This is a genomic window from Pseudogemmatithrix spongiicola (assembly GCF_030623445.1).
Taxonomy (GTDB): Bacteria; Gemmatimonadota; Gemmatimonadetes; order Gemmatimonadales; family Gemmatimonadaceae; genus Pseudogemmatithrix; species Pseudogemmatithrix spongiicola.
Genome location: NZ_CP130613.1, coordinates 2,238,457 through 2,295,458, shown reverse-complemented (window position 1 = coordinate 2,295,458; position 57,002 = coordinate 2,238,457). Strand labels below are relative to the sequence as shown.

Sequence of the window (57,002 nt, the reverse complement as noted above, 5' to 3'; positions counted from 1 at the left end):
TCGGCGCCGACACCTCCGCGCTGCGCTTCACGCGCACGCGCGACTTGTCCTGTGCCTCGCCGATCAGCTCCGCGACGATCTTGCCGCTCGATATCACACCCGGCAGCCCCGCGCCCGGATGCGTGCCCGCTCCCGCGAAGTACAGGTTTGGGATGTCCTCGCTCTTGTTGTGCGGCCGGAAGTACGCGCTCTGGAAGAGCGTCGGCTGCACCGAGAAGGCAGAGCCCAAGTGGCTCGAGAGCGTGTCGCGGAAATGCACGGGATCGATCCGGTGCTCCGAGACGATGTGCTTCGAGAGGTCCGGCATGTAGCGCTCTTCCAGGTACTGGATGATCGCGTCGCGGTACGCCTGGCCCTGCTTGGCCCAGTCGGTGGGCCCGCCGAGGTGCGGCACGGGCGAGAGCACGTACCAGGAGTCGCAGCCCTCAGGCGCCAGCGACGGATCGGTGGCCGTCGGGCGATGCAGGTACAGCGAGAAGTCCGGCGAGAGCTGCTTCGTCTTGAAGATGTCGTCGAGCAGCCCGCGATAGCGCGGGCCCATGATGATCTCATGGTGCGCGATGTCCTCGTACTTCCGGTTCGTGCCGAAGTAGATGACGAACAGCGACATGGAGTAATCGAGGCCGTCGACCTTTGCGTCCGTCCACTTCTTCCGGTACTTCGGCGCGATGAGCTTCTTGTACGTGAAGGCCACGTCGCCGTTGCTGACCACCGTGTCGGCCGCGAGGACCTCGCCGCCCTGCAGGCGCACGCCCGTCGCCTTGCCCGTGCGGTCGTCCACCATGATCTCATTGACCGGCGTCGAGTAGCGGATCGTGCCGCCGATATCCTCGAAGAGCTTCACGAAGGCCTGCACGAGCGCGCCCGTGCCGCCCATCGCGAACCACACCCCCCACTTCTGCTCGAGGTGGTGGATCAACGCGTAGATGCTCGTAGTCTGAAACGGATTCCCACCCACCAGCAGCGGGTGGAAGGAGAACACCTGCCGGAGGCGGTCGTCCTTGAGGTGCTTGTAGGCGAGGCCTGCCACCGAGCGGTCGGCGCGCAGCTTGATCAGGTCCGGCAGCACCTTCGCCATCGAGCCGATGGTCCCGAAGGGCTTGTCGATCAGCGCCATGCCGGAATCGAACACGGCCTCGCTGGCCTTCAGGAAGTTCAGGTAGCCCGCTTCGTCGCCCGCGCGGAACTCGCGGATCTGCTTGAGCAGGTTCTGGCGGTCGGAGTTGTACGTGAACACCGACCCGTCCTCGAATCGGATCCGATAGAACGGATCGATCGGCACGATCTTCACGTAGTCCGACGTCTTCTTCCCGGCGAGGTCGAAGAGGTCGTCGATCAGCCACGGCGCGGTGATGATCGTCGGGCCCCCGTCGAACGTGAACCCGTCCTGCCGGTACACGTACGCGCGCCCGCCCGCCTGGTCGCGCTGCTCGACGATGGTGACTTCATGGCCCTGGGCCTGCAGGCGAATCGCTGCAGCCAGGCCTCCAAACCCGCTTCCGATGACGACGATACGCATACCACCCCTAACGCCAGAGAACCGCCGCCGGTTCGCGACCCGGGGGAGTGCGAAAGGAGGGACTCGAACCCTCACGCCTTGCGGCACGGGATCCTAAGTCCCGCGCGTCTACCAATTCCGCCACTTCCGCGTACCGGGGAGAAGATACCATGCGGGGGCGGGATTGGCACTACAACAGCAGTTGGAAGTTGGGAGTAGGAAGTTGAAAGAGGGGCACACCGACAAGTCGGCGTGCCCCTCTCACTACTCCCAACTCCCAACTCGTAACTGCAGTTGCAGTTAGTTCACCCTAACGTTCACCACCACCGTGCCCCCGCCTTGTCCCTCCACCCCCCGATACACGAGCAGGGAGAGAATGTCGCCGGGTTTGACACGGTCCAATGCGCGCTGCAGGTCGTCCAAGTTCTGGATCTTCGTCTTCGGCTGCGGGAACAGCACCTCGACGATCACGTCGTTCGGGAACAGGCGCTGGTACGAGGGGCTACCGACTTCTGAGCTGGCCACACGCAATCCGCGATACTGCTCCGGCAAGCGGCGGGCCTGCACGAACTCAGCCGGTACGGCCTCGACACTGATGCCGAGCCGTGAGGTGGTCGGCGCTGGCGCCGTATTACCCGCACGCGCTACACTGCGCGACTCGGTGGGTGCCGCCGCGAGCCGCACGCGGAAGGTGTGGCGCGTGCCGTAGCGCATCGCTTCCAGCTCCACGGTGTCGCCCGGCTTCTTCGCGCGCACGGCGCGCTGCAGGGCACTCACGCGATCCACGTTGCGACCATCGACCTTCGTGATGATGTCGCCAGGCTCGAGGCCGGCACGCCGTGACGGCGAATCCTCGCCGGAGTAGCCGCTGACCTTCACACCTGCGATCTGTCGCAGGCCGGCTACCTGCGCGTCCTCTGGGGTCACTTCGTCAATGCCGACACCGAGCAAGCCGCGTCGGACTTCGCCGTGCGCGATCAGGTCTTCCATCACCAGCTTCGCGAGAGTGATCGGGATTGCGAAGCCATAGCCCGCGTAGAAGCCCGTCTGCGAGGCGATGGCGGTGTTTACGCCGATGACTTCGCCCTTCGAGTTCACCAGCGGACCGCCCGAGTTACCCGGGTTGATGGCCGCGTCCGTCTGGATGAAGTCAGAGATTGAATACTGGTCCTGGTTCAGGCCTCTTAGGCCGCGCCCCTTCGCGCTGACGATGCCCGCCGTGACGGTGAAATCCAAGCCCAGCGGGTTGCCGATGGCCAGCACCCACTCGCCGACGCGCAGCGACTCGTCGTCGCCGAAGGTGAGTGGCGTGAAGTTGCGGCCTTCGATCTTCAGCACGGCGACGTCCGTAGTCGGATCGCGGCCAATCAACTTGGCCTCGTACACGCGGCGATCCTGCATCGCGACGCGGATGCGATCGGCGTCTTCCACCACGTGATTGTTCGTGAGGATGTAGCCGTCGCGGCTCACGATGAAGCCCGAGCCCGAGGACTCCTGCGGCCGCTGCTGCTGCGGGTCCATGCGGAAGAACTCTTCGAAGCCCGGCGGCAGCTGCTGTTGGCCGCCGCGGCGGCGCGGGTTGGCGCTCGGCATGCGCTCCGACTGGATGCTCACCACGGCCGGCGTGATGTACTCGCTGATGCTCACGAAGGCATTCGAGGCATCGGCGATCGAGCGCACTTCTTCCGTGCGCGGCCGCGGCGCCGGCGTGCTACCGCCCTGCGCGAAGATGCGGTCCGTCCAATCCATGGAGGACGCGAAGAACACGCCGCCGACGAAGGCCACCGTGGCGGCTGCAATCAGCTTGCTGCGTGACATACGGAAGGTCATAGGCTGGAAGGTACACAAAAGGGCCGCCGGCGGCGGCCCTTCGATTGGGCGTTCGCCCCACACCCTATAAGTACCGCGATGTGGGGCGATGGTTTCCGACGCGCCGGCGAAACCGTCCTACTTCTTGCTGTCGTCCACGATTTCGTAGTCGGCTTCGACCACGTCGTCCTGCTTGGCGTCGGCCGTTCCCTGACCGTCGGTGGGCGCCGAGGCATCGGCCGGCTGCGCGGCACCGGCGGCATACACCGCCTGGCCCGCCGCCTGGAACGCGGCGGTGAGCTCCTCGAGCGCAGCCTTCACCTCGTTCATGTCCTCGCCGCGGTGCGCCTTGCGGGCGCGCTCCACGGCGGCGTCGAGACGCGTCTTGGCGTCGGCCGGCACCTTGTCGGCCCACTCCTTCGACTCCTTCTCCACCTGGTACGCCAGCGTGTCCAGGCGATTGCGCGTGTCGATCTCCTCGCGCTTCGCCTTGTCCTCGGCGGCGTTCTTCTCGGCGTCCTTCACCATCCGGTCGATCTCCGCGTCCGACAGGCCGCTCGAGGCCTCGATGCGAATCTTCTGCTCCTTGCCGGTCGCCTTGTCGCGCGCCGTCACGTGGAGGATGCCGTTCGCGTCGATGTCGAAGGTCACTTCGACCTGCGGCATGCCACGCGGGGCCGGCGGGATGCCCGTCAGCTGGAACTTGCCGATCGTCTTGTTGTGCAGCGCCAGCTCGCGCTCGCCCTGCAGCACGTGGATCTCGACCGTCGTCTGGTTGTCGTCGGCCGTCGAGAAGGTCTCCGACTTCTTCGTCGGGATCGTCGTGTTGCGCGGGATGAGCACCGTGGTCACGCCGCCCAGCGTCTCGATGCCCAGCGACAGCGGCGTCACGTCCAGCAGCAGCACGTCCTTCTGCTCGCCGGTCAGCACCGCGCCCTGGATGGCCGCGCCCACCGCGACGACCTCGTCCGGGTTGACGCCCTTGTTGGGCTCCTTCTTGAAGAACTCCTTGACGATCTCCTGGATCTTCGGGATGCGCGTCGAGCCGCCGACGAGGATCACCTCGTCGATGTCGGCCGGCGTCAGCCCGGCGTCCTTCAAGGCCTTCTCCATCGGCGGGATCGCACGGCGCACGAGGTCATCCACCAGCTGCTCGAACTTGGCGCGCGTGAGCTGGTAGTTGAGGTGCTTGGGGCCCGAGGCATCCGCCGTGATGAACGGCAGGTTGATGTCCGTGCTCATCGTGCCCGAGAGCTCGATCTTCGCCTTCTCGGCCGCTTCCTTGAGGCGCTGCAGCGCCATCGGGTCCTTCGAGAGGTCGATGGCCTGGTCCTTCTTGAACTCGGCCACGAGCCAGTCGATGACCTTCTGGTCGAAGTCGTCACCGCCGAGGTGCGTGTCGCCGTTGGTGGACTTCACCTCGAACTGGCGGGTGCCGTCCACTTCGTAGAGCTCGAGGATCGAGATGTCGTAGGTGCCGCCGCCCAGGTCGAACACGGCGACCTTCTCGTCCTTCTTCTTGTCCTTGTCGAGGCCGTAGGCCAGCGCGGCGGCCGTCGGCTCGTTGACGATGCGCAGCACCTCGAGGCCGGCGATCTTGCCGGCGTCCTTGGTGGCCTGGCGCTGGGCGTCGTTGAAGTACGCCGGCACCGTGATGACCGCCTTGGACACCGAGTGCCCGAGGTAGTCCTCGGCCGTCTGCTTCATCTTCTGCAGGATCATCGCCGAGATCTCGGGCGGCGTGTAGGTCTTGCCCTGCACCTCGACGCTGACGAGATCGTTCTGGCCGCGCACGACCTTGTACGGCACGCGCGCGCGCTCGGCTTCGACCTCGGCCATCTTGTGGCCCATGAAGCGCTTGATCGAGAACACCGTGTTCGCGGGATTCGTCACCGCCTGACGCTTCGCAATCTGGCCGACGAGACGCTCGCCGTCCTTGCTGAAGCCCACCACCGACGGGGTCGTCCGGCCGCCCTCGGCGTTCGGGATGACGACGGGGTCTCCCCCCTCCATCACCGCGACGACCGAGTTGGTCGTACCCAGGTCGATGCCAATCACCTTGTCTGCCATTCGTTCCTCGGGAAGGTATCTTTTCGGAGTCGGACGCCCGCCAGCTTTCGGCCGCGGACGTAGTTACGTCGATAGTTGACGGCAAGCTCTGGGCCAAAGATTCGTGCCATTTTGACACTCCGAATACCGTGACCAGCCCTCTGGTGACAGGACCGCGGGGATGATTCCTCTCAGCGACGACAATCCGACGGTCCGCATTCCCGTGATGACCATCCTGCTGCTGGCGGGGATTACCAGCGCGTGGGTCATCCTGCAGGGCGCGGGTTTCGACGTCGAGATCCTCGCGATGAGCGTCTGCAACCTCGGCATGGTGCCGGCTGAGCTCACGGGGGCTGCGCCGCTCGGGACGAGCGTGCCGCTGACCCGCACGCTGCTCTGCGTCGTCGATGCGGAGCCCCTGAACTGGATCTCGCCGCTGAGCTCCATGTTCCTGCACGGCAGCTGGGCGCACCTGTTGGGCAACGGGCTGTTCCTCTGGGTGTTCGGGAACAACGTCGAGGACGTGATGGGGCGGGGGCGGTTCCTGCTGTTCTACCTGCTCTGCGGCCTCGCGGCGGCGGCGGTGCATGTCTGGATGCAGCCCGGCTCACCGGTGCCGACCGTCGGCGCATCAGGCGCCATTTCCGGGGCGATGGGCGCGTACTTGGTGCTGTTCCCGCGGGTGCGCGTCCGCATGCTGTTCATCTTCGTGATCTTCTTCCGGATCATCCCGCTGCCGGCGTGGGTGGTGCTCCTGTGGTGGTTCGGGTTGCAGGTGCTGCTCGGTCTGCCGGACCTCGCGGCGCTTCCCGAAACCGGTGGCGGCGTGGCCGTGTGGGCCCATGTGGGTGGCTTCGTGGCGGGTGCGCTGCTGGTGCGCGCGTTTGAGCGCGACGAACTGACCGCACGCAGGCGTGCTATGTTGTTGCAGCGCGGGCTTTTGGACATCCGTCACTGAGGGTCGCGTAACAGTTCTGTTACGGAGGCCCCTAAATAGTTTGCCGTGCCCCCGGGGGGGCGGGTAACTTTGACGGGCTCTAACGACCGACGCATCCGGTCGCCCCAGAACTCTCCACCGACCGCCTAGGGCGGACCCCCACGTGAGATTCCTGCCGAAGGACGAAGGCTTTTTCGGCCTCTTCGATCAGCTCTCGGCGCGCCTGAACTCCTCGGCCGCCTTCCTGCGCGAACTCTTCCAGCATCCCGAGCGGCTCGACGAGCTCGTGGCCAAGGTCAAGGCGGAAGAGCACGCGGCCGACGCCCTCACCTACGAGATCATGCAGCGCATCGATCGCTCGTTCGTGACGCCGCTCGACCGCGAGGACATCCACCTCCTGGCCAACCGCCTCGACAACGTCGTGGACCTCATGGACGGCACCGCCCGTCGCGCCACGATGTTCCACATCAACGAGCGCCGCGCCCCGGCCATCGAGATGATGGACGTGCTGGTCGAGACCTGCGCCGTGCTCGCGCAGGGCGTGAAGGAGATCCGCAACCCGCAGGCCGTGCACAAGGCGGCCCGCCAGGTGAAGGTCCTCGAGGAGAAGGCCGACGCGCTGTACGGCAAGGCCGTGTCCGATCTCTTCGCCGGCAAGCCGGATCCGCTCGAGGTGATCAAGTGGAAGGAGATCTACGACAACCTCGAGCACGCCGTGGATGAGTGCGAGGACGTCGCGAACGTGCTGGAGAGCATCTCCCTCAAGAACTCCTGAGCGTCGCCGTGGTCTGGTATATCCTCGTCATCGTCCTGGTGGCGTTCATCTTCGACTACATCAACGGCTTCCACGACTCGGCGAATTCCATCGCCACCATCGTGGGGACGCGGGTGCTCAGCCCGTTCACGGCCGTCGTGTGGGCCGCGACGTTCAACTTCCTCGCGCTGTTCCTCTTCGACACCAAGGTCGCGAAGACGATCGGCAAGGGCATGATCGACCTCGCCGTGGTGAATCCGGACGTGATCCTCGCCGGCCTGCTCGGCGCGATCACCTGGAACCTCATCACCTGGTGGTACGGCATCCCCTCGAGCTCGTCGCACGCGCTCATCGGTGGCTACGCGGGCGCGGCGATCACCAAGGCGGGCTTCCCGGCGATCATCGCGTCGGGGTGGACCAAGACCATCATCTTCATCGTGGTCTCGCCGCTGGTCGGCATGGCGGCGGGCTGGGCGCTGATGGTCGGCACGATGTGGCTCTTCCGCAACCAGCGGCCGGCCAAGATGGAGCCGCTGTTCCGCGGCATGCAGATCACCAGTTCGGCCCTGTTCTCGCTGTCGCACGGCGCCAACGACGCCCAGAAGACCATGGGCATCATCGTGTCGCTGCTCGTCGCGGGGCAGATGTACTTCGTCGACGAGACCGGCTTCCTCCGGCACTTCTACATCTCGTCGGGCGACGAGATCCCGTTCTGGATCAAGCTCGGCGCGCACTTCGCCATCGCGATGGGCACGCTGATGGGCGGTTGGCGCATCGTGCACACGCTGGGCTCGCGCGTCACGAAGCTGCGGCCCATCGGCGGGTTCTGCGCCGAGACGGGTGGCGCGTCGGCAATCTTCCTTGCGACGTTCCTCGGCATCCCGGTGTCGACGACGCACACGATCTCGGGCGCCATCGTCGGCGTGGGCGCGACGCAGCGCCTCTCGGCGGTGCGCTGGGGCGTGGCCAGCCGCATGATCTGGGCCTGGATCATCACGATCCCCGCCTCGGCGGCGGTCGCGGCGATTTCGTACCTGCTCGTCGCCGCGTTCCGCGGCTGAGCCGATGATCCCGCTGGCCTCGAAGAACCCGGCGTTCCTGAACCGCGAGCTGTCGTGGCTCGAGTTCAACGCGCGGGTGCTGCACGAGGCCGAGGACGAGCGCACGCCGCTGCTGGAGCGCGTGAAGTTCCTGTCCATCTACGGCTCGAACCTCGACGAGTTCTTCATGGTGCGCGTGGCGGGCCTCCGGCGGCAGCTGTCGGCCGGCGTGCTCCAGACGCCGTCCGACGGGCTGACGCCGGCGGAACAGCTTGACCTGATCGACCTGCGGGTCCGCGAGCTCGACGCGCGGGCCCGTTCGCTCTTGCACGGGACGCTGCTGCCCGCGCTCGCGGACGTCGGCGTGCGGGTGCTCGATCCCCGGACGCTCGAGGACGACGAACGCGCCGCGATCGGCACGTACTACGAGGACACCGTCTTCCCGGTGCTGACGCCGCTGGCGGTGGATCCCGGCCATCCGTTCCCGTACATCTCCAACCTGTCGCTGTCGCTGGCGGTGGAGTTGCGAGATCCGGAGAAGGGCGACATCCGCTTCGCCCGCGTGAAGGTGCCGAAGTCGCTGCCGCGCTGGGTGCCGACCGGCCGGCCCAACAGTTTCGTGGCGCTGGAGCGGTTGATCGCGGCGCGGCTCGACACGCTGTTCCCCGGGATGGAGATCCTCGGCGCCTGGACCTTCCGCATCACGCGCTACTCGGACCTCGAGATCTCGCACACCGAGGAGCCGGAAGACCTGCTGGCGACGATCGAGGAGCAGCTCTTCCAGCGTCGCTTCGGTGAAGTGGTGCGCCTCGAAGTGGAGGAGGGGACGCCGGCGCACCTGCAGGAGCTGCTGCTCGACGAGATCCGCGGCAGCGAGGCGCCGGAGATGGCGCCGCTCACTTCGCGCGAGCTGCACATCCCGGGGCCGATGCTCGACCTTTCGGACCTGATGCCGCTGTCGTCGCTGGACTTCCCCGAACACCGCGAGCCGCCGCTGATCCCGGCCGTGCCGCCGGAGCTGCGCGACACGACGCGCTCGATCTTCGACGTGGTGCGTGAGCAGGAGATCCTCGTCCATCACCCGTTCGACTCGTTCGGGGCCTCGGTCGAGACCTTCATCGAGAGCGCGGCGCGCGACGAGCACGTGCTGGCCATCAAGATGACGCTGTACCGCACCTCCGGCGACGGCGCCATCGTGCAGGCGCTCACCGAGGCGGCGCAGCGCGGCAAGCAGGTCGCCGTGCTGGTCGAGCTGCAGGCGCGCTTCGACGAGATCAACAACATCGCCTGGGCGCGCACGCTGGAATCGTTCGGCGTGCACGTGGTCTACGGCCTGCCGGGTCTCAAGACGCACACCAAGACGGCGCTGGTCGTGCGCAAGGAGGCGGATGGCATCCGCCGCTACGTGCACATCGGGACCGGCAACTACAACACGCGCACGGCCCGCATCTACACCGACCTCGGGCTGATCACCTGCGACGAAGCCATCGGGGCCGACATCAGCGAGCTCTTCAACTCGCTCACCGGATACTCGCGCCAGCGCGAGTATCGGCGCCTGATCGTCGCGCCGGTGAACATGCGCGGCCGCATCATGGACCTCATCACCCGCGAGACGGCGCACGGGCGGGCCGGGCGCGGGGGGCGCATCATCGCCAAGATGAACGCCCTCGTCGACTCGCAGATCATCGAGGCCCTATACGAGGCCTCGCAAGCGGGCGTCGAGATCGACCTCATCATCCGGGGCATCTGCTGCCTGCGGCCCGGCGTGGTCGGGCTCTCCGAGCGCATCCGCGTCATCAGCATCATCGGGCGCTTCCTCGAACACTCGCGCATCTGGATGTTCGGCAATGACGGCGCGCCGGAGTACTACTTCGGATCGGCCGACTGGATGCCCCGCAACCTCGATCGCCGAGTCGAGGTCGTGACGCCCGTGGAGCATGCGCTGTTCAAGAAGCGCCTGCAGTCGGTGCTCGAGGTCTGCCTCGCCGACAACCGGCAGGCCTGGGACCTGCAGCCCGACGGCACCTACGTGCAGCGGCACCCGGAGCCCGGTCGCGGCGAACGCGCCACGCACCGGATGCTCCTCCGCGACAGCTGGGGCGGCAGTCGCGAGAGCGGGGCCTTCGTGTTCGAGACCTCGGCATTGCGGCGCGAGGGCGGCGCGCCGGGACGGCCCCCCAGTTCGACGGCGGAGTTTCGGGCGTTCGCGGGCTGAGCGCGTCACGAGGCTTTACGCAACGAACAGGTCACGACAGGTTTCGCGACATGAACCTGTCCATCGTCCGGTCCGCTGCCGTCGCCCTGTGTGTCCTCCCGGCGATCGCGGCGGCCCAGACCACCGCCCCGCGCGATTCCGCCGCCCGCCGCCCGCTCGACTTCACCTCCAAGGGCCTCGTCTTCTCCGGCAGCGACGGCTTCAGCTACCTCGCGTTGCGGTTCCGCATCCAGCAGTGGGCGGTGTTCTCCCGGGACGACGGGGCCGAGGGGCTGAGCAGCGCGACGATGGCGATCCGCCGCGCGCGCTTCCGCTTCGAGAGCGTGGTCTGGGATCCGCGCTTCAAGGTCAACGTGCAGCTGTCGTTCTCGCGCGGCGACATGGACTTCGAGAACTCAGGCTTCCCGAACGTGTTGCGTGACGCGACGGTGAGCTTTCAGGCCACCCCGCAGCTCGTGATCATGGGCGGGCAGACGAAGCTGCCAGGCAACCGGCAGCGCGTGATCTCCTCCGGCGAGCAGCAGTTTCCGGACCGCTCCATCGTCAACGGCGCCTTCACCATCGACCGTGACATGGGGCTGTGGACGACATACACGCGCGGACGCAGCACCCGGCCCGTCATCCTCAGCGCCGCCGTCACGAGCGGCGAGGGACGGTCCGTCCAAACGGGGAATCCTGGTCTCTCCTACACGGGGCGTGTCGAGGTGCATCCGCTGGGCGCATTCACGGGCGGCGGCGACAACTTCGAGGGCGACCTCCTGCGCGAACCGGCGCCGCGCCTGGCGCTGGGCGTGACGCTCAACCACAACGACCAGGCCGAGCGTGCCGGTGGACAACTCGGGCGCTTTCTCTACGCGCCGCGGGACATGGACGTCCTGCTCGCCGACCTGCTGTTCAAATACCGCGGATTCGCGACGGCGATGGAGTTCGGACAGCGCCGGGCGGCCAATCCGATCACGACGTCCGGAGCCTCGACGCGGGCCGTCCTGACGGGCAGCGGGACGAACGTGCAGGCGTCGTACTACTTCCCGCGCGGGGTGGAGATCGGCGCGCGCTGGAGCACGGTGGATCCCCACGCCGATGTGCGGGCACAGTTCGAGCGCCAACGCCAGCAGTCCCTGGTGTTCACGCGGTACTTCCATGGGCACCGCGTGAAGTGGCAGGCGGAAGCCATCCGCGACGACTACCGCAATGGCGTGACCGGTGCGACGCGCGGCGGCTGGACGGCCCGCACGTCCTTCGAGTTCGGGATCTAGTCAGGCGCTGTCGGCGTCGTCCGGCACGTACACCGTGCCGTCCGGCCCGACGATCTCCACCGGCAGGCCCGCGACATCCGCCAGGAGGCCGCTCTTGCGGCTCGCGCCCCAGAGCTCGAGCCGCAGCGGCGCGTTGGCGCGCCGCGGGACCGGCGTCACGCGGATCGCGCGCTCGAGCCAGCGCACCTTCACGCGCTCCACGGCGCGCACGTGACCGCGGTCCAGGCCGTCGGCCACGCGCAGGATGGCGCTGAGGCGTCGGATGCGCTCGCGCGTCTCGCGGTCCAGCGAACAGAACTCCTCGTGCTTGCGCTTGGGCTCGCTGCCGCGGTGGTAGCGCGCCACGTGCGCGATCACGATCTGCTCGTCAGGCGGAATGCCGAGCAGGTCGGCGTGCTGGATCAAGTGGAACGAGTGCTTGTGGTGGCCCTGATAGTTGATGTGGTAGCCCACGTCGTGCAGCAGCGCCGCATCGGAGAGCGTCTGTCGGTCCGCCGGGTCGCAGCCGAGGCGCGTGCCCAACGCATCGAAGAGCTGCAGGGCCAAGGTCCGCACCTGCTGCGAATGCGGCGCCTCGTAGTGGCAGCGTTCGGCGAAGGCCATCACGGAGCGCTCGCGGGCCTCGCCCGGATCGGCGATCACGGCTTTCACGCGCGCCGTCTCGAGCAGCAGTCCCTCGCGGATGCCATAGCCGCTGGCCGCGAGCTCGCGCGGTTCGACGCGCGCCAGGACTTCCGCCGCCACCGCGAGGCCGGCCACGATGATGTCGGCGCGACCGGGGTTCAAGCCTTCGACCGCGAGCCGCTCCTCCGGCGTCATCGCCGCGAGCTGCTCGAGGATGTGTTCCACCTCGTGCCGCGGGATGCGCGTGCCGTGCACGCTGCGCACGCGGATGCCCTGCCGTGCGAGGAACATGCCGGCGAGGTTGGTGAACGTCCCGCCCGAGCCGATGACCTCGGCGCCACGCCAGTCGCGCAGCGGCAGTGCCTTGCGGATCGCCTGCCGCACGTGCTTCCGGAGCTTCTTCACGCCCTTCGGGCCGTTGCCGCCCGCGAGGAACTGCTCCGTCATGCGGATCGCGCCGAAGGGGAAGGTCATCAGCCGCTCGACCAAGCCTTCAGCCGCGAGCGCCAACTCCAGAGAGCCGCCGCCGATGTCCATCACGACCGAGCGGCCGGCGCCGAGCTCGAAGTGCGCCAGCGCCGAGCGGAAGGCGAGCCGCGCCTCTTCCTCGCCGTGCAGCAGACGGACCTTGAGTCCGGTCTCGCGGCGTACGCGGGTCAGGAATCCCTGGCCGTTGGCGGCGTCGCGCACGGCGCTGGTGGCCACCGCCTCGATCCGCTTGGCGCCGAGCTGGCGCGCCAAGGTGCCCATGCGCGTCAGCGCCTCGATGGCTTCGGCCATATGGCCATCGTCGAGGCGCCCGAGTTCGTCGAGGCCGGCACCGAGGCGCGGCGCGGCCTTCATTTCATCGACGACGCGGATGGTGCCGTCGGGAAACACATCCGCGACGATCTGCCGGATGGAGTTGGAACCGATGTCGATGGCCGCGATGCGCTGCTCGCGCTCGTCGCGCGCGCTGCGGTACGGACTCTCGCTCGGCTTCGGGTGCGTCACGGCGTGCGGGGCGAGGGGCAGCGGCCGGGCCGCAGGGCGGCGAGTCGTCGGCGCTGGGCGTCGGCGATCGCGTCGGGCAACGCTGCATAGCCTACTTCCGCCGCGACCGCGGCGCCATCGCCGAGGGCCCAGCGGGCGAAGGCCAGGAAGTGCGCGGCACGCGCCGTGTCGCCAAGCGCCGCATCGGCCACGATGCGGGTGACGCCGACCACCGGATAGGCCACGGCATCCCGCGCGCCGATGACACCGAGTGTGGTGTCGATGCTCGACGCATCGAGTCGCTCACGGGCCGCCGCGGCGATGGACGCCGGGCTCGGTAGCACGAAGGCGCCGGCGACGTTGCGGAGCGCCGCGACGTCGAGGTTCGCCTGCATCGCGTAGGTGTACTCGACGATGCCAAGCGCGCCCGGCTGCGCGCTGATCGCCGCCGTCACGCCTTCATTGCCCTCGACCTGGGCGCCGGCCGCGGTCAGCGCGGCGTCGCCCGACGCCCGCGCGCTCGAGGCGAGATACCGCGCGAACATGGCGCTGGTCCCGGTGATGCGGGCCCGGCGCACAACCGTGATCGGCAGCGGGGGCAGGGCGACGCCGGGATTCAGCGCCCGCAGCGCCGCGTCGTCCCAACGGCGGATGCGGCCGGCGAGGATGTCCGAGAGGACGTCCGCGTCGAGACGCAGCGGCGTCGTCAGGTCGCTCAGGCGATACGCCACCGCGACCGCCCCGAGCACCATGGGGATCTCGACGGGGCCGCAGCGCGCCCGCGCGCGTTCGTCCGCCGTGAGCGGGCGGTCAGAGGCGCCGAAGTCCGCGTTGCCGTCGAGGAGCATGCGGATGCCTTCGGCACTGCCCACCGAGAAGTAGTTGATGCGCACGCCCGTCTCGCGGCCGTAGTCGGCGAACCAGCGGCGATACAGCGGATACGGGAAGGTGGCACCCGCGCCGACGAGGTCGATGCCGCCCGACGGCGTCGGCGGCACGGGTCGCGAGCGGATGTACTCGATGCCGACCGCGAAGCCCACGAGCAGCCCCAGCCAGAGCAGGGCGGCGCCCTGCAGCAGTCCGACGTTGCGACGCGGCGGTCGGGGGTCCATGTCAGAGCTCGTTGGCGTAGCTGACGAACTTGTGGCGCCCGTCGCGCGCGATGATCGAGCCGAAGATCTGGAGCGTGCGCGCCGCCGAGTCCGCCGCGGCGAAGGTCACGGTGCAGGGGCCCGTGATCGTGTTCGGTCCCTCGACGGTCGCGCTGTCCGGGCAGGCCAGCGCCTCGAAGCGCAGGCGCGAGCCGCCGTAGCGGCGCAGCAGGCGAACGATGCCCTTCTCGCTGTTCTCGTTCACCTGGATCCAGAGCAGGTCCGGCCCGAGCTCATAGGGGCGGCGCGTGTAACGGGTGTGCGGATAGTAGAGCCAGCCGAACTCGCTGCGGTTGAGCACGAGGCGACGGATCGTCGCGGTGTCCTGTGCGGAGATGGCGCCGAGGAGCGCGCGCGTGAGGCGCTCCGGCGAGACTTCACCGCCGACCAGCGTGGACGGCGTGTCGGGCAGCGTGGCGCGGAAGCGGGCGAGCAGCGTATCGATCGGCAGCGCCGAGTCGACGACGTAGCCCGGTGGATACTCCTGCACGGTGGCGGCGCCAGGAGTGCCGCGGTCGCAGGCGCTGACCGCGGTGACGGCGATCGCGACCAGGAGCAGCACGCGAAAACGAAGGGACGGCATCGGGGGTCTCCAAAGCGAGAGCGGCCGGCGCCCCGGTGGGCGCCGGCCGCTCTGCTAAATGTAGGGCGTTAGTTCACGTAGTACACGGTCCAGCCGGTCCACCACTTCGTGCCGCCCGGGGCCGCTGCGCCGCGGTAGGTGGTGCCCGTCACGAAGGTGCCGGCGGCCGTCGCCATGTTGCCGGTGAAGGTCGCCAAGCCACCGGTCGCGGCGAGCGAGCCCGCCTGCGGCGTCCAGTCGAACGAGGCCGCGCTGGTCGCCGGCAGCGTCAGCGTGGTGAACTGCTGCGCCGCGGTGGCCGTGGTGTTGCGGACAAGGTTCCGGGCCGTGGAGTCCGCGAGCGAATTCGTGTGGAACAGCGCCGGCGTCTCGAGGGCGAGGATGTTGCGGGCGTCGAACGTGCCTTCCGTGACGCGCGTGAGCGTGGCGGCGTCGCGGATCGAGAGCGCGGCCTTCGGCCAGCGGGCCACGAGGCCGTTCACGTAGTAGCCGCCCGTGCCGCGGCGGAGGACCATCGCGTAGCCCCCCGAGGTCGGATCCACGTCGGTGCCGGCACCCGGGCCGACCAGCGTGAAGTTCGCGACGACCGGCGTGGTGAGCGGCGTCGAGTTCTGGCCGTTGTCGCAGCCGGCACCCGCGCATCCGTCGTTCTCGATGCCCTGCGGATCGCTGGACGCGTTGCCGGCGCCCGGACGCGGGATGACGAGGCGGCTCTGGTAGGCGATCAGGTACTGCAGGCGACCGCGGTAGCCTTCCGACATGTCGAAGTGATCGTCACCCGACTCGTACGAGACGAAGTACTTGCCGTCGACCGTGCCGCCGAACCACTCGAAGGAGTCATCGAGGCCGTTCATGACCTGGAGGTATTCCATCGTCGTGCCCGAGCCCACGGCCGCGAACGTGAACGAGTTCAGCTCGGCGTCCGTCGCCGTGGCGTAGCCGGCGAACTCGACACGCACGTAGCGCAGGGTGCCGCTGTTGTCCGTGTCCGTCGTGCCGCCGCTGTAGACCTGCTGCGGGTTCGACGGGCCGGTGCCCGTGCCCTCGAGCACCACGGTGCCCGAACGGTTGGAGGTCGCGTTGCCGATGATGATCAAGCCGCCCCAGTCACCGGCCTGGCGCGAGCCGACGGGACGTTCCGACGTGAACACGATCGGCTCGGCGGCCGTGCCGTTCGCGACGAGGCGCGCACCGCGGGTGACGAACAGCGCGGAACCGACGGTCTCGAAGTCGCCGACGATGCGCGTGCCGGCCGGGATGGTCAGCGTGGCGCCGTTGGTGACCTTGATGAAGCCCTGCAGGGTGTACACGGTGTCCTTCGACAGCGTGCGGTTCGTCGTGATGTCGGCGCTGATGACGGCGGCGCCCGGCTCCACCGGACCGATGGGGTCTTCGTCGTTGTTGCACGCGCTGAGCGCGGCGGTGGCAAGCAGCGCGGCCCCGAGGGCGCGCATCGACTTCGGTCGGATCATGGAAGCATCCACGGTGAGGGTGATACCCAACGAAAACCCCGCCGTGTCTCTGCACGGCGGGGTTTTCGTCACGGCCCCGTCACGGTGCCGTCGGGGTCTTCACTCGCGCTTACGGGCGCCAGCTCAGGCCGATCGAGAAGTTGCGGCCGACGCGATACGACTCGCGCGTCACCGGGCCCTGCATGATGCGGTAGGGCGCGTCGAGCAGGTTGCGCGCGTCCATGCGGGCCGTCACGCGCTCACCCAAGGGCAGGCGCAGCGAGAAGTCCACGATGTGGCGCGCCAACTCCTTCACGTCGGGCAGCGGGATCTCACCGGCTTCGGTGATGCGCTCGCCCACGACATTGTAGAGCAGCGAGGCGCTGGTCGTGCCCATCGGCGACGACCAGGTCAGGCCGGTGTTGAACATGTACGGCGCCTGGCCCACCATCGCGCGGTTGGCGTTGGTCACCGAGCCGCTGTTGCGGTTGATGCGGATCTCCGAGTTCATCACGGTGGCGTTGGCGCTCACCGAGAAGTTGGCCAGCGCCGCGGCGATGAAGTCGAGGTTCTTGCGCCCCTCGAGCTCGAGGCCGTAGTTGTCGGCGCCCTCGGCGTTCACGAAGGTGATGATGCGCGTGCCGCTGGAGCCGATGTACACGCGCTCGATCGGATCCGTGAAGCGCTTGGCGAACACCGCGAGGCTCACGACCTCGCCAGCACCCGGATAGAACTCCCAGCGCAGGTCGTAGTTCTGGATCAACGCGCGCTGCAGGTTCGGGTTGCCGATCACGTTGTCGAAGCCGATGACTTCGCGGTACTGGATGGGCGCGAGCTCACGGTACTCCGGACGCGACACCGTCTGCGACGCCGACATGCGCAGGTTGGTGCGCTCCGACGGACGGAACGTGACGGCCAGCGCCGGCAGCACGTCGAGGAACGTCGGGTTGGTGCTGGTGCGGGCGCCGATGGTCGGGTCCGCCTTGACGAGCACGTCAGAGTACTCGACGCGCGCACCGGTGATGAGCTGCCAGCGCGGGCCGAAGTCCTTCTCGACCATCGCGAAGCCGGCGCCGAGGTAGTCATTCGCCGTGTAGGCACCGCCGACGCCGATGGCGTTCACGCGCCACACCGCATCCGAGGCACCCGTGTAGCGGCCGTCGAACAGCAGCTCCGGACGCAGCTGACGCTCCGCCGCCGAGAGGCCCGAGGCGTTGATGCTGTAGGCGGTGCTGTTGGCGTCGCGGCGGGCGTAGCGGCCGAGGCCGCCCACCTTGAGGGCGAGCTGGCGACCCACTTCGCCGAACTGGATCCGGTAGTGGCCGCGCGCCTCGTAGGCGTTCTCGCCGAGGTCGCTGAACGTGCGCACGGCGCCCTCGTTCGACGACGACAGCCACTGCGTGGTCGGCATGCCCGTCCCGGCATCCGTGAACACGCCCTGCACGAATTCGCTGCGGTCCGGCTCGTCACGGCGCACGCCCGTGGTGGTGAGCGCCAACTCGAGCTTCTGGTTGGCCGTCACGTCGCTCTGCAGCAGGAGCTGCGAGGAGTACACGGCGCGCTCCACGTACTTCTGGCGCGTGATGACCAGCGGGATGCCGAGGTTCTCGGAGAAGCCGCGCTCCTGCCGGCCCTCGGAGTCCATCGTGCGGTTGTAGGTGTTGTTCAGCGCGATCCGCGTGCGCTGGCCGAGCAGCGTGCTGAAGTTCGCGAGGCCGCCCCAGAGCACCGTCGAGCGGCCCGTCAGGCCTTCGAAGCGGTCCACCGCCGAGGGCGTCGCGCCCGTCTGGGCCAGCGCCAGCGCGCGCACCTGGTCGAGCTTCGCTTCCTGGCCGTACGAGTAGGTGCCGCTGACCAGGTAGCCGACGTTCTTGCCGAAGACCGGATCGTTGCCGCCCACCGAGATGGAGGTCGAGCCGTTCAGGCCGCCCTCGCCACCACGCGGCGACCACGAGTTGCGGAAGTCGCCCACCATGCGGTTGAAGTCGCCCTGCGTCGGGAAGCTGCTGGCGAAGTTGCCGAAGCCCTGGATGAAACCGGGCAGCGCGCGGTTCGCGGCGCCCGCGGCGAACAGGTCACCGCCCACGCGGCCCTGCATCGGCAGGAAGCGGCCGACCACGGCGTCGCTGCCGCCCGTGCTGCTGCTCAGCGCCCAGGTGCGGCGCGCCGGGAACTCGCGCGTCTGGATGTCCACCGTCGCGCCGGAGAAGTCGCCCGGCTGGTCCGGCGTGAAGGTCTTGATCGTGGTGATGGTCTGCAGCAGACCCGTCGGGAACAGGTCGAGCGGCACCTGCTTCTTCTCGGGCTCCGGGCTCGGGATGCGCGCGCCGTTCAGCGAGGTCTGCGTGTAGCGGTCGCCGAGGCCGCGCACGAACACGTACTTGCCGTCCTGCACGCTCACGCCGGACACGCGGCCCACGGCCTGCGCCGCATCACCGTCCGGGCTCTTGGCGATCTGCTCGGCCGTCACCGAGCTGACCACGTTCACGGAGTTCTTCTGCGCGTCGAGCGCCTCGTTCACCGAGCCGCGCTCGGCCGAGGCCGTCACGACCTGGGCGGCGATCTGGAGCGAGGCTTCGGCGAGCGTCACGTCCTGCTCGACCGTCTTGCCCGCCTCGAGGAACAGGCCGGTGATGGTCTTGGGCGCGTAGCCGATGCGGCGCACGCTCAGCGTGACCGTGCCGGCGGGAACGCCGACGATGGTGAAGCGGCCGTCGACTCCGGACTGGGTGCCGATCGACGTGCCGACCACCTGGATGCCGACTGCCGCGAGGCCGGCGCCACTCGAGGCGTCCAGCACGCGGCCGACGATGCGGCCCGTGGTCGGTGCCGGGGCCGCCGGAGCGGCCTGCGCCGAGAGTCCGGCGACCGGCAGGGTGAGTGCAGCAAGGACAGCAAGCAGTACACGGCGCATTGGCGTCTCGTGAATAGTCGGAAGTTTGGGTGTCTCTGTACGAGGTACGAGGGACGCCTCAAAGCTCCCCGGAGCCGGTACCGGGCAGACGACAGCAACGCAACGGTTGTGTAACGGGCCGCCGGGCCGTGTGGAAAACGGCGGCTCAGTCTGGGAAGAAGGCCGTGATCGACGAACCCACGCCGACCTCGGATTCGGCCTTCACGCGGCCGCCGTGCGCCTCGACCAAGTGCTTCACGATGGCGAGCCCGAGGCCGGTACCGCCTTCCTCCCGGGCCCGCCCCGGGTCCACGCGGTAGAAGCGCTCGAAGATGCGCGGCAGGTGCTCCTTCGGGATCCCCACGCCGGTGTCGCGCACGCCGACGATCACGCCGCGCTCGTGCCGCCGCGAGAAGAGCGTCACGCGCCCGCTGGCGGTATGCCGCACCGCGTTGTCCACGAGGTTGCCGAGCACCTGACGCAACGCGGTGCTGTCGGCATACACGGACGCGGCGTCGGCGGGGAACTCCGCGTCGAGCGCCAATCCCTTGCGGTCCGCGGCGTCCCGTGCCGCGGCGAACACGTCGGTCGCGACCGACGCGAGGTCGATCGCCTGCGGATTCGGCACCCAGCCGCCGGACTCGATGCGCGACAGGTCGAGCAGGTCGTCCACGATGCGCTGCATGCGGCGCGTGTTGCCGAGGATGCGCTCGGCGAAGCCTCGACGCGTCTCGGCCGGGACGTCTTCCTCGACCAGGGTCTCGGCGAAGCCCCCGACGATCGTGAGCGGTGTGCGCAGCTCGTGCGACACGTTGGCCACGAAATCGCGGCGCACCGCCTCGAGCCGGCGCACGCGCGTGAGGTCGAAGAGGGCGAGTACGGCGCCGCCGCCGCTGAGCGGGCGCGCGGTGATGTTGAGTGTGCGGCCGGTGATGACGACCTCAACGCCCTCCGTGACCGTGCCGTCGAACGCGCCCTGCAGCGCCTCGCGCAGCGCGAGGTCGCGTGGCAAGTCTTCGACGGGGAAGGGCAGGGGTGCGCGCGAGCCGAGGAGGCGCCGGGCCGTCTCGTTGATGCGCACGACCATGCGTGTCGCGTCCACGGCGATCACGCCCTCGTTGAGCGACTCGGTCAGCTGGACGAGCAGCGTTTCGTCCGCCTCGAGCGCGCGCAAGCGGGCGGACAGCTGCTCCGCGAGCTCCTTGAGCGCGTCGGCGAGCTCGCCGACTTCCCCCGGGGCCTTAAGCGTCGGCCGCCGCGCGAGATCGCCGTCGGCGAGCGCGGCCGCAACGTCGCGCAGCTCTTCCACCGGCCGCGAGACCGACCGCGAGAACAGGAACGCGATCCCGAGGGCGGCGAGCAGGGCGAACAGCGCCGCCCCGAGGATGTCCGAGCGCGCGTCGCGGGTGACCGCGTCGATGCTGGCGGTCGGCAGCGAGACGCGGGCGACGCCCATCGCGGGCACGCGCACCGCGACGTAGAGCTCCTGGTCGCCCGTCGAGGGCGACGGGCGCCGCGATGAACCCAGGCCGCTCGCCACGGCCTCGGCAACCTCGGGTCGCGTGGCGTGGTTCTGGAGGCCACGCAGCGCATCGCCATCGAACTCCGAATCGCCGATGACTACGCCGTCGGGCGCCACGAGCGTGACGCGCCGACCGAGCGCGGCGCCGATGGCATTGGCCAGCGAGTCCGGGGCCTGGGCGTCGCGCTGCCACAGCACGCCGACGAGTTCCGCCTCACGCTCGAGGAAGGTCGTCGCGTCGTCGCGCAGTCGGTTGGTGAGCTGGCGGTCGACGATCGTGACCATGACGACCGCGAGGACCCCGACGACGATGAACGCGCCGAGGAGCAGCCGTTGCGTGAGCCTCACGCGTCCTTGCCGCCCTTGAGCCGGTAGCCGAAGCCGCGCACGGTCTCGATCAGGTCGCCCGCCGGGTGCAGCTTGGTGCGCAGGCGCTGGATGTGCATGTCCACGGTGCGCGTCTGGATGTCGGGCGCGGCGTCCCACACCGTCTCGAGCAGGTGCGCGCGGGACTGCACGCGGCCCCGCCGCTCGGCCAGCGTGAGCAGCAGCTTGTATTCCGTGGGCGTGAGCTCGATCTCGTGCTCGTTCACGAGCACGCGGTGGGCCGAGCGGTCCACGCGGATCGGGCCGATCTGCAGCACATCGGTGGGCGCGCCGGTGCTGGAGACGCGACGGAGAATCGCGCCTACCCGGAGCACGAGTTCCTGCGGCGAGAACGGCTTCGTGATGTAGTCGTCGGCACCGAGCTCCAGCCCGCGGATGCGATCCGGCTCTTCCTTGCGGGCCGTGAGCATGAGCACGGCGACGTTCGCGGTATTGCTGTCCTCGCGGAGCTTCGCGAGGACGTCGAAGCCGCTCATGCTCGGGAGCATGAGGTCGAGCACGACCAGCGAGGGCCGGTCACGCTTGGCCAGCTGCAGGGCATCGGTCCCGGTGGCCGCCGAGGAGACGCGATAGCCCGCCTTCGCCAAGTGGTAGACGACGAGCGCAACGATGTCCGGTTCGTCGTCGACGACGAGGATGCGCTCTCCGCCGGCGGCCGGTGCGGTCACGCGCGCGCCCCGGCGAGACGGCGGTTGATGGCCGCGAGCAGCAGGTCGATGGCGACCGCGTTCTCCCCACCCCGCGGGATGATGAGATCGGCGTAGCGCTTGCTGGGCTCGACGAACTGGAGATGCATCGGCTGCACGGTCGTCAGGTACTGATCGAGGATCTCTTCGAGCGGCCGGCCGCGCCGCGCCATGTCGCGGCGGATGCGGCGGATGAGCCGGATGTCGGCGTCGGTGTCCACGAAGACCTTGATGTCGAGGCGTGCGCGGATGCGCTCCTCGACGAGCAGGAGGATGCCGTCGATGACGATCACGTCGGCCGGTTCGATGCGCTGCGACTCCGGCGCGCGTCGGTGGCGGACAAAGTCGTAGACCGGCTTCTCGATGCCATGCCCATCGGCCAGTCGGCCGAGGTGCGCGGCGAGCAGGTCAAGGTCAAAGGCATCCGGGTGATCCCAGTTGAGCAGGCGCAGCTCGTCGTGGGTGAGGGCGTGGTGGTCGCGGTAGTACGCGTCCATGTCGAGGAACGCGACCTTCGCGCCGTCGAGGGCCTCCGCGACGCGTCGGGCCACGGTGGTCTTGCCCGATCCGGAGCCGCCGGCGACGCCGATGATCAGCGGGCGCACGCGAATCCGAGACGAGGTTGGAGCACGAGGGAAATCTGCCGGGAGCTGGTCGCGGCAAGAAGCGAGGAGGCTGTCACGGTCCTGTATCGAAGGGTGTCTGCCCGAAAGTTCCGCGTTTTCCTCCGGGCACGCCACCCTCCGACCTCCATCGTCGCGCCCGGTCTGGCTAGCTTTCAGGGATGTTTGCCACTCGCATCGACGTGCGCCGCGCGGCGGCCGGCGCCATCCTCGGCCTGGTCCTCAGCGCTTCCCTGACAGTGCCGCTGCGCGCCCAAGACCGGGTGACGCTCAAGGTGGCGGCGACCACGGACGTGCACGGGCGTCTCCGCGGCTGGGACTATGCGGCGGGCCGCGCCGACTCGAGCCGCGGGCTGGCCCGGGCCGCCAGCATCGTGGATTCCCTGCGCCGTGCCGCGCGGAACCGCGTCGTCCTCGTGGACGCCGGCGACCTGCTGCAGGGCAATGCCATGACGTTCGTGGCGGGGCGCCTCGACTCGCTGGCGCCGCATCCCGTGGTCGCGGCCATGAACCTCATGCGCTACGACGCGGCTGCCGTCGGCAACCACGAGTTCAACTACGGCCTCGGCGTGTTCGACCGCGCCGTGGCGCAGGCGCGCTTCCCGTTCCTCGCCGCCAACACGCGCCGGCTCGACGGCGGCCATCAGTACCCCGGCCGTACCATGGTGACCCGCGCCGGCGTGAAGGTCGCGATCATCGGGGCCACAACGCCGGGGTCGATGGTCTGGGATCGCGACAACCTGCGGAACCGCCTCGTCGTCGACGACATCGTGGCGGCACTGCCGGCCCAAGTGGACTCGGCGCGCGCCGACGGCGCGGACGTGGTGATTGTCGTGGCGCATGCCGGGCTCGATGAGCTGACCTCCTACGATACGATCGCGACGGGCCTGCCGGCCGAGAACCCCATGGCCCGCGTGGCGCGCGAGGTGCGGGGCATCGACGCCATCGTCATCGGCCACTCGCACCGCGAGATGACCGACTCAACCATCAACGGCGTGCTGTTGGTGCAACCGCGCAACTGGGCCACCAGCGTCGCCGTCGTCACGTTGGAGCTGGAGCGCCGCGCCGGCCGCTGGACGCTGGTGTCCAAGCGCGGGGAGACCGTCCAGGCTGCGGGATGGCCGGAGCAGCGCGCCGTCGTGCGCGCCGTCGAGCGCGGCCATCAGGCGGCCGTGCGCTATTCGACGGCCGTCATCGGCCGCACCAGCGTCGCCTGGGTCACGGATTCCTCGCGCATGGTGGACCGGCCGATGATCGACCTGATCCAGGCGGTGCAGCTGCGCGAGTCCGGTGCCGAACTGAGCTTCGCGTCGGTGTTCACCACTGAGGCGCGCTTCGAGGCGGGGAACATCACGGTCGAGCGCTTGGTCGCGCTGTACCCATACGAGAACACGCTGCGCGCGCTCAAGCTGTCGGGCGCGCAGATCCGCGCGCACCTCGAGCACACCAACCGGTACTGGGTGGTGGAGCGGGCCGCGAACGGCGCGTTCACCGTGCGCAACGACCCCAGCATTCCCGGCTACAACTACGACGTGCTGCAGGGCCTCGACTACACGGTGGACCTGTCGCGCCCGGTGGGGCGGCGCATCACCAAGCTCGAGCGCAACGGCCGCCCCGTCGCCGACACCGACAGCTTTACCGTCGCGCTGAACAGCTACCGCGCCTCGGGGGGCGGAGGCTACGATATGCTGCGCGGCGCGCCGGTCGTGTACGAAGGCAGCCGCGAGATCCGTGAGCTGATCATCGAGGACATCCGCCGCCGCGGGACGCTGGAGCCGCAGGATGTGTTCGTCCGGAACTGGGAGCTGCTCCCGCCGCGGGCCTCGCTGCGCATCCTCGCCATGAACGACATGCACGGCGCGTTCCGGCCGCGTCCGGTGGGCAGCCTCGGCAACCGCGGCGGCTTCGCGCAGATCGCGACGATGGTGCGCGCGGCGCAGGCCGAGTGCGCGCCGGTGTGCGCGACGCTGGTGCTGAGCGGCGGTGACCTGTTTACCGGCACGCCGCCCTCGGACCTGACGAAGGGCGCGCTGGTCGTGCCCGTGCTCAACGCCATCGGCTTCGCCGCGCACGCGCTGGGCAACCACGAGTTCGACTACGGGCAGGACACGCTGCGCGTGCGCATGCGGCAGCTGACCGCCCCGGTGCTCGGCGCCAACGTGACGTATGCGGATGGCCGCGACGTCGAGTGGATCCCGAACGACACCGTGCTCGAGACGCCGATCGGCAAGGTCGGCATCGTGGGCATCGCCGATCCGGCCACGCCGCGCACGACGATGCCGCGGCATGTCGCGGATCTCCGGTTCACGCCGCCCGCGCCCGTGATCCGCCGCTCGGCCGCCGCGCTGCGCGCGCGGGGGGCGCAACGGGTGATCGTCGTCGCGCACCTCGGCGGCTTCTGCAACGTGGACAATCCCGATGATTGCCGCGGCGAGATCTTCGAGCTCGCGCGCGAGCTCGAGCCCGGCACCGTCGACGCGATCGTCTCGGGCCACACGCATTCGGCCGTGGGCACCGTGGTGAACGGCATCCCGATCGTGCAGGCCCGTTCGAGCACCGGGGCGCTGGGCGTGATGGATCTCGAACTCGCGGCGGGCATGCCGCCGCGGCGACCCGAGCTGCGCGACGTGGTCAGCGACCGCATCACGCCGGATCCGGTGGTGGAGCCGCTGGTGGCGCAGGCCGTCGCGGCCGTGCGGCACATCGTGCAGGACACCATCGTCACCAGCGAGGCGCGCTTCCCGCGCCAGGGCGAGCAGTACGCGCTCGGCAACCTGATCGCCGATGCGCAGCGCGCGGCGGGGCAGGGCGACATGAGCGTCATGAACAACGGCGGCATCCGCGCCGAGCTGCGCGCGGGCGCGGTGACCTACGGCGACCTGCACGAGATCGCACCGTTCGCGAACCGCCTCGTGGCGATCACCGTGCGCGGGGATGCCCTGCGGCGCTACATCGAATCGCTGGTCGACGGCAGCCGCATCAACGTGCACGTGAGTGGTGTGACGATCGACTATGCGCCGAACGCGCCTGTCGGTGCACGGGTGCGGCGCATCATCATGGCGGACGGTCGGCCGCTGGCCGATCGCCGCACCTATCGCGTGATCATGTCCGACTTCATCGCCAGCGGTGGCGACGGGGTTGGATTGTCCGGGGGGTCTGCCCCCGAGGAGCTAGGCGTGATCGACTTGGATGCCCTCATCGCCCACCTGCGCCGCGTGCCGGATGGTCGCCTGACCATGACCGAGGCGCTGTCGGCGCCGCGCATCCGGAGCCTGCCATGAGCGAGCTGACGGTGTTCGTGAACGGCAAGACGGTGCGTGTACCGGGCGGCAGCACGGTCCTCGATGCCGTCGCCGCCGCCGATGCGGCGCTCGCCGACGAGGTGCGGGCCGGGACGCGCGGCGTGGTGGACAGCCGCGGCATCGGCGTCGCCCCCGACACGCCGCTCAGCGGCGGCTACGTGATGCGCATCGTCAGCGCCCGCGCCGCGCGCGAAGGCATCGACGCGTGACGGTCGTGACCAGCGAGCTGCTGCGGCGGCTCCCGAAGGCCGAGCTCCACTGCCACCTCGACGGCTCCCTGCGGCCGGCGACGATGCTGGAGCTGGCGCGCGACCACGGCGTCACCATGCCCGAGGACGACGCGGAGGCGCTGCGCGAGTACATGCGCGTCGACGACGCGCGCAACCTCGAGGACTACCTCGCGCGCTTCGGCCACACGCTGAGCGTGATGCAGACCGAGGAGGCGATGGAGCGCATCGCCTACGAGCTGGCCGAGGACTGCGCCAAGGAAGGCGTGCGCTACCTCGAGGCGCGGTATGCGCCGGTGCTCAACATCGCGGGCGGCCTCTCGCTCGCCCAAGCGGTGGAAGCGCCGCTGCGCGGCCTCGCCCGCGCCGAACGCGAGCATGGCATCGTCGCCCGCGTGATCGTCTGCGGCATCCGGAACATGGATCCCAGCGTGTCGCTCGAGCTCGCGCGGCTCGCCGTGGACTTCAAGGGCCGCGGCGTCGTCGGCTTCGACTTGGCCGGCGGCGAGGCGGGGAACCCCGCGGAGCTGCACAAGGCGGCGTTCGACTATGCGTTCGAGCACGGCTTGCCCTGCACCTGCCACGCCGGTGAGGGCGCGGGCGCATCGTCCGTGGCGGCCGCCATCCACCACTGCCACGCGCATCGCATCGGACACGGCACGCGCCTCATCGAGGACCCGGCGCTGATGGCCGAGGCCAAGCGGGCCGGGGTCGCCATCGAATGCTGCCTCACCAGCAACGTGCAGACGCGTGCCGTCGAGCATCTCGACGAGCATCCGCTGCGCCGCTACTTCGACGCGGGACTCAAGGTCTCGCTCAACACGGACAATCGCCTCATGAGTGGCACGGATCTCGTGACCGAGTACGGCCTCGCGGCCAAGCACCAAGGCTTCAGCTTCGAGGAGCTGTGCCAGTTGGCTCGCGCCGGCTTCGAGAACGCGTTCTTGCCGGAGACGGAACGCAGCGCCTTGCTCGCGCGCGTCGACGCCGAGCTCGCCACGCTGACGCGGAGCGCGGCATGAGCGGCGCGTCGGTGTCTGGCGAGCATTCGCACGGTACGCAGGCCGCGCAGCAGGCGGCCGAGGCCATCCGCGCGCGACTCGGCGTGCAATCGCCGGTGGCGGCGATCGTCCTCGGCTCCGGTCTTGGCGGACTCGCCGACCGCGCGCAGGGTGCGACGCGCGTGCCCTATGCGGAGATCCCGGGCTTCCACGCGCCCGGCGTCGAAGGCCACCGCGGCGAACTGATCCGCGGCATGCTCGGCGGTCGCGAGGTGCTGCTGCTGGCCGGGCGCTTTCATATGTATGAGGGCCACAGCGCGCAGGTGGCCGCGTTCCCGGTGCGCGTCGTGCATGCCCTGGGCGCCAAGGTGCTCTTCGTCTCGAACGCCGCCGGCGGCATCAACCGGGCGTTTCCGCCGGGCACGCTGATGATGATCAGCGACCATCTCAACCTGCAGTTCCGCAATCCGCTCGTCGGTGCGTTGGAGCCGGGCGACATCCGCTTCCCCGACATGAGCGCACCCTACGCGCCGCGGTTGCAGCGCTTGCTAGAGGCTGCGGCGGTGGAGGGCGGGCTCTCGCTCGCGCGCGGCGTCTACGCCGGGCTGCTCGGGCCCACCTATGAGACGCCGGCCGAGGTGCGCATGCTCGCGACGCTCGGAGCCGATGCCGTGGGCATGAGCACGGTGCCGGAGACGATCGTCGCGCGCGCGATCGGCATGGAGGTCGCGGGCGTCAGCTGCATCACGAATCCCGCGGCGGGCATCAGCGACGCACCGCTCAACCACGCCGAAGTCATGGAAGAGGGCCGCAAGGCCGGGGATGCCTTCTGCGGACTCGTCGAACGCTTCGTCGCGAAGTTGTAAGGCACTGCACTTACCACGAAGGCACGAAGACACGAAGGAACCGCGTCAAACAAGAGGGCCCGCACCGCTCCAACGAGCAGGCTGCGGGCCCTTCGTAACTGACAGAAGACTTCGTGTCTTCGTGCCTTCGTGGTGAAAAGGACCTACTGCCGCGGCGCGGCCGGAGACGGCGGCAACGCCTTGAGCCGCTTCTGGAAGTTCTGGAAGGACGGCGTGTCGCGGGTGAGTCCGATCAGCTGATCAGGCGGATACTGCGCGACGCGGCGCTTGCCAGCGGCCACGCGGTCTTCCTCGAGGGGGTGCGAGCGGAACCAGGTGTCGAGGCCTTCCGGCTTCCGCTGGCGCTCCTCGAGCAGGATCTGGAACATCTCCGGCACGCCGTTCGGGTCGATGCCGGCCCGCACCATGTAGTCGATGGCCACCGCGTCCGCCTCGTCCTCGTCGGCGCGCGAGAAGCTCGCCATCGCGGCACCGGCACCGAGTTGGATTGCGGCCGACCCGGCTTGGCTGGCGCAGAGGTTGGGCAGGAAGATGCACAGTCCGACCACGCCCACGTTCGTCCGCTGGGCCTTCTGCATCTGCTCCACCGAGTGCCGCTGCGTGACGTGGCCGATCTCGTGCCCGAGGACCCCCGCCACCTGCGCGAGGTTGGTGGCGCGCTCGATCAGCCCGCGATTCATATAGATGAAGCCACCGGGCACGGCGAAGGCGTTCACGTCGGGGCTGTCGACGATGTAGAACGACCAGTCGAGATTCCGAGTGTCGGCGATGCGGGCAATCGAGTCGCCGAGTACGTTCATATAGCGATTGAGCTCCGCGTCCTGCACGAGCGGCAGCTGGCGATTCAACTCGGCGGCGTACCCGGCCCCCATCTCGACTTCCTGCTGGGTCGAGATGGCGCACCCGGAGAGCGCGGCCACAAGGCTGAGAGCGATAAGCGTACGCATGCGATTGTTGACCCTAGCGAGGGACCTGAAGCGCCGCAAGGCGCGCGAACGGCAGGGACTCTTCGTGGCCGAAGGGCTGCGGACGGTCGAGGCGTTGCTGGACTCGCCGCTTCGCCTGCGCGGCGTCCTGACCAGCGACGTCCTTGATCGCACGCCCCGCGGCGCCGACTTGCTGTCGCGGCTCAACGCCGCCGGCGTGGAGCACCTTCGCGTGAGCGACGCGGAGTTCGAGTCCGCGGCGGACACCGAGCAACCGCAGGGCGTGTTGGCCATCGCCGAGCAGCCCGACCGCGCCTTGGCCGACCTGATGCTTGCGCCGGCCGCGCGTCTGCTCGTGCTCGATGGCATCCAGGATCCCGGCAACGTCGGGACGCTGCTGCGCAGCGCGGCCGCGCTCGGCGCCACCGCAGCCGTCGTGTTGCCCGGTACGGTGGACCCGTGGAATGCGAAGGTCGTGCGGTCGGCGGTTGGTCATCAATTCCGGCATCCTCCTGTGCTTGCTACCATCGAGGAGCTGCGCGCGTTCCTCGACGCACAGGGCATGGCGCTCTGGGGCGCCGCAGCGGATGGCGTGATGCTCGGACGGCAGGCGGTACCGCCGCGGCTCGCCATCGCGGTCGGCAATGAGGGCAACGGACTGAGCCCCGAGGTCCGAACCGCCTGCACGGCGATGGTCGCCATTCCCATGGCCGACGACGCGGAGAGCTTGAACGTCGCCGTCGCCGCGGGCATTCTCCTTCACGTGCTCCGACCCGACGCCTGACCCGTGGATCCCCTCCTCCTCGCCGTGTGGGCGGTGGTCTTCTTTCTCGGCGCCTCGCTGGGCTCCTTCCTGAACGTCTGCATCGCCCGCTGGCCGGCGGAGCAAAGCGTCGTCAGCCCTCGGTCGCGCTGCCCGCGCTGCGGCCACGCCATCGCGTGGTACGACAACATCCCGATCGTGTCGTGGCTCCTGCTGCGCGCCAAGTGCCGCGGCTGCGCGCTACCGATCAGTGCGCAGTATCCATTGGTCGAGCTGACGGTCGGCCTCATCTGGGTGCTGAGCGTCTGGCACTACGGCCCCTCGCTCACCGCGCTGCGACTCGCGCTTGCCGCGACGATCCTGCTGGGTGTGGTGATGACGGACCTGCAGCACTACGTGATTCCCGACGGCTTCACGCTGACGGGTTTCCTGCTGGGATTGGCGTTCCCCATCGTCGCGATGTTCGTCGGGGAGCAGGGGCCCTTTGCCGCTCCGTGGGACGCCGTGATCGGCGCGTTCACCGGCGCTGGCCTGATCGCGGTCGTCGCGTGGCTCGGTGAGATCGCGTTCAAGAAGGAGGCGATGGGCCAAGGTGACATCACGCTCATGGCAATGATCGGCGCGATGGTGGGGCCTGGCCGCAGCCTGCTGACGGTGTTCCTGGCGGCGGCCATCGGCGCCGTGGTGTTCCTTGCCGTGGTGCTGCCCATCGGCGCCGTGCGGGCCAAGCGCGCGGGCGCGGAGTTCGAGCCCCCGCTCGTGCCCTTCGGGGTATTCCTGGCACCGGCTGGTCTCGTGGCGCTGCTCTGGGGCGATGCCCTCGTGGCGGCGTACCTCTCGTATTCCGGACTCTGACTTGCCCATGCACTCGCGCGTCCTGTGGACCTTCCTCGCCCTCGTCGCCGCCGCCTGCGCGGAGCGCCCATCGGTCGAGTACGACGGCCCCTACCGCAACGAAGTCCGTCGGGCGATCCCGCAGCTCGAGAAGGCGACGGGTCTCACGTTCACGTCGCCGCCGAAGCTGGAGGAACGCGATCGCGACGAGGTCCGCGAGTTCCTCGAGCGCCAATTCGCTGAGCAGCTGACGCCCTTGGAGCTCGCCGGCACCGAGGCGGCGTACAAGCGCCTCGGGATGATCCCCGATACGATGGACCTGCGCGCCTTCCTGCTCGACCTGCTCACGGAGCAGGTGGCCGGCTACTACGATCCCGCTACGCGGGTGCTCTATGTGGTGAAGGATGGGTCGCCGGAAATCACGAGCGTGACCGTCAGCCACGAGCTGGTGCATGCGTTGCAGCACATGCACTTCCCGATCGACTCCACGCGGTCGCTCAAGGGTGACAACGACCGCCAGGTCGCGATGCAGGCCATGATCGAGGGGCAGGCCGTGTACGAGCAGATGTCCATCATGCTCGGCGGCTCCGACATGGGCCTCGCGTTGCCCGGCGGCTGGGACAACGTCCGCGAGCAGATCCGCTCGGCCCAAGCCTCGATGCCGAAGTTCGCGTCGGCGCCGACGCTGCTGCAGGAGACGCTGCTCTTCCCGTACATCGCGGGCGCGGAGTTCGTGCGGCAGTTCAAGCGCGCGCGCCCAGGCGCGGTCCCGTACGCGCCGGCGCCGGCCTCGACCGAGCAGATCCTGCACGCGAACAAGTACCTCGACTCCGTGCCCGACCTGCCGACGCGCGTGACGCTCGGCGCGCCGCGAGGCGCCGAGGTCGTGCACGAAGACAATCTTGGCGAGTTCGAGACGCGGCTGTTCCTCTACGAGCACATCAAGGACATCGGCGGTGCGGCCGCCGCAGCCGCCGGCTGGGATGGCGACCGCTATCAGCTCGTGCAGGTCGGTGCGGGCAACGGCATCGTCTGGCTCACCGTGTGGGATGACGCCGTTGAGGCGTCGGAGTTCCGCGACCGCATGGAGCGTATGGTTGAGCGGCGCTTCGCGACGCGGCGTGGGGCCGGCGGCGAGGGCAGTGCGCGCAGCTGGACCGTGCGTGGCCGCAGCCTGCATCTCGAGCAGACGGAGATCGGCGGCCGCGCGGTGGTGATCTGGGAAGACCTGCCCGCTGGCACGCGCCCCGGCGTGCTCAACCGGGCGGCGGTGCGGCTCGAGCAGCCCTGACCGCGGGCGCGGCGTCAGCCGCGCAGCAGCCGCCCGCCGAGGAAGGTCAGGGTACCGATCACGGCACCGAGCAGGTAGCCGAGGTTCACGATCAAGTTCAGCTCGCGCTGCGTGACGCCGCGGATGATCTCCTCGATGCGCGCCGTGCTGAAGCCCAAGACCTTGCGCTCGACGATGGCGGGGATGTCGAGCTGCTCGACGAGTTTCGGCATCTCGCGTTCCATCAGCTCCCACACGGCCGGGCCGGCGAGCGCGCCGAGGCGTGCGGGCGCGTCGTCGGCGAGGAAGCGCGAGGGCCGGCCGATGGGGCGGTCGAGCAGGGCGAGCGCGGCCGTGCCGGCGCCCTCGGCGGCGAGGTCGTGCGCCCGCGGGCTGCGGCCCGCCTCGAGCATCCATTGCACGACCACGTCCTCGCCGATGGCATCGAGCACATCGCTCCAGGTGCGCGAGCCCGCGCGGCCCAGCGCGTCGTGCACGGCCTTCTCGATGAAGGCCTTCGTGCGTTCCTCGCCGGCAAGGCGCAGGACGGCATCGCCGATGCGCGCCGCCGCCGAGCGCTGCTCGGCGCGACGGCTCTCGTCGAGCAACTCGGCGGCCAGAGTCGCAGCCTGCGCCGCGAGCTCCTGACGGCGCGCTTCCGTGAGCACCTCGCTCACCGGTCGATCCCCGAGCTCCTTGCGCAGGCGCGCGAGGGCTTCGCGGACCTTCACTTCGAAGGCCGGCGTCGCGGTCCATGTGGCGACCCTGTCGCCGACCGCGGGGCCGAGTCCGGCCAGCGCGCGTTCGACCTCGCCGATCACGCTCGGCGGGAGGATCTCACGCAGGGAGCCCCGCTCGACGTCGAGCAGATGCTTGATGAGCGCGGTGAGCTTGGCGTCGAGCGTGTCGCGGAAGCCGGCCCGATGCAGCTCGTCGAGCAGGTCCTTCGGCGTGAGCAGCTTCTCGCCGACCGTGCGTCCGATGCTCTTGGCGAGCCGCGCCTTGTTCTTGGGGATCGCGCCCTGCAGGCCGAACTTCCGCTCGTAGGGGTGGAAGAGCATCCACACCGCGACCGCATTCGTGACGCCGCCGGCGATGGTGCCGATGGCGACGTTGAGCAGGAACTCGCGCAGCAACGGGCTCATCGCCGCGCTCCCGCCGCGCGCCGCGCCTCGGCCTCGGGTCCGTAGCGCCGGATGGCCGCGCGCACCAAGGGATGCAGCGGCTGGTACTTGGGCTTCAGGATGGAGCCGCGGCAGCGCCGGGCGCCGCAGCGACAGGGAAAGCGCTTCTTGCGCGACGGCGTGTGCGGCTCGTCGAGCTCGATGGCGTAGTCGTAGGCGAGTTCCTCGCCCGGCTTGATGTCCCGCACGGCGACGATCCACATATGGTCGCCATACGCGATCGGCTCGCAATTCGGTTCACACGAGTGATTGATGAACCGCGCCGCGTTCCCGCCGACATTGGCGTCGATCACCCGGTGCTCGTCGAGCGTGAGGAGGTAGGTGTGCTCGGGCTCCTCGTGGCCGTCAGGGGCGGTCGGGTAGCGGCGCTCCCCTTCGGCTTCGCTGATCAGCTCGCCGGTGTACTCGATGATCTTGGTGCCGGCCTTGATGACGGCCGTGGCGTAGACGCCTTTGCCGTGACGCGGCGAGTTGCGGACGACCCAGGGGCGGGGCATCCGCAAAAGCTAACGGCGCTGCGTCCTTCCGCGGGATGCGGCGTCATATTGGGGAGAGCCCGATGACACACCCGACACCTCCGCCGGATTCCCCACTGGACGACGATGCGCGTTGGCTCGCCTTCGTCGAGCCGCTGCGTGCGTTTCTGCGCCGCCGCGTCCCGCCGGGTGTGGACGCCGAGGACGTGGCGCAGGAGGTCTTCCTGCGCCTCGCGCGGCATCGGGCGACGCTTGAGGACGTGGCGGACGTCGAGGCGTGGATCTTCCGTGTGGCGCGGAGCGCGCTCACCGATGCCTGGCGCGCCGAGCAACGTCGGCGTGCCCGCAGCTCCGAGACGGATCCGGATCAGTTGCCCACGGCCGAGGAGGACCCTGCCGAAGGGCGCCGTGAGATCTCGGCCTGCGTGCTCCCGTTCATCGCGGCGCTCGACGCGCCCTCGCGGCGCGCGCTCGAGCTGACGGCCCTGCAGGGCCTCACCCAGGACGAGGCGGCGCGCCGCGAGGGCATTTCCCTCTCGGGCATGAAATCCCGCGTGCAGCGGGCCCGCGAGCGTGTGCTCCGCGAGGTGCAGCACTGTTGCGGGCTGCATCGCGACGCCCGCGGCGTCGTCCGCGGCCTCGGCGCCGACGAGGGCTGCGCGCCGCCTGCGTCCTTCCATCGCATCGAGCGTCGACAGAAGTAGCGGCGGACTCTCCCGCCGCCTCACTTCCTGGAGGATGTATGCGGAAGCACTCAGTGAAGGCCGATACGACCGGATGTTGCGAAGGCGGAACCTGCTGCGGGTCCTGCGACTGCTGCTAGGGCGCTGAGGTCAGCGGGCCGGTGCTTCGTCGTCAGGACGCGGACGATCCGCCGGCCCGCGCGCCGTCTCCTCGAACAGCGGCAGGTCCTCGGCGAAGCCGTTGGGACGCGGCGGCAGCAGCATGGCCTCGAGCACCTCGTCCATCGTCGCGACGCACTTGAACGTCAGCGCGCTGCGCACTTCGGACGGGATGTCGCGCAGGTCCTTCTCGTTGGCCTTGGGCAGCACGACCGTGCGCAGGCCGGCCCGGTACGCGGCGAGCACTTTTTCCTTCACGCCGCCGATCTCCAGCACGCGGCCGCGCAGCGTCACCTCGCCCGTGACCGCCACGTCGCGGCGTACGGGGCGTCGGCTCATCACGCTCGCAATCGCCAGCGTGACGGCCACGCCGGCACTGGGTCCGTCCTTCGGCACTGAGCCCGCCGGGAAGTGCACGTGCAGGTCGGAGCTGCGCAGCTCGGGATCGCCCACGCGCAGCGCGTGCCCGCGCGAGCGCACGTAACTGCACGCGGCGTCCACGGATTCGCGCATGACGTCGCCGAGCTGGCCCGTGACGGTGAGCTTGCCGGTGCCCGGCATCATCAGGGCTTCGATGGTCATCAGCTCGCCGCCGTTCGCCGTCCACGCGAGACCGGTGACCGTGCCGACCTCCGGCTCCTGCTCCGCTTCCTCCGGCGCATAGCGGGGCGGCCCGAGCACGTCCTCGATGCGCTCCTGGTCGACGATCCACGCACCCTGCTCGCCCTCGGCCTTCCGCTTGGCGCGCTTGCGCATCAGCGCGGCGAGGTGCCGCTCGAAGGCGCGGAGGCCGGCCTCACGCGCGTAGCGGTTGGCGATCGTCGACAGCGCTTCGTCCGTGAACTGCAGGTCGTACTCCGTGATGCCGTGCTCTTCGAGCAGGCGCGGCAGCAGGTAGCGCCAGGCGATCTCGACCTTTTCCTCGACGGTGTAGCCGGCGATGCGAATCACCTCGAGACGGTCGCGCAGCACGTGCGGGATGTCGAAGAGGTTGTTCGCCGTGCAGATGAACAGCACCGACGAGAGGTCGAAGGGCAGGTTCAGGTAGTGGTCCGTGAACGTCGAGTTCTGCGAGGGATCGAGCACCTCGAGCATCGCCGCGGTCGGATCGCCGCTGGGCCCGCCGGCCGTCATCTTGTCGATCTCGTCGATCATCAGTACCGGATCTTTCACCTGCACGCGGCGCAGCGCCTGCAGGAACAAGCCGGGCAGCGAGCCGACGTAGGTCCGCCGATGTCCGCGGATCTCCGCCTCGTCGCGCACGCCGCCCACCGAGATACGGTAGAACGCGCGCCCGATGCTCGCCGCGATCGCCTCGCCGAGCGAGGTCTTGCCGGTGCCCGGCGGGCCGACGAAGCAGAGGATGGGCCCGTGCGGGTCGCGCCCGCTGTCTCCGCGCAGCTGGCGGACCGCGAGATACTCGAGGATGCGCTCCTTGGCTTCGTGCAGGCCGTAGTGCCGGCCGTCGAGCGCACCCTCGACGTTCTCGAGGGCGACGCGATCATCACCCGAGCGCGCATGCCAGGGGAGCGTGAGCACCCATTCGAGGTAGTTGCGCAGCACCTGATGCTCGCTCGAGGCGCTCGACAGGGCGCGAAGGCGCTCGATCTCGCGCTTCGCCTCTGCCTCGACGTTTGCCGGCAGCCGCGCTTCGGCCACGCGCCGCAGCAACTCGGCGATCTCGCCCTCGCCGCCGTCGCCTTCGCCAAGTTCGCTGCGGATGGCCTGCAGCTGCTGGCGGAGGAAGAACTCGCGGTGGTGGCGATCCACGCGGCGCTCGGTTTCCTGCCGCATCTCCTCGTGCACCTTGGCGCGCGCGACTTCGCGCTCCCAGCGCTCGGCGAGGAACTCGAGGCGCTCGATGGCGTCGACGCGCTGCAGCACCGCATCCTTCTCGGCCGCGCGCAGGCCGCCGCGCGCCGCGGCAAGGTCGGCGAAGCGCGACGGCGCATCGGCTTCGCGCCGCAGCAGGGCCGGCAGCTCCGCGGGGAAGGAGGGGTCGAGCTCGGCGCGGGTGTCCGAGGCGATGGCGATGCGCTGCATCAGCGCGCGCGCCGCGTCCCGCGGAGCGTCCGGCTCGGGGCGCGCCGTGGCGCGGGCCGTCGGATATCCCGCGACTTCGTCGCGCACGCAGGCGCCGAGCTCGACGCGCGCGAGTCCCTCCAGCGTGACCTGCGCGACGCCCGCCGAAATCGGGCGGCGGTCCGTGAGGCGAGCCAGCACGCCGATGCGCCCCTCGAGGGCGGCGAGCCCGCGCTCGCCGTCCTCGGCATCCAGCACGCAGATGACCGGTTCGCCTTCCGCGGGATGCGCGAGGAGCAGGGCGAGGTTCTCCGCGGACGAGACCTGCACCGCGATGCGCCCGTGCGGGAAGACGATGGTCGAGCGCAGCGCGAGCAGCGGGAGGTCAGCCGGCAGGGTAAGCCCGGCGACGGGCGGAGCAGGGACGCGTGCGCGGTCGGTCACGCGTCAAATGTAGGCCGCTTGCTCGGAATCGCGCATCCCCTCGGCGCGTCGGGAACGCTTCGTCCCTCGGGACGAACCGATTGACGCGTCCCCGACGGCAGCGGGTAGAAGGGGCATCACATTCGCGGGGATACCTCGCCTCCGCGCGTCAACCGATTCCTTCATGAGGTACGACTTATGCCGTTGTCCGCTGTCCGTCGTCGCGCCTTCGCGGTCTTCGCCGCTGCAGCGCTTGCCGCCTGCGCCGCCGAGCCTGGCCCATCTGAGCCGCTGCAGCGCATCGAGGAGCAAGGCCCGATCGTGGCCACGGTGCAGGCCGAGTCCGCGGCGCCCGGTGCCGTCGTCGCGGTGCGCTTCACGAACACCGTTGCCTCGGAGTTCTGGTTCAACCCCTGCGAACGCAGCGTGCAGCGCCTCGAAGGCGAGAGTTGGAGCACGCCGATTCAGGAGATGCGCCTCTGCAACAGCATGGCGTACATCCTGCAACCGAATGGCGAGCGCACGGAAGACGTGGACGTTCCTGCCGGTCTCGCGCAGGGGACGTATCGATTCGTCTTCACCATGCGTGCCCCGCAGACGCCCGACGTCGCGCATCGGCCGGCGAGCACGTCCTTCGTGGTGCGCTGAGCGTGCGCGTCGTCGGTGGCCGGCGGCTGGCCGTGGGAATCATCGGCGTGCTGATCGGCGTTGCGGCGTGCCGTCCCGGAACGGAGCCGGTCTCGCCGATCGGCGTGGCCACGGTGCGGGATGCGCTGGTCGCTCCGATGGGCCAGGTGCGGGTGCGCGTCACCAGATCGCAAGACGGGACTCGGTACGCGAGCGCCTGTGCCGTCCGCGTCCAGCGCCGGTATGCGGAGGGCTGGGCCGACGCTCCGGCCCAGCCGACCAACTGCAACCCCGCGTGGCTCGCCTTCGGACCGGGCCAGCCGGCGGACTTTGTGGTCGAGATGCCGTTCAATTCCAGCGACGGCGCGCATCGGTTGGTGCTGTTCGTGCTGCCCTACGACATGGGCGCCGGTCCAATCGTGACCATCGCCCCGCTCGACCTCGACGAGGTGCGCCTGGTGACGAACAGCTTCGAGGGCATAGCCTTCCGCTAGGGCGGCCTTGGAAAAACGGTCCTAAGCCGTTATGTTTCAAGGCTGTATGTTCACTGAACTCTCCGAGAAACTGGAAGCCACGTTCGCGCGTCTGCGCGGCCGTGGTGTCCTGACCGACGCCGACATCAAGGACGGCCTGCGCGAAGTGCGCCGGGTCCTGCTTGAAGCCGACGTGTCATTCCAGTTGACGGGGGAGTTCCTGGCGCGCGTCGAGAAGCGCGCCGTCGGCGTCACGCAGCTCAAGAGCGTGTCGCCCGCGCAGCAGCTGGTGAAGATCGTCTACGACGAACTCACGCTGATGCTCGGCGAGCGCAAGGAAGGCCTCAAGCTCTCGTCGGTGCCGCCGACGGTGGTGCTCATGGTCGGCTTGCAGGGCTCGGGTAAGACGACGACGTCGGCGAAGCTCGCCCGCAAGCTGAAGGCCGAGGGCAAGGCGACGCGCCTCGTAGCGGCGGACGTGTATCGCCCCGCGGCGATCGACCAGCTCGAGACGCTGGGCCGCGACCTGCAGGTGCCGGTCTATGCGGACCGCGGCACGCAGGACGTGGTGAAGATCGCCAAGGCTGGTATCGAGCAGGGCAAGAAGGAGCGCGACCGCGTGGTCATCATCGACACCGCGGGCCGCACACAGATCGACGACGAGATGATGCAGGAGCTGCGCCGCGTGAAGGAGGCGGTGCAGCCGGATGAGATCCTGCTCGTGGCCGACGGCATGACCGGTCAGGACGCCGTGCGCATCGCGCAGGGCTTCAACGACGCGATCGGCGTCACCGGAGTGATCCTCACGAAGATGGACGGCGATGCCCGCGGTGGTGCGGCGCTGTCGATCTACGGCGTCACCAAGAAGCCCATCAAGTACATCGGCGTCGGCGAGAAGCCGGACGCCCTGGAAGAGTTCCACCCCGACCGCATGGCGGGCCGCATCCTCCAGCAGGGTGACGTGCTCACGCTCGTCGAGAAGGCGCAAGGCGCCTTCGACGCCGACGAAGCCAAGCGGATGGAGAAGAAGATCAAGAAGGAGGGCATGGACCTCCAGGACTTCCTCTCCGCCATGAAGCAGATGGAGAAGCTCGGCAGCATGCAGAACATCCTGAAGATGCTGCCGGGTGTAAATTCCAAGGTGCTGGCGCAGGCCAGCAAGGTCGACCCGAAGCGCATGAAGCACCTCGAGGCCATCGTGCTCTCGATGACAGCGCAGGAGCGCAAGAAGCCGGAGCTGTTGAATGGCTCGCGTCGGGCGCGCGTCGCGAAGGGCTCGGGACGACCGGTGAGCGAAGTGAATCGTCTGCTCGAGCAGTTCCGCGAGATGCAGAAGATGATGAAGCGGATGGCCGTGAAGCGTTAGGCCGTCTGTGTTGGACCCTGGTGCGCACCGGAAACGCCGGATGCGCGATGAGCCAGTGGGCAGGACGCAACCAGTAGCACCGAGGATTTCCCCATGGCAGTTCGTATCCGTCTCCGCCGTCAGGGCCGCAAGAAGGCCCCGACCTACCGCATCGTCGTGGCCGATGGCCGCAGCCCGCGCGATGGCAAGTTCATCGAGATCCTCGGGCAGTACGCGCCGCGGGCCGGTGAGCAGGCCGTCCAGCTCGACGTCGCGCGCGCGAACTACTGGCTCGACAACGGCGCCCAGCCGTCCGACACCGTGCGTTCGCTGCTCCGCAAGGCTGGCGTGCTCAAGGCCCGCCACGAGACCCGCCTCGCGACGAAGCTCGCCGCGAAGGCTGTCCCGGTGAAGGAGTAAGTGACGGCGTGACGCTTCCCGACTGCGCTGCGGTGGGCCGCATCCGTCGGCCGCACGGCGTGCGCGGGGAGCTCTTGCTGGAAGCACTGACCGACGAGCCAGGCGCGATCTTCGCGCCTGGCCGTCGCGTTTTCCAGGGCACGCCGGACGGCGCGCTGTGGCTGGACCCGCGCACGCGGCAGCCGCGCACGCTCGAGGTGAAGGCGCTGCGCCCCGTGAAGGACGGTTTCCTGCTCACGTTGGTCGAGATCGCCGACCGCACCGAAGCCGAGAAGTGGAACGGGCGCTGCCTGCTCGTGCCGGTGGAGGAACTCTCCGAGCCGGATGACGGCGAGGTGTTCGCCCACGAGCTCGTCGGCATGCAGCTGGTCGACGCTGACAGCGCGGCGGAGATTGGTGAGGTCGTCGAGTTCTATGAGCTGCCGCAGGGGTTGCTGCTGGACTTCCGGACGCCGCAGGGGCGCGTGGCCAGCCTGCCGTTCGTGGATGAGTTCGTCGAGGATGTGGACCGCGAGGCGCGGACCATCCGGGTTCGCCTGCCAGACGGCTTGCTGGAGACGTGATGCTGACGATCAACATCATCTCGATCTTCCCGGACTTCTTCACGGGGCCGCTGGGCCTGAGCATCCCGAAGCGTGCCGCCGAAGCGGGCCTGGTGCGGTACAACTGCGTCGACCTGCGGTCCTTCGCGACGGACAAGCACAAGACCGTCGACGACGCACCGTTCGGCGGCGGCCCGGGCATGGTGATGAAACCCGCCCCCTTCTTCGACGCCGTCGAGTCCGTGGGCGCGACCGCGCCGATCGTGCTGCTCTCGCCCCGCGGGAAGGTGTTCAGTCACGCGGATGCCGTGCGATTCGCCGAGGGGACGGAGCTGACGCTGCTCTGCGGCCACTACAAGGATGTCGATCAGCGCGTCGCTGACCACCTGGCCACCGAGGAGATCTCCCTCGGCGACTTCGTGCTCAGCGGGGGGGAGCCGGCGGCTCTGGCGGTGGTGGACGCCGTGGTGCGCTTGCTGCCCGGCGCAATGAGCGACATCGAATCCGCCCGCACGGACTCGTTCTTTGACCGCGGTCTCTCTGCCCCCTCGTACACGCGGCCCGCCGAGTACCGGGGGTTCAAGGTCCCGGATGTGCTGCTGAGCGGGAATCACGCCGAGATCGACCGCTGGCGCCGGGAGGAAGGGGAGCGGTTGACCCGCGAGCGCGGCGGCTGAACGGGCGGCCCAGCCGCCCGGATGGCCGACCAAGCCCAGTTGCGCAAGCCTAAACCGGGCAGTAGCTTACAAGGCTCAACTCTGTCACCTCAGCGGGCCGCTTCGCGCCCGGAGTCGTATATGCACGCTTTCTCCGAAACCCAGAAGGAATACCTGAAGGACGTCCCCGCTTTCCGTGCCGGCGACACGCTCCGCGTGAACGTCCGCGTGAAGGAAGGCGAGAAGGAGCGTCTGCAGGCCTTCGAAGGCGTCTGCATCGGCCGCAAGGGCGCCGGCGTCTCGGCCACCTTCACGGTCCGCAAGATCTCGAACGGCGTGGGCGTGGAGCGCATCTTCCCGCTGCACTCGCCGATGCTGGCCGAGATCAAGGTCGTGCGCCGTGGCCGCGTCCGCCGCGCCAAGCTCTTCTACCTCCGCAACGTGACCGGCAAGGCCGCGCGTATCGCCGAGAAGAAGGTGCGCGTGCAGGTGCCGGCCACGGGTGAGGCGGCCCAGGCGTAAGTCGTCGACCCGTGGCTGGCGGCTGGAGCGCCTTCGAGCGTTCGCTGCGGGCCGCGGGTGCCGCGCACATCGCCGGCGTGGATGAAGTCGGACGGGGCCCCCTCGCGGGCCCCGTCGTCGTTTGCGCGGTGATCATGCCCGCCGAACGTCGCGCCATCGCCGGCGTGACGGATTCGAAGCAGCTCGGTGCCGCCGAGCGCGAGCGCCTTGCGGCGCGCATCCGGCAGGACGCGGTGGCCTTGGCGCTCGCGGCCGCCAGTGTGCGGGAGATCGCCCGCTGGAACGTCTATCAGGCCACGGCCCGGGCCATGGCGCGGGCGCTGGCGCGGCTGCCGCGGGCTCCCGACGAGGTGCTCGTCGACGGCAAGCCGATCAAGACGCTCGCGGTCGCGCACCACGCCATCGTCGGCGGCGATGCCAAGTGCTACTCGATCGCCTGTGCCAGCATCGTCGCCAAGGTGGTCCGTGACCGGCTCATGACGCGGCTCGCGGCGCGCTACCCCGACTTCGGGTGGGAGCGGAACGCCGGCTACGGGACCCCGACGCACATCGCCGCGTTGCGGACGCACGGGCTGACCGCGCACCATCGAGTGCAGTTCTGCCGCACGGCGTTGGGCGGACAGCTCGAACTCTGAGGCCCGGGCCGGTCGGCGCGGCGACGGGCCGCCGTGACGCGCTGCGGCGAGCCTTGGTAGCTTTGTGGCGTGCACGAGACCCTCGCCGCCAGCAGCACCGATCCCGTCTCCCAGCTGATTGTCGCGGCGCTGCTCGTCGCGCTCTTCGCCGTGCTCGCCCTCGAGGCCGCGCATCGCGTGCTCGTGGTGTTGGGCGCCGTCGCGCTGCTCTGGGCCATCACGTACCTCACGCCGTTCCACCTGCTGCCGGTCGAGGCGGCCATCGCGCACCTCGACCTCAATGTGCTGCTGCTGCTCGCGGCGATGATGGCGTTGGTGGGCGTGTTGAAGGAGACGGGGGTTTTCGACTGGGCCGTCGAGCGCTTGCTGGAGCGCTTCGGTCACAATCCCGCACGGGCGATGGCCGTGCTGTGGTGGTTCACGGGTATCGCGTCGGCGTTCCTCGACAACGTGACGACGGTGATCTTCGTGACGCCGGTGGCGTTGGCGGCGGCGCGCCGCGTGCGGGCACCGCTACCGTTGGTCGTGCTTCCGCTGATCATGGCGGCGAACATCGGGGGCACGGCGACGCTCATCGGCGACCCGCCGAACATCATGATCGGGTCGGGCGCGGGCCTGACCTTCATGGATTTCATCGAGGAACTCACGCTCCCGGTGATCCTGATGATGGCGCTGCTGCACGTGTGGGCCGTCGGCCGCCTGCGGCGCGCGATGGGCGCCGCGGCCGATGCGCCGGCGCAGGCCGACGCGCCGGGACAGGGCCCGCAGATCGCCGATCCGGGCCTGCTGCGCTGGCTCGGCGTCATCTGCGCCTTCGTCCTGCTGGGCTTCGTGACGCACGGCGCCACGGGCATGCCGACGGCCGTGCCGGCGCTGATCGGTGCGGCCGTCGCGCTGATCGTGCAGGACCTGCGCTACCTGCGCACCCACCAGCCGACGCACGAGGAGCGCACGCACGGCATCCTGCATGTGCTCGAGCGCGAGGTCGAGTGGCCGACCCTCACGTTCTTCGCGCTGCTGTTCATCCTCGTCGGCGCGGCGGTGGAAACAGGGCTCACGGCCACGCTCGCGGGTCTGCTCGAGCGCGGCATCGTCGCGGGCCGTGAGACCTTCGGGCTCGGCGATGCCGGCACGCTGCTGTTCTCGGCGTTGCTGGTGGCCTGGGTGGCGGCGGCGCTCTCGGCGGTGATGGACAACATTCCGTTCGTGGCGGTGAGCATCCCGATCATCGGCGCGCTGGTCGGACAGCTGCCGGGCGAGAGCGCGGTGCTGTGGTGGGCGCTGGCGCTCGGCGCCTGCCTGGGCGGCAACGCGACGCCGATTGGCGCGTCGGCCAACGTCACGACGCTGGGCCTCGCCGAGCGCGAGGGTCTGCGGGTCACGTTCCGCGCGTTCATGCGGACCGGCGTGCCAGTCGCGGTGGGGTCCCTGCTCGTGGGCAGCGTGTACCTCACGGCCTTCGTGTTCCTCGGCTCGCATCGCGCGCCGGTGGTGATGGGCGCGCTGGCCGTGGCGGGTCTGTTGCTCGTGTGGCGCACGGAGCGCGCGTGATTCCATTCCGCATCCACGAGCCCGCGGGGGCGCCGTCGCCGATCGTGGTGGACTCACCGCACAGCGGGCTCGAGATGCCGGAGGATTTCGGGACCATCGCCACGCTGGATGCGCTGCGGACGACCTGGGATGCGTTCGTGGACGAGCTCTGGGCGGACGCGCCGGCGCATGGCGCGACGTTGGTCGCCGCGTCGTTCCCGCGCGCGTACATCGACGTGAACCGCCGCGAGGATGACTTGGACCCCGCATTGCTCGCGACGCCGTGGCCGACGCCGCTCGCGCCGACGGACTATTCGCGGCGCGGCATGGGGTTGATCCGACGGCTCGCGCTGCCCGAGGTGCCGATGTACGCAGCGCCGCTGGCGGTCGAGGCGGTGGAGGCGCGGCTCGTCCGCTACTACCGCCCGTACCGCGAGGCGCTGCGCGCGCGCATCGCGGCGTGCCGTGCCACCCATGGCATCGCGATCTATCTCGACGCGCACTCGATGAAGTCGCGGGGCAACGCCATGAATGTCGATGCCGATGCGGCACGGCCGGACGTGGTGGTGAGCGACCGCCACGGCACGACGGCCGATCCACGCGTGACGGCCTTCGTGGCGGACCGGTTCCGGTCGCAGGGATACTCGGTGCAGCTCAACGACCCATACCAGGGTGGTGACTTGGTGCGCAGCTTCGGCGCGCCGGCGGATGGCGTGCATGCGGTGCAAGTGGAGGTGAACCGCGCCCGGTACATGGACGAGGCGGCGTTCACCAAGTCCCAGGAGTTCGCTGCACTGCGCGCGGCCTGCGGGGATTGCGTGCGCGCGCTGGCGACGGCTGCGCGGGAGTTCGCGTGATCGCGGCGCGCGGCTGGTTGGTGCGCGCGCTCGACACGGTCGAGCGCGTGGGCAACCGGCTGCCGCATCCGGCGTCGTTGTTCGTACTGCTGTCGCTCGCCGTCGTGGTCGCGTCGTGGGCCGTGCATGCACTCGGCTGGACCGTTCCGCATCCGACGGGCGGCGCGCCGGTGGGTGCCACCAACCTGCTCTCGCTCGACGGGCTGCACCGGTTGATCGAAGGCTTCGTGCCGAACTTCCTGAACTTCGGGCCGTTCGGACCGGTGCTGGTCTGCCTGCTGGGGCTCTCGGTCGCCGAGCACGCCGGTTTGCTCGGCGCGGTGGTGCGCGTGGTGGTGGGGGCGACGCCGGCGCGCTTCCTCACGCTCGTGATCGTGTTCACGGGCGCGATGTCGCACACGGCGGGCGACGTGGGCTACGTGTTGCTGCTGCCGCTGGCCGCGGCGCTGTTCCACACGGTGGGGCGGCATCCGATTGCGGGGTTGGCCGCCGCGTACGCCGGCGTATCGGGCGGCTTCGCGGCGAACATGCTGCTCTCCCCGACGGACGTGACGCTGGCCGGCATCACGCAGGAAGCGGCGCGCATCGTCGATCCGGCGTACACGGTGACGCCGATGGCGAGCTACTACTTCTTGGCGAGCTCGGTGCTGTTGGTGACGCTCACGGGCACCTTCGTGACGGAGCGGCTGGTGGAGCCGCGGCTCGGCGCGTATCGCGGAAGTGCGGTGCCGGAGCCGGCCGTGCCACTGACGCCGCAGGAGCGCGCCGGACTGCGCTGGGCGCTGCTGGCGCTGCTCGCACTGGCCGCGATCGTGGCGCTCGGCTTGTGGCCGCCGGTGGGCTTCCTGCTGGACGCCGAGCGGCCCGGCTTCCTCGGCTCGTACCTCGTGCGCGGCCTGGTGTTCTGGATCTTCGTCTTCGGTTTGGTGCCCGGGCTCGTGTATGGCATCGTCGCGGGGACCATTCGCCGCGACCGCGATGTCTATGCGGGCATGGCCAAGAACATGGAGGTCGTCGCCGGCTACATCGTCGCGGTGTTCTTCATCGCGCAGTTCGTGAATCTCTTCGCCTGGAGCGGGCTGGGCGTGCTCGCGGCGGTCGAGGGCGCGGCGACCCTCAAGGCGCTGGGACTCGGCGCCATCCCCCTGATGGTGGGGCTCGTGCTGCTGACGGCCGCGATCGACATGGTCATGGGCTCGGCGTCCGCGAAGTGGGCGATGCTGGGCACGGTGATGGTGCCGATGTTCATGCTGCTCGGGTACAGCCCCGAGCTCACGCAGACGGCGTACCGACTGGGCGATTCGCTCACGAACATCATCACGCCGCTGTCGTCAAACTTCCCGCTGGTGCTGCTGTTCTTCCAGCGCTACGACGCCAAGGCCGGCATCGGCACGCTTTCGGCGACGATGCTGCCGTACACGCTGCTGAACATGGTCGTGTGGACCCTGTTCCTCGTGTGCTGGGTGTGGATGGGCATCCCCACGGGTCCCGGGGCGCCGCTGTTTCTCGGTCGCTAGGGCAGGCCGTTAGTTTTCACGGCGGCAGTCCGACCCGGTAGCTCAGTCGGTAGAGCAACGGACTTTTAATCCGCAGGTCGTGGGTTCGATCCCCACCCGGGTCATCCGCAGGCGCGCTCAGTACTCGCGGAACATCCGCTGGATCTCGACGGGGTCGCGGGTGATGGTCAGCGCGAGCATCAGCAGGATGCGGGCCTTCTGCGGCGTCAGATGCTGCACGCCCACTGTCGGTGGGGCGTTGCGTTCGGCGACACGCGCCGAGTCTTCTGGCGTGACCGGCACGCGTGTGGAATCCGAGGACGGCGGGTTCTGCCGTCCCGCCGCGACGTTGTCGCCCGAGGGGAACGCCGTGACGACCACGACGCCGCGCTGCCGCAGCTGACGGAACGTGGCCTGCTCGGCGCGGGTGAAGCCGGTGGTCGTGACGACGATGCCGGCGGGCAAGGTGTCGTAGCGCGGGCCGCGGCCGCCGGGGTACGAGACCGTGAGGTCCACCGCCGGCAGCGAGTCGATCCGCAGGACGTCGAACTCGCTGCGCGGTCCGCGGCGGCGCACCGGCGCGAAGAAGAACTCCGGGTCGCCGTTGCCGACGATGCCCAGTGTGCCCATGTCGCCGCCTTCGAAGCCCCCGACGCGCTGGTAGTGCTTGCGCGACTCTCGCGCCGAGAGGATGCGGTCATCCATGACGACGAGTACGCCTTTGCCGACCGCCTGCGGCGAGACGACGGTGCGGACCGCCGACAGCAGGTTCACGGGGCCGTCGGGGCTGATGCCGGTCGCGGGCCGCTGCGCGCCGACCACGGCGACGGGCTTCTCCGAGCGCACGGTGAGATACAGGAAGAACGCCGTCTCTTCCAGCCGGTCCGTGCCGTGCGTGACGACGACGCCGGCCACATCCTCGCGGCTCAACGCGGCGTGGATGCGACGCGACAGGCCGATCCACTGCTGGGGCGTGATGAGCGTGCTCGCGACGTTGGAGAACTGCTCGGTCTCGATGCGCGCGTGCCGCGAGAGTTCAGGCACCGATCTGATGATCTGCTCGGCCGTGAGCGTGCCGGCGCGGTACTCCCCGAGGGTGCCGGGCGCGGACTGCACGCCCGCGATCGTGCCGCCGGTGGCGATCACGACGACCTTCGGCAGGTTGGCCGTGTCGGGACGCGCCTGTGTGCTGGCCGGTGCGGGGTGGGCCGCACAGCCGATCAGGACGGCGAGCAGCAGCAGGAGTCGGGGCATCGGGCTCGTGGCTGGGGGCGAGAGTGTGACAATATAGAAGGGTAGGGGATTCCCCTAGTCAAAATCCGCCTATGCTTTATTGGCCCTGCCGGCGCCCGGCCCCAGACTACACGCCATGAGCGACGACCTGATTCGCGTAATCCTCGCCGATGACCACAGCGTGGTCCGCGCCGGCCTCAAGGCAGTGATTGGGGCGGCGAAGGATATGCACGTCGTCGGTGAGGCGTCCAGCGGACCCGAGGCGGTCGCGCTGGCCGAGCGCCTGAAGCCTCACGTGGTGATCATGGATCTCTCCATCGGTGAAGTCGATGGCGGGCAGGCCACCAAGATGCTCATCGAGAAGGGCATTCCGTCCAAGGTGCTGATCCTCACGATGCATCCGGAGGAGGAGTACTTGGTGCCGATGCTCGAGGCTGGCGCGAGCGGCTTCCTGCCGAAGACGGCCCCCGACCGCGAGCTGCTCGACGCGGTGCGGACGGTCGCGCGCGGCGAGATCTACGTGCGGGCGGAGGCGGCGCGGATCCTCGCCAAGGGGTATCAGCGCAAGGATCCGATGCACGAGGACCGCACGCGCTACGAGAAGCTCACCGAGCGCGAGCGCGATGTCCTGCGACTGACGGCCCAGGGGTACTCGGCGCCGGAGATCGGCGAACGGCTGTTCATCTCGCCGAAGACGGTGGACACGTACAAGCAGCGCATCCAGGACAAGCTGGGCCTGAGTCACCGGCACGAGTACGTGCAGTTCGCCCTGCGGCTCGGCCTGCTGCACGCCTGAGCGCGGTTCCCCCCGAGCGACGGCGCGCGTCCCGAGTACCATCGGGCGCGCGCCGTCCGCATATTCCGCCTGATGGTCTCGACGCAATCCAAGCTGCGCCTGATCGTCGGCGCCGGGGTGGTGGCGCTGCTGCTCGTGGGGAGCGTGACGCTCGCCGCGACGCGCCGCGCCTTTGCCGGGGGCATGGACGATCCGGCGCTGCGTCTCGCGCAGGCGCTGGTGATCATCCTGATGATCCTCGCCGTGGTGCTCGCGTGGCTGGCCTACGCCAGCCTGCATGACGACATCACGCGCCGCGCGGCCGTCGAGGCAGCGCTGCGCGCCAGCGAAGCGAAATTCTCGGGCATCCTCGAGATCGCCGCTGACGCCATCATCTCCGTGGACGATCGGCAACGCATCGTGCACTTCAACTCCGGCGCCGAACGTATCTTCGGCTGGTCCGCGTCGGAGGCGCTGGGCCGGGAGCTGGCCTTCTTGCTCCCCGAGCGGCACCGGAAAGGCCACGGGCAGTTCGTGCACGGATTCGGCATGGCCGCCGAGCGCTCCCGGCAGATGGGTGAGCGCCGCGCCATCTCCGGGCTTCGGCGCGACGGCAGCGAGTTTCCCGCCGAGGCGTCGATCTCCAAGCTGGTGCTCGCCTCGGGCGAGCGCATCTACACCGTGCTGCTGCGCGACGTGACGGATCGGCACCGGCGCGAGGAGGCGCAGCAGCGGCTGACGCATGCCGTGGCGGTGCTGGGTGAGACGCTGGAAGTGGCGGGGACCGAGCGGACCATCGTGCAGCTGCCCGTCGGCTGGCTGGCGGACGGCGCGGTGCTGGACGTGCAGGCCGGCGGCGGGAGCCTGCGACGCGTCGTCTCGACGCCATCGGACCCCGCGCTGGCCGCCCTGCTCGCGCAGATGGCCGAGCAGCGCATCGACATGGATTCGCCGTCACGCGTGGTGGACGTGTTCCGGCGGGCGCAGGTGGAGCACGTGCCAAACGTGGACGACGAGTGGCTTGAGGCGCATACGGACTCGGCGGAGGAGTTCGCGCGCGCCAAGGCGATGCAGGTGCGCGCCGTGCTCCTGCTGCCGTTGGTGGCGCGCGAACACGTGCTGGGCGTGCTCTCGATCTTCCGCACGTCGGCAGGCCGCGCGTTCAGCGACGCCGAGATCACGAGCGCCAAGGAGCTGGCGCTGCGCGCCGCATTCGCGCTCGACAACGCGCGCCTCTACGAGACGGCGCAGCAAGCGACGATCGCGCGGGACCATGCGCTCGGCGTGGTGTCGCACGACCTGCGCAATCCCATCTCGGCCATCGGCATGTGCGCCCGCGCGCTCCTGGCGGCGACTCCGGCCGATGACACCGAGCGTCGCGCGCTGGTGACGACCATCGCCGACTCGACCGATCTCACCCAGCGGATGATCCGCGACCTGCTGGACGTGGCGAGCATCGAGCTGGGGCGGCTCAACATCGAGCGCCGTGCCTTGGCCCTTCCGCCGGTACTGGCGCAGGCCATGGAACTCTTCCGGCGCGATGCCGCCGAGCGCGGCGTCGCGCTGGCGCTGGACGAGCCGTCGCCGCTGCCGGAGGTCATCGGCGACGAGCAACGCGTCGTGCAGGTGCTCGCCAACCTCTTGGGGAACGCGCTGCGGTTCACGGACCGCGGGGGCAGCGTGCGTGTCGGGGCCCGTCGCGTCGGAGGCCACGTCGAAGTCGCGGTGCACGACAACGGCGCGGGGATCCCGCCCTCCGAGCTCCCGCGGATCTTCGAGCGCTACTGGACCGTGCGGCGCAACGCGCCCAAGGGCGGCACGGGCCTCGGCTTGGCCATCGCCCGCGGCATCGTCGAGGCCCATGGCGGCACGCTCTGGGCCGAGAGCATCGTGGGCAAGGGCAGCAGCTTCCGCTTTACCTTGCCGCTGGCCTGAGCAGCTCGCGGTAGGACGCGTCGAGGCGATCGAGCTCCATCGCCCAGGTGCGGCGCTCGGCCCAGTGCCGCGCGCCATCGCGCAGGTTATCGGCCACACCGCCGGCGGGCGTCGCGATCACCGGCAGGCCTGACGCCATCGCCTCGAGGACGACGAGGCCCAGCGTCTCGGTGGTGCTCGCGAAGAGGAAGGCATCGGCGCTGGCGTAGAGCGCCGGAAGTTCACGCGTGCGATCGAGGTTGCCGAGAAAGGTGACGTTCTTCGGGGCCTGCGCGCGCAGCGCCTCGAGGCTGGGCCCCGCGCCGGCGACGACGAACTTCACGTGCTCGGCGCCGAGCGCGGCCTCCACTTGGCGGAACGCCTCGAGCAGCACGTCGACGCCCTTTTCCGGCGCGAGGCGCCCCACGTGCAGGAAGGTGAACGCGTTGCCGAGCGAGTGCCGCTGACGCAGCGCGAGCGCGCGCTTGGACGGGTGGAAGAGCACGTCATCGACGCCGCGGCCCCAGACCTCGACGTCCGTGAGTCCGAGGGCCAGCAGGTCCTGGCGCGACGGTTCGGACGGCGTGAAGATGCGCGCCGCGTGGGCGTGGAAGCGGCGAATCCACCGCTGCACCGGCCCGCGCAGGAAGGGCACGCCGTAGGACGACGTGTACTTGGCGAAGTCGGTGTGGTACGAGGTGGTGACCACGAGCCCGCGATCGCGCGCCGCGCGCTGGCCCATGCGCCCGATCACGAACTCCGTGGCGCTGTGCACGATGTCAGGCGTGAAGCGGTCGACGACGTCGCGCACGCTGCCGCGCGCCGGCGCCGCGAGCCGGATGTCGCGATACCCCGGCAGCGGCACGGAGGGAATGCTGGTCACCTGCGCGTGGCTCACGCCGGGCCCGAAGATGTCGGCATCCCCCTCGGGATACCGCGGGGCGATGACCTCGACCTCCCAGCCGCGTTCGCGCAGGCCCTGCACGGACAGTGCCGTGACGACGCTGACGCCGTTGACCTGTGGGGGATAGGTGTCCGTGCAGAAAAGGATACGCATGCGCGCGGAAGCTCTCGGGCCCTCGTAACCGTGGTGTGACGGCGCGGTCACGAGTGGCTGCGCCGTAGGACGAACGTGGGCGCGCCGTGACGAATCCGCGACGATCTGTTGGGCCTTAGGCGTCCCCCAACCGGAGAGTCATGCCGGGCGCGCCATGGTCCGGGCCTTCGAGGCCGCCCCGGCCGTCGCCGCCGCGTAGGCTGGACGTTACCGAGCCGTTGCCGAGCCGACGGGTGTCCGCGACACACCAACCTGAGGTTTCAGCATCATGATGCGAGCTCCATTGATCACCCGCCTCGACGCCCGTGACCGCGCGCTCTTCCTGCGCTGGGTCATCAGCGACCGCACGCCGCTCCGCGCGACCCGCGCGTGGCGGGTGCTGACGCATGTCGGCGGCGCGCGGGTCACGATCCTCGCGGTGCTGCTGCCGATGCTCTTCGCCGGCGCGGCGCTCCAGTTGGTGGCCATCAAGGCGGCCTGGGCGCTGACCCTCTCGCACCTCGTGGTGCAGGTGATCAAGCGCGGCGTGCTCCGCGAGCGACCGACGGTGCGCGTGCTCGACCACTCGCACGTGGCGGTGCCCGACAAGTTCTCCTTCCCGAGCGGCCACAGCTGCGCGGTGATGAGCGTCGCGGCGGTGTACGCGGTGGCGTATCCGAGCTTCGCGTGGCCGCTGCTGCTGCTCTCGGGCCTCGTCGGCTGGTCGCGCGTGCGCCTCGGCGTCCATTATCCCGGCGACGTGCTCGCCGGGCAGGCGATCGCGCTGGCGACGGCCGCGCTGGTCCTCGGGGCGTGGTGATGCCGCGGCCGGACGCGGTGCAGGACGCGCGCCCATGTCGGCCTCGGGATACATCGTGTCCCCGAAGCCATCCAAATCGTCCTTCGGGGTAGCACACCTGGCCCCGGCGCCGCATTTTGCGTCGGTTGGGCCGTCTGGACACCCCCGCGCGTTTCGGGGGTCTCACCACCCGCTGGGAACGCGCATGACGATATCCAGGACATGGCTCGCCCTGAGCCTGCTCGCGCTCGTGGCCTGCGGCCGGGCCGGCCTGTTGCCGCGGACCGCGCCGGCGCCGGCCACCTCCGCGTCGACGGCGGGGACGCCCGTGGCGGTCGAAGTCCTGTTGCCCACCTCCCGCGCGGTCGCGAGCGCGGAGGATGCCGCTGACCCGGAGTCGACCGGACCGGCCGTCGAAGATGCTGCGGCGGAGCCGAGCAGCCCGCCGCCGGCGTGGGACATCGAAGTCGCACCCTACGAGTCGCATGAGCGGGTCGAATACTTCGTGGGCCGCTTCTCGGGCCCGCTCAAGGCCTCGTTCGAACTCGCGATGGAACGGCAGGGCCGTTACGCGCCGATGATTCGCGAACGCCTGCGCGCGGGTGGCCTGCCGGAAGACATGATCTATCTCTCGTTGATCGAGAGCTGGTATGACCCGCATGCGTATTCGATCGCGGCAGCCGTGGGGATGTGGCAGTTCATGACCACCACGGCGCGTGGCGTGGGCTTGCGGGTGGATTGGTGGGTGGACGAGCGGCGTGACCCGGTGCGCTCCACGGAGGGCGCGGTCGCGTATCTCAACGAACTGCGCGAGACCTTCGGCTCGATCTACCTGGCGTCGGCGGCCTACAACGGCGGCCCCGGTCGCGTGCAGCGCGGGCTCAACGCGCACGCCGAGGCGCTCGAGGGCGCAGCGGGTGACGACTTGTTCTTTGCCCTGCGGGACAACACCCGCGCACTGCGGCCCGAGACGCGCGACTACGTGCCGAAGCTCATCGCCGCAGCCCTCGTGGGCAAGGATCCGGCGCGCTACGGCATCGATGTGCGAGCCACGACCCCGTGGACCTTCGATTCGGTGCAGGTCGAGTCGAACGTGCCGCTGGCCGCGGTCGCCACGGTGACCGGTGTGCCGCTCGACACGATCCGCGACTACAACCCGCAGTACCTGCGTGGCATGACGCCGCCGACCGGCGCCGCCGTGTGGCTGCGCGTGCCGGTCGGCACCGCGGAGGGCTTCGACTCCGCGTTCGCCGCGCTCCCCGAGGAGCAACGCACGGCCACGAAGCGCCACGTGACGCGCGACGGCGACTTCATCACGCGGATCGCCCGCGCCAACGGACTGACGGCGAAGGAACTCAACTGGTATAACCCGCAGGCCACGCGCCTGAGCAACGGGAACCTGCATGCCGGCCAGCGCATCCTCGTGCCGCGGCGCGATGTGGTCGCGGCGGCGCGCGACGTGCCGAATCCCAGCGTCGAGCGCTATGGCGCCTCGGCGAGCTACACGGTGCGGCGCGGGGACACGCTGGGCGCGATCGCGCGGCGGCATGGCACGACGGTCGCGCAGATCAAGCGCTGGAACCGCATGCGGAGCGATGTGATCCGGCCTGGGCAGCGGCTGCGGGTGCGCTGAGCGCGGTCAGCCCTTCCGCTTCTCCTCGAGCCGCACCCGCTGGATCACCATCGCGCTGTCCACCGCCTTGGCCATGTCGTAGACGGTGAGCAGCGCGACGCTCACCGCGGTCAGCGCCTCCATCTCCACACCCGTGGGCCCGACCGTGCGGGCCGTCGCCTCGCAGCGCACGCCGGGCAGCGATTCGTCGAGCGCGAAGACCACCTGCACATCGGTGAGCGCCAGCGGATGGCAGAGCGGAATCAGCTCGGCGGTCTTCTTGGCGGCCATCACGCCGGCGATGCGCGCGGTGCCGAGCACGTCGCCCTTGGGAAGCTGCGCATCGCGCACCTTGGCGTAGGCCTCCGTGCTCATGACGATCTCGCCCGCGGCACGGGCGAGGCGTGGTACGCTGGGCTTGGCGCTGACGTCGACCATCGACGCCTCACCGGCCGCGTTGACGTGCGAGAGGTTCTTGGACATCAGCGCAGCTCCGCGATGGATTCGAGCAACTGTGCGGTCACGACCTGCGGATTGGCATTGCCGGCCGCGGCGAGCTTGGCGTCTTCGATGAGCGGCATGACCTTCGCGGCCCGGCGCGCGGCGGGTTCGTCGCCCCGCGCCGCGGCGTCACGGACGCGCTCGTGCACGACGACGCTCAGGGCATCGAGCACGTCGCTGAAGGCCCCGCGCGCCTTGGACGTGCCGGACGTGAATGCGGCGCGAAAGCGCTGTTCGGCCCCGCCGTCGGCGGCGGCGAGCAACTTGCGCGCGCGGTCCATGGCGACCTGCTGATCGTCGCCGCCGAGCAACTTGCCGGGGGCGCCGCCGGCGATGCGCAGCAGCTCCGCCGGCGGCAGGTTGGGCAGTTTCTCCGCCGCCGCCACATCCGCAAGAAAGGCGCGCATCGCCTCCGTGGGCAGCGGCGCGACGCGCAGCTGCACGACGCGCGAGCGGATGGTCTGCAGCAGCGCGTGTGGTTCGGATGACGTCAGGATGATCGTGGTATCTGCCGGCGGCTCCTCAAGCAGCTTGAGGAACATGTTGGCCGCCTCGGGATTCGCCTGCTGCGGCACCATGCGCTCGGCATCGCCGACGATGATCACCTTGCGTGAGGCCAGCGCCGGCGAGCGTGAGGCGACGTGCCTGAGGTACTTGGTGTCGCCCTTGTAGATGCCGCAGGAGCCATCGGGGCGCGCGTAGAGCCCCTTCGCCTCTGCGCGCTCGGCGACGCGCGCGTCATGCAGCGGCTTGAGGTCGTCGTACTCCCAATCCGCGGAGCCGGAGACGTTCTCGTGCGGGAAGATCCAGTGCAGGTCCGGATGCTGCAGCTCGAGGGCGTAGCGGCAGTGCTGGCACTCGTCGCAAGGCTTGGCCGTCGCGCCGCCGCAGAGCAGGCGCTGCGCCATCCAGAGGGCCAAACGCTGCTTGCCGATGCCCGCGGGGCCATGCAGCAGCAGCGAGGCCGGCAGCACGCCGCGATCCATCTGTGCGGCGAGCTGCTCGCGCATCGCCTCATGACCGTAGAGCGGGAGAATCGGCACACCCGTAAAATACTCGGCATGACGATCCTCCGCGCAGTCTTCCTGTTGGCTGTCTCGGCCCCGGCGCTCCTCGCCCAGCGCGCTCGCGCCCGCGAGCTCGGCGTGGCGCCGGGCGTCTTTGCACCTGGACGGCACAACGCCATCACCGACGTCGCGGGCGTGCGCGTCGGCCAGGTCACGCTCACGCAGGGCGACAACGTGCGGACCGGCGTGACGGCCATCCTTCCGCACGCGGGCAACCTCTACCGCGATCGCGTGCCCGCGGCGCTGCATGTGGGCAACGGCTTCGGCAAGCTGCTTGGCGTCACGCAGCTGCGGGAGCTCGGGGAACTCGAGTCGCCGATCCTGCTCACCTGCACGCTCTGCGTCTGGAAGGCCGCCGACGCGATGGTCGAGCATCTGCTCGCGGCGCCGGACATGCAGCAGGTGCGGTCGATCAACGTCGTGGTCGGCGAGACCAATGATGGCGGGCTCAACGACATCCGCGCACGGCCGGTCACTGCAGACGCGGTGCGCCGCGCGCTCACGGAGGCGACCGATGGCCCCGTGGCGGAGGGCAGCGTCGGGGCCGGCACGGGTACCGTGGCCTTCGGCTGGAAGGGTGGCATCGGCACGAGTTCCCGTGTGCTGCCCACACGATTCGGCGGCTACACCATCGGCGTGCTCGTGCAGAGTAACTTCGGCGGCATCCTGCAGGTGCTGGGCGCGCCGGTGGGCCGCGAGCTCGACCAGTACGCGTTCCGCGGTGCCTCCAACGGTGGAGCGGACGACGGCGATGGATCGATCATGATCGTCGTCGCGACCGACGCGCCGCTCAGCGACCGCAATCTCGAACGCCTCGCCTCCCGCGCGATGCTCGGCGTCTCCCGCACGGGGAGCTCGGCGAGCAACGGCAGTGGAGACTATGTGCTGGCGTTCTCGACGGCCGCCGAGGTCCGTCGCGCCTGGGACGCGCCGCGGCTCAGCACCACTGAGATCGCCAACGAACAGATGTCGGCGCTGTTCCAGGCCGTGGTCGAGGCCACGGAGGAGGCGATCCTCAACTCGCTGTTCATGGCGACGACCGTCACGGGCAACGGGCGGACGATCGAGGCGATTCCGCTGGATCGGCTGCGCGAGGTGTTGCGACGCTACGGCGTGACACCGCCCTGACTACGACTGCTTTCACCACCAAGGCACGAAGACACGAAGGAAATGGCAGTTGTCGAAGGTGTCCTGGCGATCAACGTGTTTTGAGGGTCCGGGCAGGACGAATTACTTCGTGCCTTCGTGTCTTCGTGGTGATGATGGTGGTCAAGAGCCCGGCGACGCCGCGCGACCGCTGAGCTCGTCGGCGTGGATGCGGAAGAGCAGCGCGCGCTCAGGCACCGGATCGTCCGGCGTGAGTGCTTCGGGAATGATCGTACGCACGAGGCTCACGCCCTTGTCGTACACGGCCTTCTCCTGCGCGCTGCCGTCCTTGCGCAGCAGGTAGAGCCCGCCCTTGACGACCACCGAAGCCCAATCGAAGACGTCGCGCACTTCGTCCACCTCGAAGGCGACCCAGCGATTGTGCGAGACCATCTCGATCTTCGTGCCGACGGCCGTGCGGCCATACAGCCATCCGTCGTCATACACGTAGTGGATGGGCACGAGCTCGATGCGATCGCGGTGGCTGATCGCCATCCGCCCCACATTGTGCCGATGCAGCAGCGTGATGCACTCGTCGGTGCTGAGCTCGCGGAAGACCGGCCGTGGCGTCGCCATGCTGCCTCCTAGCGCGTGAGTGCGTCGTAGGCGGCGCATACGCGTTCGAGCGCCTGCTCGGGCGTGTCGCCGTCTGCGGAGAGGTGTCCCATCTTGCGACCGGGACGCGCCTCCTTCTTCCCATACAGATGCACCCGGACGCCGGGAATCGCCAGCGCCTTCGTCACGTCCGGCGCACCGCCGTCCCAGAGATCGCCGAGCAGGTTGTGGATCGCCGCAGGCCGGACGATCTCCGTGCTGCCCAGCGGCAGGTGGCAGACCGCGCGCACGAGTTGCTCGAACTGGCTCGTCGGGTGCGCGCGCTCGGAATGGTGGTACGTGTTGTGCGGCCGCGGCGCGAGCTCGTTCACGAGCAGCTGGCCGTCGCCGAGGATGAACATCTCGACGGCGAGCAGCCCGACGATGCCCAGCGCCTCAGCGATGCGCAGCGCCAGTGACTCGGCGCGGTCGGCCATCTCGGCGCTCACGCCCGACGGCGTCACCGCCCACGTGAGCACGCCCTGCGTGTGATGGTTGCGTGACGGCGGATACGCGACGCTCGTGCCGTCGGCGCGGCGCGCGACGAGCACGGAGATCTCGGTGTGCAGGTCGAGAAAGGCTTCGACGACGCACACGGGCGCCTTGAGCTGCTCGAACGCCGCGCGGCCCTCGGCG

Annotated in this window: 50 protein-coding genes and 2 tRNA genes (2 of these 52 only partly in view); 30 read left to right on the top strand and 22 right to left on the bottom strand. The window is 69.5% G+C overall.

Annotated features, from left to right (window positions below; genetic code table 11):
• The 4 genes from Strain318_RS10505 to dnaK all read right to left on the bottom strand — a co-directional run.
• A protein-coding gene (locus Strain318_RS10505) for a phytoene desaturase (protein WP_367885655.1) crosses the window boundary here: on the bottom strand, window positions 1-1,519 show its 5' portion. It extends 80 nt beyond the left edge of the window; only the first 1,519 of its 1,599 coding nucleotides appear in the window; the start codon lies at window positions 1,517-1,519; its stop codon lies beyond the left edge, outside the window.
• 48 nt (window positions 1,520-1,567) lie between these two features.
• Window positions 1,568-1,649, bottom strand: a tRNA-Leu gene (locus Strain318_RS10500).
• Window positions 1,650-1,798: 149 nt separating this feature from the next.
• Window positions 1,799-3,328, bottom strand: a complete 1,530-nt coding sequence (locus Strain318_RS10495) for a Do family serine endopeptidase (protein WP_367885654.1) — start codon at window positions 3,326-3,328, stop codon at window positions 1,799-1,801.
• 117 nt (window positions 3,329-3,445) lie between these two features.
• Complete coding sequence (gene dnaK, locus Strain318_RS10490) at window positions 3,446-5,377, bottom strand: molecular chaperone DnaK (protein ID WP_367887952.1); 1,932 nt, start codon at window positions 5,375-5,377, stop codon at window positions 3,446-3,448.
• Window positions 5,378-5,537: 160 nt separating this feature from the next.
• Between dnaK and Strain318_RS10485 the strand changes: the two genes are divergently transcribed.
• The 5 genes from Strain318_RS10485 to Strain318_RS10465 all read left to right on the top strand — a co-directional run bounded on the left by Strain318_RS10485 (window position 5,538) and on the right by Strain318_RS10465 (window position 11,558).
• Window positions 5,538-6,314 (top strand): rhomboid family intramembrane serine protease, encoded by a 777-nt coding sequence (locus Strain318_RS10485; RefSeq protein WP_367885652.1) that lies wholly within the window; start codon window positions 5,538-5,540, stop codon window positions 6,312-6,314.
• Window positions 6,315-6,456: 142 nt separating this feature from the next.
• Window positions 6,457-7,068, top strand: a complete 612-nt coding sequence (locus Strain318_RS10480; protein WP_367885651.1) for a DUF47 domain-containing protein — start codon at window positions 6,457-6,459, stop codon at window positions 7,066-7,068.
• A gap of 8 nt (window positions 7,069-7,076) precedes the next feature.
• Window positions 7,077-8,108: an inorganic phosphate transporter gene (locus Strain318_RS10475; protein WP_367885650.1), complete on the top strand. Its 1,032-nt coding sequence runs from the start codon at window positions 7,077-7,079 to the stop codon at window positions 8,106-8,108.
• A gap of 4 nt (window positions 8,109-8,112) precedes the next feature.
• Window positions 8,113-10,302, top strand: coding sequence for a polyphosphate kinase 1 (gene ppk1 / locus Strain318_RS10470; protein ID WP_367885649.1), 2,190 nt, complete (start codon window positions 8,113-8,115; stop codon window positions 10,300-10,302).
• Window positions 10,303-10,352: 50 nt separating this feature from the next.
• Window positions 10,353-11,558 carry a porin gene (locus tag Strain318_RS10465; protein ID WP_367885648.1) on the top strand — a complete coding sequence of 402 codons (1,206 nt, stop codon included), beginning with the start codon at window positions 10,353-10,355 and terminating at the stop codon, window positions 11,556-11,558.
• Here the strand turns inward: Strain318_RS10465 and Strain318_RS10460 are convergent, their stop codons facing one another.
• The 8 genes from Strain318_RS10460 to udk all read right to left on the bottom strand — a co-directional run bounded on the left by Strain318_RS10460 (window position 11,559) and on the right by udk (window position 22,432).
• Window positions 11,559-13,175, bottom strand: a complete 1,617-nt coding sequence (locus tag Strain318_RS10460) for a Ppx/GppA phosphatase family protein (protein WP_367885647.1) — start codon at window positions 13,173-13,175, stop codon at window positions 11,559-11,561.
• A complete protein-coding gene (gene pstS, locus Strain318_RS10455) occupies window positions 13,172-14,266 on the bottom strand; it encodes a phosphate ABC transporter substrate-binding protein PstS (protein WP_367885646.1) in 1,095 nt (364 codons plus the stop codon). Before pstS ends, Strain318_RS10460 begins: the two co-directional genes overlap by 4 nt.
• 1 nt (window position 14,267) lies before the next feature.
• Window positions 14,268-14,888 (bottom strand): hypothetical protein, encoded by a 621-nt coding sequence (locus Strain318_RS10450; RefSeq protein WP_367885645.1) that lies wholly within the window; start codon window positions 14,886-14,888, stop codon window positions 14,268-14,270.
• A 68-nt stretch (window positions 14,889-14,956) separates the two neighbouring features.
• Entirely contained in the window at window positions 14,957-16,360 is a 1,404-nt protein-coding gene (locus tag Strain318_RS10445; RefSeq protein ID WP_367885644.1) for a T9SS C-terminal target domain-containing protein, read from the bottom strand.
• A gap of 109 nt (window positions 16,361-16,469) precedes the next feature.
• Window positions 16,470-19,253 (bottom strand): TonB-dependent receptor, encoded by a 2,784-nt coding sequence (locus Strain318_RS10440; protein WP_367885643.1) that lies wholly within the window; start codon window positions 19,251-19,253, stop codon window positions 16,470-16,472.
• 145 nt (window positions 19,254-19,398) lie between these two features.
• The gene (locus tag Strain318_RS10435; protein WP_367885642.1) at window positions 19,399-21,102 is read right to left on the bottom strand and encodes a sensor histidine kinase; all 1,704 of its coding nucleotides are present in this window, start codon (window positions 21,100-21,102) and stop codon (window positions 19,399-19,401) included.
• Window positions 21,099-21,809, bottom strand: a complete 711-nt coding sequence (locus Strain318_RS10430) for a response regulator (RefSeq protein ID WP_367885641.1) — start codon at window positions 21,807-21,809, stop codon at window positions 21,099-21,101. The genes Strain318_RS10435 and Strain318_RS10430 overlap by 4 nt, the downstream gene beginning before the upstream one ends.
• On the bottom strand, window positions 21,806-22,432 hold the full coding sequence (gene udk, locus Strain318_RS10425) for a uridine kinase (RefSeq protein ID WP_367885640.1): 627 nt from the start codon (window positions 22,430-22,432) through the stop codon (window positions 21,806-21,808). The genes Strain318_RS10430 and udk overlap by 4 nt, the downstream gene beginning before the upstream one ends.
• Window positions 22,433-22,611: 179 nt before the next feature.
• On the opposite strand from udk, the gene Strain318_RS10420 reads away from it, so the two are divergent.
• From Strain318_RS10420 to Strain318_RS10405, 4 genes are read left to right on the top strand one after another with little or no spacing between them, the layout of a single operon-like run.
• Complete coding sequence (locus Strain318_RS10420) at window positions 22,612-25,731, top strand: 5'-nucleotidase C-terminal domain-containing protein (protein ID WP_367885639.1); 3,120 nt, start codon at window positions 22,612-22,614, stop codon at window positions 25,729-25,731.
• Complete coding sequence (locus tag Strain318_RS10415) at window positions 25,728-25,961, top strand: thiamine biosynthesis protein ThiS (protein ID WP_367885638.1); 234 nt, start codon at window positions 25,728-25,730, stop codon at window positions 25,959-25,961. Before Strain318_RS10420 ends, Strain318_RS10415 begins: the two co-directional genes overlap by 4 nt.
• On the top strand, window positions 25,958-27,001 hold the full coding sequence (gene add, locus Strain318_RS10410; RefSeq protein WP_367885637.1) for an adenosine deaminase: 1,044 nt from the start codon (window positions 25,958-25,960) through the stop codon (window positions 26,999-27,001). The genes Strain318_RS10415 and add overlap by 4 nt, the downstream gene beginning before the upstream one ends.
• Window positions 26,998-27,846: a purine-nucleoside phosphorylase gene (locus tag Strain318_RS10405; protein ID WP_367885636.1), complete on the top strand. Its 849-nt coding sequence runs from the start codon at window positions 26,998-27,000 to the stop codon at window positions 27,844-27,846. The genes add and Strain318_RS10405 overlap by 4 nt, the downstream gene beginning before the upstream one ends.
• Before the next feature lie 143 nt (window positions 27,847-27,989).
• Here the strand turns inward: Strain318_RS10405 and Strain318_RS10400 are convergent, their stop codons facing one another.
• A complete protein-coding gene (locus Strain318_RS10400) occupies window positions 27,990-28,793 on the bottom strand; it encodes a M48 family metallopeptidase (protein WP_367885635.1) in 804 nt (267 codons plus the stop codon).
• On the opposite strand from Strain318_RS10400, the gene Strain318_RS10395 reads away from it, so the two are divergent.
• Genes Strain318_RS10395 through Strain318_RS10385 form a run of 3 tightly spaced genes read left to right on the top strand, consistent with a single transcriptional unit; the run spans window position 28,792 to window position 31,660 of the window.
• A complete protein-coding gene (locus tag Strain318_RS10395; RefSeq protein WP_367885634.1) occupies window positions 28,792-29,556 on the top strand; it encodes a TrmH family RNA methyltransferase in 765 nt (254 codons plus the stop codon). The two genes, Strain318_RS10400 and Strain318_RS10395, sit on opposite strands and share 2 nt — an antisense overlap.
• Window positions 29,557-29,559: 3 nt before the next feature.
• Window positions 29,560-30,390 (top strand): prepilin peptidase, encoded by an 831-nt coding sequence (locus tag Strain318_RS10390; RefSeq protein WP_367885633.1) that lies wholly within the window; start codon window positions 29,560-29,562, stop codon window positions 30,388-30,390.
• A 7-nt stretch (window positions 30,391-30,397) separates the two neighbouring features.
• The gene (locus tag Strain318_RS10385) at window positions 30,398-31,660 is read left to right on the top strand and encodes a hypothetical protein (protein WP_367885632.1); all 1,263 of its coding nucleotides are present in this window, start codon (window positions 30,398-30,400) and stop codon (window positions 31,658-31,660) included.
• Window positions 31,661-31,674: 14 nt separating this feature from the next.
• Here the strand turns inward: Strain318_RS10385 and Strain318_RS10380 are convergent, their stop codons facing one another.
• Both Strain318_RS10380 and Strain318_RS10375 read right to left on the bottom strand, forming a co-directional pair.
• Window positions 31,675-32,784 (bottom strand): DUF445 domain-containing protein, encoded by a 1,110-nt coding sequence (locus Strain318_RS10380; RefSeq protein WP_367885631.1) that lies wholly within the window; start codon window positions 32,782-32,784, stop codon window positions 31,675-31,677.
• Window positions 32,781-33,320, bottom strand: coding sequence for an SET domain-containing protein (locus Strain318_RS10375; RefSeq protein ID WP_367885630.1), 540 nt, complete (start codon window positions 33,318-33,320; stop codon window positions 32,781-32,783). The genes Strain318_RS10380 and Strain318_RS10375 overlap by 4 nt, the downstream gene beginning before the upstream one ends.
• Window positions 33,321-33,382: 62 nt before the next feature.
• On the opposite strand from Strain318_RS10375, the gene Strain318_RS10370 reads away from it, so the two are divergent.
• The gene (locus Strain318_RS10370) at window positions 33,383-34,003 is read left to right on the top strand and encodes a sigma-70 family RNA polymerase sigma factor (protein WP_367885629.1); all 621 of its coding nucleotides are present in this window, start codon (window positions 33,383-33,385) and stop codon (window positions 34,001-34,003) included.
• A 129-nt stretch (window positions 34,004-34,132) separates the two neighbouring features.
• Here the strand turns inward: Strain318_RS10370 and lon are convergent, their stop codons facing one another.
• Window positions 34,133-36,607, bottom strand: a complete 2,475-nt coding sequence (lon, locus tag Strain318_RS10365; RefSeq protein ID WP_367885628.1) for an endopeptidase La — start codon at window positions 36,605-36,607, stop codon at window positions 34,133-34,135.
• A gap of 177 nt (window positions 36,608-36,784) precedes the next feature.
• Here lon and Strain318_RS10360 point away from each other — a divergent pair, with 177 nt between their 5' ends.
• From Strain318_RS10360 to Strain318_RS10305, 12 genes are all read left to right on the top strand, one after another.
• Window positions 36,785-37,234, top strand: a complete 450-nt coding sequence (locus tag Strain318_RS10360) for a hypothetical protein (RefSeq protein WP_367885627.1) — start codon at window positions 36,785-36,787, stop codon at window positions 37,232-37,234.
• Window positions 37,235-37,236: 2 nt separating this feature from the next.
• Complete coding sequence (locus tag Strain318_RS10355) at window positions 37,237-37,707, top strand: hypothetical protein (RefSeq protein WP_367885626.1); 471 nt, start codon at window positions 37,237-37,239, stop codon at window positions 37,705-37,707.
• 46 nt (window positions 37,708-37,753) lie between these two features.
• Entirely contained in the window at window positions 37,754-39,052 is a 1,299-nt protein-coding gene (gene ffh / locus Strain318_RS10350; RefSeq protein WP_367885625.1) for a signal recognition particle protein, read from the top strand.
• Window positions 39,053-39,145: 93 nt separating this feature from the next.
• A complete protein-coding gene (gene rpsP / locus Strain318_RS10345; protein ID WP_367885624.1) occupies window positions 39,146-39,451 on the top strand; it encodes a 30S ribosomal protein S16 in 306 nt (101 codons plus the stop codon).
• Window positions 39,452-39,459: 8 nt separating this feature from the next.
• A complete protein-coding gene (rimM, locus tag Strain318_RS10340) occupies window positions 39,460-40,014 on the top strand; it encodes a ribosome maturation factor RimM (protein WP_367885623.1) in 555 nt (184 codons plus the stop codon).
• Window positions 40,014-40,670: a tRNA (guanosine(37)-N1)-methyltransferase TrmD gene (gene trmD, locus Strain318_RS10335; RefSeq protein ID WP_367885622.1), complete on the top strand. Its 657-nt coding sequence runs from the start codon at window positions 40,014-40,016 to the stop codon at window positions 40,668-40,670. Before rimM ends, trmD begins: the two co-directional genes overlap by 1 nt.
• 120 nt (window positions 40,671-40,790) lie before the next feature.
• Window positions 40,791-41,171, top strand: a complete 381-nt coding sequence (rplS, locus tag Strain318_RS10330; RefSeq protein ID WP_367885621.1) for a 50S ribosomal protein L19 — start codon at window positions 40,791-40,793, stop codon at window positions 41,169-41,171.
• Between the two features lie 11 nt (window positions 41,172-41,182).
• On the top strand, window positions 41,183-41,806 hold the full coding sequence (locus Strain318_RS10325) for a ribonuclease HII (RefSeq protein ID WP_367885620.1): 624 nt from the start codon (window positions 41,183-41,185) through the stop codon (window positions 41,804-41,806).
• A 69-nt stretch (window positions 41,807-41,875) separates the two neighbouring features.
• Window positions 41,876-43,357, top strand: a complete 1,482-nt coding sequence (locus Strain318_RS10320) for an ArsB/NhaD family transporter (protein ID WP_367885619.1) — start codon at window positions 41,876-41,878, stop codon at window positions 43,355-43,357.
• Entirely contained in the window at window positions 43,354-44,193 is an 840-nt protein-coding gene (locus Strain318_RS10315; RefSeq protein ID WP_367885618.1) for an N-formylglutamate amidohydrolase, read from the top strand. The genes Strain318_RS10320 and Strain318_RS10315 overlap by 4 nt, the downstream gene beginning before the upstream one ends.
• On the top strand, window positions 44,190-45,710 hold the full coding sequence (locus tag Strain318_RS10310; RefSeq protein WP_367885617.1) for an AbgT family transporter: 1,521 nt from the start codon (window positions 44,190-44,192) through the stop codon (window positions 45,708-45,710). Before Strain318_RS10315 ends, Strain318_RS10310 begins: the two co-directional genes overlap by 4 nt.
• A gap of 31 nt (window positions 45,711-45,741) precedes the next feature.
• Window positions 45,742-45,814 (top strand) — tRNA-Lys (locus Strain318_RS10305).
• A 13-nt stretch (window positions 45,815-45,827) separates the two neighbouring features.
• Here the strand turns inward: Strain318_RS10305 and Strain318_RS10300 are convergent.
• Complete coding sequence (locus tag Strain318_RS10300) at window positions 45,828-46,943, bottom strand: asparaginase (RefSeq protein WP_367885616.1); 1,116 nt, start codon at window positions 46,941-46,943, stop codon at window positions 45,828-45,830.
• A 115-nt stretch (window positions 46,944-47,058) separates the two neighbouring features.
• Between Strain318_RS10300 and Strain318_RS10295 the strand changes: the two genes are divergently transcribed.
• Both Strain318_RS10295 and Strain318_RS10290 read left to right on the top strand, forming a co-directional pair.
• Complete coding sequence (locus Strain318_RS10295) at window positions 47,059-47,718, top strand: response regulator transcription factor (RefSeq protein WP_367885615.1); 660 nt, start codon at window positions 47,059-47,061, stop codon at window positions 47,716-47,718.
• A 72-nt stretch (window positions 47,719-47,790) separates the two neighbouring features.
• Complete coding sequence (locus Strain318_RS10290; RefSeq protein WP_367885614.1) at window positions 47,791-49,632, top strand: sensor histidine kinase; 1,842 nt, start codon at window positions 47,791-47,793, stop codon at window positions 49,630-49,632.
• Here the strand turns inward: Strain318_RS10290 and Strain318_RS10285 are convergent.
• Entirely contained in the window at window positions 49,613-50,668 is a 1,056-nt protein-coding gene (locus Strain318_RS10285) for a glycosyltransferase family 4 protein (RefSeq protein WP_367885613.1), read from the bottom strand. The two genes, Strain318_RS10290 and Strain318_RS10285, sit on opposite strands and share 20 nt — an antisense overlap.
• Window positions 50,669-50,936: 268 nt before the next feature.
• On the opposite strand from Strain318_RS10285, the gene Strain318_RS10280 reads away from it, so the two are divergent.
• Window positions 50,937-51,467 (top strand): phosphatase PAP2 family protein, encoded by a 531-nt coding sequence (locus Strain318_RS10280; protein ID WP_367885612.1) that lies wholly within the window; start codon window positions 50,937-50,939, stop codon window positions 51,465-51,467.
• Window positions 51,468-51,651: 184 nt separating this feature from the next.
• Window positions 51,652-53,079 carry a lytic transglycosylase domain-containing protein gene (locus Strain318_RS10275; protein ID WP_367885611.1) on the top strand — a complete coding sequence of 476 codons (1,428 nt, stop codon included), beginning with the start codon at window positions 51,652-51,654 and terminating at the stop codon, window positions 53,077-53,079.
• Window positions 53,080-53,085: 6 nt separating this feature from the next.
• On the opposite strand, the gene moaC is transcribed toward Strain318_RS10275, so the two are convergent.
• Both moaC and Strain318_RS10265 read right to left on the bottom strand, forming a co-directional pair.
• Window positions 53,086-53,541, bottom strand: coding sequence for a cyclic pyranopterin monophosphate synthase MoaC (gene moaC / locus Strain318_RS10270; protein WP_367885610.1), 456 nt, complete (start codon window positions 53,539-53,541; stop codon window positions 53,086-53,088).
• The gene (locus Strain318_RS10265; protein WP_367885609.1) at window positions 53,541-54,602 is read right to left on the bottom strand and encodes a DNA polymerase III subunit; all 1,062 of its coding nucleotides are present in this window, start codon (window positions 54,600-54,602) and stop codon (window positions 53,541-53,543) included. The genes moaC and Strain318_RS10265 overlap by 1 nt, the downstream gene beginning before the upstream one ends.
• 18 nt (window positions 54,603-54,620) lie before the next feature.
• On the opposite strand from Strain318_RS10265, the gene Strain318_RS10260 reads away from it, so the two are divergent.
• A complete protein-coding gene (locus tag Strain318_RS10260; RefSeq protein ID WP_367885608.1) occupies window positions 54,621-55,754 on the top strand; it encodes a DmpA family aminopeptidase in 1,134 nt (377 codons plus the stop codon).
• A gap of 141 nt (window positions 55,755-55,895) precedes the next feature.
• On the opposite strand, the gene Strain318_RS10255 is transcribed toward Strain318_RS10260, so the two are convergent.
• Complete coding sequence (locus tag Strain318_RS10255) at window positions 55,896-56,348, bottom strand: pyridoxamine 5'-phosphate oxidase family protein (RefSeq protein WP_367885607.1); 453 nt, start codon at window positions 56,346-56,348, stop codon at window positions 55,896-55,898.
• 8 nt (window positions 56,349-56,356) lie between these two features.
• A protein-coding gene (gene purK / locus Strain318_RS10250) for a 5-(carboxyamino)imidazole ribonucleotide synthase (protein ID WP_367885606.1) crosses the window boundary here: on the bottom strand, window positions 56,357-57,002 show its 3' portion. Its footprint extends 500 nt past the window's final position; 646 of the gene's 1,146 nt are visible here — the last part of the coding sequence; its start codon lies beyond the right edge, outside the window — the gene reads right to left on this strand; it ends in the stop codon at window positions 56,357-56,359.

What these genes read in the sequence shown, in the direction of transcription:
- Strain318_RS10495 (WP_367885654.1), bottom strand. Translation starts at nt 3,328, where the DNA reads ATGACCTTCCGTATGTCACGCAGCAAGCTGATTGCAGCCGCCACGGTG.
- dnaK (WP_367887952.1), bottom strand. Translation starts at nt 5,377, where the DNA reads ATGGCAGACAAGGTGATTGGCATCGACCTGGGTACGACCAACTCGGTC.
- Strain318_RS10485 (WP_367885652.1), top strand. Translation starts at nt 5,538, where the DNA reads ATGATTCCTCTCAGCGACGACAATCCGACGGTCCGCATTCCCGTGATG.
- ppk1 (WP_367885649.1), top strand. Translation starts at nt 8,113, where the DNA reads ATGATCCCGCTGGCCTCGAAGAACCCGGCGTTCCTGAACCGCGAGCTG.
- Strain318_RS10465 (WP_367885648.1), top strand. Translation starts at nt 10,353, where the DNA reads ATGAACCTGTCCATCGTCCGGTCCGCTGCCGTCGCCCTGTGTGTCCTC.
- pstS (WP_367885646.1), bottom strand. Translation starts at nt 14,266, where the DNA reads ATGGACCCCCGACCGCCGCGTCGCAACGTCGGACTGCTGCAGGGCGCC.
- Strain318_RS10450 (WP_367885645.1), bottom strand. Translation starts at nt 14,888, where the DNA reads ATGCCGTCCCTTCGTTTTCGCGTGCTGCTCCTGGTCGCGATCGCCGTC.
- Strain318_RS10445 (WP_367885644.1), bottom strand. Translation starts at nt 16,360, where the DNA reads ATGATCCGACCGAAGTCGATGCGCGCCCTCGGGGCCGCGCTGCTTGCC.
- Strain318_RS10440 (WP_367885643.1), bottom strand. Translation starts at nt 19,253, where the DNA reads ATGCGCCGTGTACTGCTTGCTGTCCTTGCTGCACTCACCCTGCCGGTC.
- Strain318_RS10420 (WP_367885639.1), top strand. Translation starts at nt 22,612, where the DNA reads ATGTTTGCCACTCGCATCGACGTGCGCCGCGCGGCGGCCGGCGCCATC.
- Strain318_RS10415 (WP_367885638.1), top strand. Translation starts at nt 25,728, where the DNA reads ATGAGCGAGCTGACGGTGTTCGTGAACGGCAAGACGGTGCGTGTACCG.
- Strain318_RS10405 (WP_367885636.1), top strand. Translation starts at nt 26,998, where the DNA reads ATGAGCGGCGCGTCGGTGTCTGGCGAGCATTCGCACGGTACGCAGGCC.
- Strain318_RS10395 (WP_367885634.1), top strand. Translation starts at nt 28,792, where the DNA reads ATGCGATTGTTGACCCTAGCGAGGGACCTGAAGCGCCGCAAGGCGCGC.
- Strain318_RS10400 (WP_367885635.1), bottom strand. Translation starts at nt 28,793, where the DNA reads ATGCGTACGCTTATCGCTCTCAGCCTTGTGGCCGCGCTCTCCGGGTGC.
- Strain318_RS10385 (WP_367885632.1), top strand. Translation starts at nt 30,398, where the DNA reads ATGCACTCGCGCGTCCTGTGGACCTTCCTCGCCCTCGTCGCCGCCGCC.
- Strain318_RS10380 (WP_367885631.1), bottom strand. Translation starts at nt 32,784, where the DNA reads ATGAGCCCGTTGCTGCGCGAGTTCCTGCTCAACGTCGCCATCGGCACC.
- Strain318_RS10375 (WP_367885630.1), bottom strand. Translation starts at nt 33,320, where the DNA reads ATGCCCCGCCCCTGGGTCGTCCGCAACTCGCCGCGTCACGGCAAAGGC.
- Strain318_RS10370 (WP_367885629.1), top strand. Translation starts at nt 33,383, where the DNA reads ATGACACACCCGACACCTCCGCCGGATTCCCCACTGGACGACGATGCG.
- Strain318_RS10360 (WP_367885627.1), top strand. Translation starts at nt 36,785, where the DNA reads ATGCCGTTGTCCGCTGTCCGTCGTCGCGCCTTCGCGGTCTTCGCCGCT.
- ffh (WP_367885625.1), top strand. Translation starts at nt 37,754, where the DNA reads ATGTTCACTGAACTCTCCGAGAAACTGGAAGCCACGTTCGCGCGTCTG.
- rpsP (WP_367885624.1), top strand. Translation starts at nt 39,146, where the DNA reads ATGGCAGTTCGTATCCGTCTCCGCCGTCAGGGCCGCAAGAAGGCCCCG.
- trmD (WP_367885622.1), top strand. Translation starts at nt 40,014, where the DNA reads ATGCTGACGATCAACATCATCTCGATCTTCCCGGACTTCTTCACGGGG.
- rplS (WP_367885621.1), top strand. Translation starts at nt 40,791, where the DNA reads ATGCACGCTTTCTCCGAAACCCAGAAGGAATACCTGAAGGACGTCCCC.
- Strain318_RS10300 (WP_367885616.1), bottom strand. Translation starts at nt 46,943, where the DNA reads ATGCCCCGACTCCTGCTGCTGCTCGCCGTCCTGATCGGCTGTGCGGCC.
- Strain318_RS10295 (WP_367885615.1), top strand. Translation starts at nt 47,059, where the DNA reads ATGAGCGACGACCTGATTCGCGTAATCCTCGCCGATGACCACAGCGTG.
- Strain318_RS10290 (WP_367885614.1), top strand. Translation starts at nt 47,791, where the DNA reads ATGGTCTCGACGCAATCCAAGCTGCGCCTGATCGTCGGCGCCGGGGTG.
- Strain318_RS10285 (WP_367885613.1), bottom strand. Translation starts at nt 50,668, where the DNA reads ATGCGTATCCTTTTCTGCACGGACACCTATCCCCCACAGGTCAACGGC.
- Strain318_RS10280 (WP_367885612.1), top strand. Translation starts at nt 50,937, where the DNA reads ATGATGCGAGCTCCATTGATCACCCGCCTCGACGCCCGTGACCGCGCG.
- Strain318_RS10275 (WP_367885611.1), top strand. Translation starts at nt 51,652, where the DNA reads ATGACGATATCCAGGACATGGCTCGCCCTGAGCCTGCTCGCGCTCGTG.
- moaC (WP_367885610.1), bottom strand. Translation starts at nt 53,541, where the DNA reads ATGTCCAAGAACCTCTCGCACGTCAACGCGGCCGGTGAGGCGTCGATG.
- Strain318_RS10260 (WP_367885608.1), top strand. Translation starts at nt 54,621, where the DNA reads ATGACGATCCTCCGCGCAGTCTTCCTGTTGGCTGTCTCGGCCCCGGCG.
- Strain318_RS10255 (WP_367885607.1), bottom strand. Translation starts at nt 56,348, where the DNA reads ATGGCGACGCCACGGCCGGTCTTCCGCGAGCTCAGCACCGACGAGTGC.